Below are 57,671 nucleotides of genomic sequence, written 5' to 3'. Positions count from 1 at the left end.
TAAATTCTTCTTGACGCTTTAAACCTTTAAGTCCGTCGTTATACCAATCGTGATTTCCAGGAATGAAAACAACATCCCCTTTAAAATTACTAACGGCATCTACTTGAGCTTGTAATCTATAAGCAGCCAATTCTCTATCTTCAGTACCTTTAGCAGGTAATCCATCCGGATAGATATTATCTCCTAGAAAAATGGTATAATCATCTTTAGTATCTGAAGTATCAATAAGTTTTTTAAGGGCTTTTAAAGCATCGGTACTCTTGCCTTGCTTAGCACCACCAGCATCACCTATAAAATAAAATGACGTTGCTTTTTCACGCTTTCGCGAAAGCGTACTTTGCCCATTAACCTCTGCAAATTGGGGCGCATAGGTCGCACAGCCAAACATAAAAATCAGAACGAAACTATAAACAAAAAGGTATTTTATCTTCATATGTAATTTTTCATGTAATTTTAGGTCTAAGAAAAACAAAATTCTACGTATGACTTCTTTAGTTGAAAAAACAGACGCTTTTGTCGCTAATCTTTTAGAAAAGCAGCTTCCAAAGACATGTATTTACCATAATTATGTACACGCAAAACGTGTCTATAAAAGTACTAAAGAAATTATAGAAAAGAGTGATTTATCCGAAGAAGAAAAGGAAGATATCCTTCTTGCGGCACTTCTACATGACACTGGATATATATATGGAAGAGATGATCACGAAGAAAACTCTGTAAAAATAGCCGAAGATTTCCTGACAGAAGAAGCACATGCTAAAGATCGAATAGCCCGTATATCACAAGCCATTATGGCTACTAAAATGGATAATACGCCTGAAAGCGAACTCGATAAAATTTTACGAGATGCAGATGCATCACACTTTGCAAAAAGCTACTTTGAAGAAGCGAGTGAATATTTACGACAAGAACTTCGTATTCAAGGTATTGCAGAAAATTCTTTAGAAGACTGGCGCAAGTGTAATATAGAAATGTTTACAACTGCACATCATTACTATACTTCGTATGCTATAGAACATTGGAAACCAAAAAAGGATGCAAATCTTATGGAAATGCTTAAAGAGCAGAAGAAATTAAAAAAAGCAAAGAAAAAAGAAAAATTAAAAGCAAAACTCAAAGATGAAAGCCCTGAAAAAGGAGTGCAATCAATGTTCCGTATTACGTTACGTAATCATATTAAGTTAAGTGATATCGCAGATACAAAGGCTAACATCTTATTATCAGTAAATGCCATTATTTTATCTATGGCGTTATCAAATTTAATTCCAAAACTAGATAATCCGTCAAACTCTTATCTTATTGTTCCTACCGTTGTTTTCATCGTATTTAGTATCATCTCAATGATCTTGTCTGTATTAGCGACACGACCCAATGTAACGATGGGAAAGTTTACCAGAGAAGATGTAGAACAGAAGAAGGTAAACTTATTATTCTTTGGTAATTTTCATAAAATGAGTCTTACAGATTTTGAGTGGGCTATTAATGAAATGATGCAAGACAAAGATTATATCTATTCTGCACTTACGAAAGATTTATATTTCTTAGGAATTGTATTAGATAGAAAGTATCGTATTTTAAGAATTACGTATACTGTATTTATAATAGGTATTATCGCCTCTGTAATTGCATTTGCAATTTATTTCAAAATGCAAGAACCTGTTACAGTACTTACATAATTTTATATAAAATCATAAAAAATGCCTAGTAATTATACTAGGCATTTTTTTAAGAACGAATCTCTTCTATAAGATCTTCGTATGTATAATACTGTTTTTCTTCGTCCTTTTTAGTTGGAATCTTATACAATACTTCCACGCGTATAGCTTTCAGACCTGTTACAGCTTGTAAATCTTGTAACTCTACAATTTCCACACTCTCTCCAAGATATTGTTTTGCTTGTAAAAACTTGATGTAACGCATATACTCACGTTCATCATCTTTTTGGCTGTATACTATCGCTATTTTACCAGGCTGGGTTACACGCTCGCTTGTGCCTTTTATATACGCTTTATCAACACGTTTTTTAACTACCTCATAACGGGCATTGTATGTGCCATCTACATCAAAACGTTTTTCATCCATTCTAAAACGAACAGACAAGGACGTATTAAAGACTAAGATCATAGAAGCAACATCCAGCGGGTGCGGTAACTTCTTCGAAAGTTTATAGTGCGCATTTTCCATTTCGCACATTACTTGCAATTGCCATAATCTAAGATTATATAGATATATTTTATTGAAACTATTCTCTCTTGTAATAGATTCTCCTATATACATATTATGCTCTACACCATCTGTTTTAAATCGCTCATAAAAATGAGGATACATATGCTGTGCCTCTTCTTGTTTCTTATCTAAAACAGAAGCCATGCGCTTATTGATAAGCATAACAGACTCATCATAAGATTTTCGATACTTATAGATAAGTCCCATCCCATCTTCTAACTGCTCATTATATTCCTCTATAAGAGATCCTATAATACCTTCTTGTTTTTTTAAGTGGTCAAATAGAGGGTGTACATCAAAACTTAAAAAATCAAGAATACCTCGCTCACTATCTACTTGTAGCCCTTCTTTTATTCCTTCTACAAATGTGTTTATTCTAAATAAGAATTCTTCAAAAACAGGCAGTTTTTTAGGTTCATTAGCAAACTCAAGAATCTTTTTAATTTCTTTAAGTTGTAATAATAAATCCTTTTGAACGGCTGTATTTCTAGCTTGAGAAGATCCTTTGATATCTATTTGCCCAAATAATGGATAGACATCTTTAAACACAACATCTCTATAAGCCACAGAGTTTCCCGTGTCTATTTGAGCTGACATCACACGTTTTGCCTCTTTTCTAAATTTCCAATACACACTAGGATGTATAGAAGTACATTCATTTTGGATAATGATTTCTAATTCATTTTCCATTTGTTCTCTAGAACGCTTCACCGAATCTAGGAGATATGGCATTACATCTAGTAACTTGTTTGCATTGATGCTATTAAGTTCGCGTTTATTAGGAGACACAATTTCTAACAGACCTAAAAAATTATCTCCATCAGAAATAGGAGCAAAAATGGCACTCTTTATATTCTGATCTAAAAGGTTTTTATAAAAATGTTCTGTTGGGTCTGAACTCAAATAACGTTCAACATCAGAAACTGCAAAAAATTGTTTTTGTGTAAAAATGGTATAAAAAGAACCGCTACATAATGCACTCTTACAAGCTCTCTTCTGTTCTGCATTCAAGACAAAGCTTTCGACATTATTATAAGGAACACGTTCTAAGGTCAGCTCTTCGTCATTATAATTAGAAAACCCTACTTTAATTTCTGGAAGGTTAAATATTGCTTGAAAGATATTATGAAACCCTTCTATAAAATCTACATCACTTTTATCATATTTTAAAAGGCTCGTCTTAAATTCAGATAATGAAACATCTGAAGTTGCATCGTATAAGTTTGCTAATACAAATCCTTTAAAATGCCAGCTACGAGGTGGAAATTTTTCTTTCCACATGTCTATATTATCAAAATTATCTAATAACACTTCAACATCACCATCAGTAATTTCAGGAGCATCTGCCCCCCTTTCAATCGTTATATAATCTGCGTTATATAACATTCTATAATACCTCATAATGCCATCTGCATCAGGAATATCATAAAAGAAAGGTCTTCTAAAATCAATACTATAGCCAGACATCTTTAAGATGATGCTACATCCCATAATGTACATATGGTCTTTATCAAAATTACTGATCTCTACTTGATAATCATCACCAGCGTCCGTTATGATTTTTTTGTAACGTCTAGATGACTTAATGATAAATTCATTAAAAGGAAGACAAGCAATTTTAATTTCGTTTTGCTGTAAAATATCAGAAAACAAATCTGCCAAGAGTAGATCTATTTGAGGTTGTAATGCTTCTACTTGTGTTATCGTAGTAAGCCCCTCGATAAGTTCTGGGTATTCTTCGGCAATACTGATCACACGATGTGCACGCTCTTTATGCAATGCATCACTATCATCAGTAAGGTACGTTTTATAAGATTCTATTAACTTCTCAAAGCTAACGTGAATCTGCATCGGGAAATCTTCTTCTAAAAAAGCCATGAGTTTGTTGGGTATATTATTTTCTTACGACTATGTTGTACTCATAAAACAAAATACAATCATAGCATATTAGACGGATAATAAGTATTTTTGTTACTCAAATTTACGCATTTTATGAGAAGAATATTCATAGTCGCTCTAGGTCTTTTAGTTTTTGCTTGCGCGAAAAAAGAAAACTACAGTATAAAAGGGACTGCCTCAGGGGTTCCTAACGGTACCGAAATCTACCTACAAGAGCTAGGAGAAAACAATAAACGTATCCCATTAGATACGGCTACAGTAACCGCCGAAAACTTTACATTTACAAAACCTCGTACTGCAGGAGGACAAGGCTTACAAATACTCTCTACATCTTTAAATAGACAACAATTATTACTCGTTAAAGATCAAGCACCACTTACAATTACCCTCTATAAAGATAGTGTTGCTTCCTCTATTGTAACTGGAAGTAAAGAAAATGAATTGTTTAACACCTATGCGAATAATAGTCGTCAATTAAACAAGAAAAAAACGGAACTTACTAAATTATTAAACCAAGCTAAAAGAGAAACCGATGGTATTATGGTAACAGAATACACATCACAAATTAAGGCACTTGATGAAGCGTATATCAATACTAAAAAAGAGGTGTTAGAAGGAAACTCAGGTAGCATGGTCGCTATTATGGCATTATCAGATCTTATAAATGCCAAAGTTCTTGAAATAGAAGAAACAGAAAACTATTATAACGGATTGGCATCAGATATTCGTGAGTCGACTATAGGAACTAGTATCAAAAATTACATTGCACAACTAAAATCACAACGTGCTGCCTCAAATGTTGCAAGTGTAGGCAATAAAGCACCAGCCTTTAGTGCGCAAACTCCAGAAGGGAAAGAACTCGCATTATCTGAAACATTAGGAAAATATACCATAGTTGATTTTTGGGCTTCTTGGTGTAAACCATGCCGTATGGAAAACCCTAATGTGGTACGTGTGTACAATAAATACCATGATAAAGGACTAAACATCATAAGTGTATCTTTAGATAGACCAGGTCAAAAAAACCGTTGGATCAAAGCCATTGAAAAAGACCAAATGGATTGGTACCATGTATCTAATCTTCAATTCTGGCAAGACCCTATCCCAAGATCTTATGGCGTACGTGCGATTCCTGCAACGTTCTTACTAGATGAATCAGGAACTATTATTGCTAAAAACTTACGAGGACAAGCCTTAGAAAATAAAATAGCAGAATTGTTGGGGGATAGTTAATCTCTCTCTTTACTACTCAATAAATATAAAATGCCCAAGTAAATGATTTACTTGGGCATTTTATATTTACACATTGTTTTTAGTCATTTTTATTCCTCAATTCTAGACCTCAACAACAAAGCCTTTTTCTTGGTATTGGTTCCATTACGTTCTGTAGATTCACTAAAAGAAATAATTTCCTCTTTATAAGGGGATAAGACCTTTTTATTCATTTGAGATAAGGTAATTAACGAATTGTAAACCCCATCTTTATTAGAAGGGTGAGATTTACCATAAGCGACAATTTCCTTAACCATTTCGGCATCATTCTTCCATCCAGAAACAATATCATTATAGGCATTTATTCTATCAGCTTTTTCATCACTAAATAACTGTTCAACAAGTTCCTCTCTTCTAGTATCTAATGTAGCTTTTGCAAAGGTTTTGATTTCTCTCGTATTATCAGACTCTTCTACAATTTTTACTAACTCAGGACCTTCTTCTTTAAGGGCAATCAAGACCGCCTTAATTGCGAGCTTCTTACGTACGGGATCTTCACTTAACAATGCATCAAAAAAGTTAGCCACAAGACCTACTTGTCCTACTTTAGAATTGATACTTGAAATCTGTTTTTGATATTCAAATTGTTTATCAGCGAGATCGGTTTGTAATACTGCAATTTTCTCATTGGATCTATTTTCTGCTGCAATCTGAGAAGAAGAAAACGTCTGCCCTACATATACAATCGCTAAAGGCAATAAGATTCCTGTTATTATTTTAACTTTATCCCAAGTGTCCTTTTTCTCAACGGCCTCTACTTTTTTCTTGAGTTCTGCAAACTCTTTTCTAAGATCTTCCATATTACGTGTGTTATTTCTTATAAAGTAACCAAATAAAAACAAGAATAACAACCAATGAATCAATAGGTTAATATGTTTTAAACTTTCAAAGAGAGAACTCCACCCCTTTTCATTATCAATGTTTTTAAAAATAGGGTAACACTCTATTTTAGAGTACTACGCTATTTTGATACTAAATATCACATAATATCCGATACAAAAAACGTTAAATGAAAATTAGTATAATTTCAAAAGAAGTACAGGGAGAAATCGCATCATATAATACAAAATATGTGGGATTTCTCCTATCGTCGAAATGACTGTACAAACAATAATTAATACTATTATCTTCATTTATAAAAGCTGAGTATCTATTAGATGATTTATTATGTCTCCTCTCCCTCTGGGAGAGGATTAAGGTGAGGGCTTTTAATGTAGAACCCCTCATTACTAAAACAAATTCAGCATAAGCTCTAACCTTCTCCCAAAGGAGAAGGAATTTTGCTTCTTTTAATAATTACTATTCTATTTTGAATAACACTAACAAAAAATTTCTCTTCTTTATGAGACGAAATATAGACAGAGGAGAAACATAAAGTCTCTGATTTCTACTATACGTTCACCTTGAATGTTATCTTCATTGACAAAGTATTCAAAACAAAAAGAGAAACGGAAAGTGTATTCTTTTTTGTAAACCAAAAAGTTACAAAAGAATATAGCAGGTAACGGAAAGTAATTTATTTTTTGTCGTTTTCATTTTACAAAAACGATAGTCCAGAAACGGAAAGTTTCATTTTTTTGTACACCAAAAAGTTACAAAAAAAGTGAAACAACCACCCCTTCATGGAAAGATCAAGGATACAACAAGCTATCTACCACTCGTTAATCAATACTAGTATCTTCATTGACAAAGTATTCAAAATAACACAAGAAACGGAAAGTGTATTCTTTTTTGTAAACCAAAAAGTTACAAAAAACAATACACAACCACCCCATTCACATGGATTACTGAGGATACAACAAGGTCTCTACCACTCGATAATCAATACTAGCATCTTCATTGACAAAGTATTCTATAAGAAGCTCTCCCCATGTATTTCCATCAGAGAAGTCTGCGATGAGCCAGCGGTGATTTAACAAATGAATTTGATTAATTTGATAGGCACGTTCATCACCTTCATATGGAACAAATACATTCCCTTCTATGGTATTTTTTGAGATAATTCCATCAGTGACTTGTTGAATAATTTCAGAAATCTCATTAGGACTATCTTCGTAATACTCATATGCATTTGCATTGGTTCGTAATCCAAAATACTCAGTCTCTGCAATACGCTGTTGCAATGCATCAATACTATCGATCGATTTTTGATATTTTGTTTCCAGCTTTGTCATCTTCTGTTGCTGGTTTTCATAGAACTTTTTATTGTGCACATATTGATACACAATCCATAAAGCAGCAAATAAAAAGAGGTATAAAAAGATGTTACGTTTCATTAGGGTGTCGTTAAGATTAATCCATCATAAGCAAGATGCACATTTGCAGGAAGTTTGGCTTCCACTTCTGCATGAAATCCCATATGATGGCTTATATGTGTAAAATAGGTTCGTTTTGGTTGTATGTGTTCTATCAATTTCAGAGCCTCATCTACATTTAAATGTGTGTAATGCTCTTCATAACGTAAGGCATTGATCACAAGTATGTCAAGACCCTGTAATTTTTCTATTTCTTCAGGAGCAATCGTTTTGATATCTGTCAAATAAGCGATGTTATCAAATCGATACCCAAACACCTGTAAATTCCCGTGATATCCTTCTATGGGTTGTACATCAATGCCTCCTAAGGATAACGATTGATTATTAATCACCTCATGCACACTCACGCTCGGAGCCCCTGGATATCTATTTTCTGTGGCAAAAATATAATCAAATCGCTCTTGTAAAGTCTTCAGAACTCGCTTATGCGCATATATAGGAACATCCCCTTGCTTAAACACAAAAGGGCGAATGTCATCAAGGCCTGCTACGTGATCTGCGTGCTCATGCGTAAATAAGATACCATTCAATGGCACAAGGGAACCTTCTGGTGTACGCTTTCGCGAAAGCGTACGAAGCATCTGTATTCTAAAATCAGGACCGCAGTCTATAATATAGTGATACGTATCCCATTCTATAAGGACAGAAACACGTAAACGCGTATCTCTGGGATCATCGCTTAAACATACAGGATGATCGCTTCCTATTACGGGAATGCCTTGTGATGTTCCAGTGCCTAAAAATGTAATTGTCAAGTGTGTGAATTATTACAAGTAATCTATGTATAAAATTATGATGCAAAAATACAGTTATTTTTTTTGCTTGCAGTAGCTATTTAGTATATTTGAACAACCTACTAAAAGGCAAAAAATAAGCTATGGCTATTACAATTCTTGGAGATAAGGAATTTGAAAAAGTACCTTCTATAAAGAACAAAGTATTAAGAGTAAATCTTAACGATAATATTTACGGAACCTTTGCAGAAATAGGCGCTGGTCAAGAAACAGTACGTCATTTCTTTAGAGCTGGTGGCGCTAGTGGCACTATTGCAAAGGCAATGAGTGCATATGATAAAGATTTTAGTGATGCCATCTACGGTATAGAAGACGATGGACGTTATGTAACAGAAAAGCGTCTTAAAAAGATGCTTACGCATGAAATGCAACTTATTGAAGATCGTATTTCTCGTTATAAAGAGCCTAATAAAATCTTCTTCACCTACGCAAATACAGTAGCTACCATAGATTTTGCAAAAAAATACAAAGGACATGGTTGGGTAGGAATTAAGTTTCAGATTACACCAGAAGGTGATTTTAATGAAATCATATTACACGTTCGTTTTCACGAAAATGACGCACGTCTACAACAACTTACCCTAGGAACACTAGGTGTCAACTTAATATATGGTGCTTTCTATAAGCATGATAATCCTAGACAGTTATTAAAATATCTGTATGATCATATAGATAAAGATCAAATAGAGATCGATACGATTAACTTTTCTGGACCACAGTTTGAAGGGGTAGATAACCGTTTAATGAGTTTACAGCTTGTTAGAAATGGCATGACGGAAGCCGTTATGTTTGATCCAAGTGGTAATAATGTATTACCAGCTGCTATTCTATATAAAAAGAATGTACTTGCTTTACGTGGTAGTTTTAGACCTGTAACGAAGGTAAACATGGATATGTATGAGAAATCACTCGCCATGTTTTTAGATGCAAATCGCGTAAATGAAAAGAAAACAGAAGTCATCTTTGAAATTACTCTTTCTAACTTACGTGCCGAAGGAGAAATAGATGAAGAAGATTTCATGGCTAGAGCACGATTGTTATGTTCGCTAGGACAGACCGTAATGATCTCTAACTTTAAAGAGTATTATAAAGTAGTAGAATATTTCTCAAACTATACGAAAGAACGTATGGGACTTGTGATGGGAGTCAATAATCTTATTGATGTCTTTGACGCGGGGTATTATCGTCATTTAAGTGGTGGAATCTTAGAAGCCTTTGGTAAATTATTCTTTAAGGACCTTAAGGTATACTTATATCCAATGAAGAATCCTAAAACTGGAGAACTGACCACAAGTGAAAACCTAAAAGTACACCCACGTATGAAAGAGCTTTACAAGTTCTTTAAATACAATGGTAAAGTAGTAGATATTGAGGATTATGATCCTACCATTTCTGGAATCTTCTCTAGAGAAGTACTACGTATGATTCATGATGGTGAAGAAGGTTGGGAAGAGTTACTACCAGAAGGTATTGCCGAAATGATCAAATCTAGAGAACAATTTGGGTATGAGAGTGTGGAATATGGGGAGTAAATGATTAAGAAATTCGTTGAAAAATATTATAATAAGTACATAGGCTATACGATTACAGCCATTCTTATCATAATTCGTTTTTTATGGATAGATAGTTCTTACTTAATAACTTTTTTTATTCTACTATACATTGTAGGTACTGCCCTCTCTACTTACCATAAGGTTCAATACAAGACAGGAGCAAAACCAGATGATCTATATTTTTCTACAACTAATGATCGCTTAAACGATATTCCAGAAATTCTAACGTCTTTGTTCTATATGGGTTTCATCGCCATGTACCTATTTATTGAAGCAGATTTTTTAGGAGTTTATGGCTACTACATTTTAATTACATATGCTATTTTAAGCATTTATAGTAGTTTTCATGGTAAAATGCCTAGCGCAAGTTTTTCTTTAGATAGAGAGACTCATATGTTAGAATATGACGATGATGGAGATCATGATGATGAAGTGCTGCTTTCCGATATTAAAGAGATTATAATTAGTCCAGAATCCATTATCCTTGATGTAACTGATACAAAAATAAACCTCATACATCTTTCTCTGGATGAAAAAGAGATGAGGCTTGTTTCTAATTATTGTAAAAGTAAATTACGTATCACTCCTACGCTTCTTACAAAAGAAGAAGCTATTAGTTTACAGTAACTGTGCTGCGTGATCTTTGGTTTTTACTTTATCTATCACTTCAGTTACAATCCCTTGTTCATCTACCTTGAATGTTTTACGGTGAATACCATCATATTCTTTCCCCATAAACTTTTTAAGGCCCCAAACACCAAAAGCATTAATCACTGCATGATCTTCATCGGCAAGTAATTGGAATGGAAATTCGTATTTAGTAGCAAAGTTTTTTTGACGCTTTTCAGAATCTGCACTTACGCCTAAAAGCGTATATCCTTGATCTTGTAATGCTTGGTAATTATCTCGTAAATTACATGCTTCGGCAGTACAACCTGGGGTTGATGCTTTAGGGTAAAAGAAAACAATTAGTTTTTTTCCTGCAAAATCAGAAAGTGATACCGCATTTCCATCTTGATCGGTTGTTGTAAAATCAGGTACTTTATCCCCTACTTTAAGTGTATTCATTATCTTCGTTTTAAATATGGTTTGACATTTTTATAAGTACTAATCATAAAAATACTTGATAAGAGACATCATGTATTTTGTTTAATTATTTACCCTGCTAAGATAAACAAAATGACCAAGCAAGAAAAAGTTGATTTCGTTATAGATACGTTAAAAGAATTATATCCTCAAATTCCTATTCCATTAGATCATAAAGACCCATATACATTATTGATTGCTGTATTAATGAGTGCACAAAGTACCGATGTACGTGTAAATCTAATTACCCCTTTATTATTTGAAGTTGCCGATAATCCCTATGATATGATAAAACTAACTGTAGAAGAGATTAGAGAAATTATTAAGCCTGTTGGCCTCTCTCCTATGAAAGCAAAGGGAATCCACGGACTCTCACATATCTTAATTGATAAATACAATGGTGAAGTTCCAAATGATATTGCATTGTTAGAAGAGTTACCTGCTGTAGGCCATAAAACAGCGAGTGTGGTAGTTTCACAAGCATTTGGAACGCCTGCATTCCCAGTAGATACTCATATTCATAGATTAATGTATCGTTGGGGATTTACAAACGGTAAAAATGTAGTGCAAACAGAAAAAGATGCCAAACGATTATTTCCTGAGCATGTCTGGAATGATCTTCATTTACAAATTATATGGTATGGACGTCAATACTCTCCGGCACGAGGATGGGATCTAGAAAAGGACATCATCACCAAAACAATAGGTCGTAAAACTGTAATTAATGAGTATTATAAAGTATTAGAAAAACGAGCTAAAAAGAAAAAGTAGATTGCTATAAGAAGAAACAACATGAAAAAACTACTAGTATTTACTTATATATTCGCATTCCAATCTATACTCATTGCTCAGAAAAGTCAAAAGTATGTTTCATTTGAAGAAGCCTTGAAACATCCTGAAAATGTAGAATGGTTAGACCTTGATTGTGCTGAGACTTCATACATACAAAAGAAAATAGCTGTTCTCTCAAATTTAAAATCACTGTATATAACAGACTGTGGATTAACTAAATTACCAAAGGAAATACGAGCACTTAAAAAATTAAATCTCTTAAACATTCAGGGAAATCAGGTATATACATTACCAAAATCATTATCACAGTTACAGAACATTAAAGTGATAAACCTGAGGAATAATGCTTTTAAAAAACTTCCTGAAACATTAACATTTTTACCAAAATTAAGAGAAATGGATATCTCTTATAATCCGCAATTGGATATAGAAAATACCATTTCTATACTATCAAAAATTGAAAAGTTAGATTTCTTATATCTGAATGGGAACAATCTAACAATAATACCATCTGATATCTCTAAACTAAAAGCATTAGAAGAGATTCATCTATCTAATAACCCGGAATTAAACATAAGCAATGCATTTACTCATTTAGCTCAAATTCAAGCATTAAAAATAGTTGTATTATCAAATAATAATATTACTGTACTTCCTCAAGAAGTACACTTAATGCAACAAATCAATGGATTAGTCTTAGATAATAATCCATTCATTCAAATAGAAGAATTAGCACTAAAATCTAGTGCGTTACAAAATTTGAAAGTTCTTTTATTAAGAAATAATAATTTGAGTAAATTCCCTTCTGATATAAGTGGGTTTAATAAGCTAGCTGTATTAGAATTAAGTGGTAATCAATTTTCTAAAGCTGAACAGGAAAGAATAAAAAACCAGCTTCCTACTACTAATGTAGTATTCTAATTTTTGACAAAAAGTAAACTACCTCGGGGCAAGCCCACCAGGCATTTATACGAAACTGAATTTTAATTTCGAGGCAAGCCTCGGAGTATCAAACCCTTTGGTGGTGCCAATAAAAAAAGCCCAATCTCACGATTGGGCTTTTCACAAAGTTTAGTTGATGACTGCTTCAAAATTCATCGATTTATAATGTATAACACTTAAAGCCTTAGAATAATTAAGTAGAAACTGTATAGTTTCTGACTTAGGTTCGTAATTTTCAGCCTGTTTACCCGGCGATGGTTCAGAGTAAATTTTTGCCATGTGCGCAATTTTGGTTTATAATTACCTCAATAACGTACAATTACTCTTATTATTATATTAATTTGTTAAAATAATGTTATGTTTATCAATTACCTTACGAAGATTGATGAGTGCATAACGCATTCTTCCTAGTGCTGTATTGATACTTACTCCTGTTTTTTCTGAAATATCTTTAAAGCTCATCTCTTGATATACTCTCATATAAAGTACTTCTTTCTGATCATCTGGAAGTTCTTCGATAAGACGTCTTACATCACATTCGACTTGATCTTTAATTAGTTGTTTTTCAGCATTTAAACAATTATCACTCAATACAGAAAATATACTGAACTCCCCGTCGTTATCAAACTTAGGCATACGATTGTTACGTCTAAAATGATCAATAACTAAGTTATGAGCGATACGCATTACCCAAGGAAGAAATTTACCTTCTTCATTATAGCGACCTTTTTTTAGTGTATTAATGACTTTGATAAACGTATCTTGAAAAATATCTTCAGATACATCCCTATCATATACTTTAGAGTATATAAAACTATAAATACGTTGTTTGTGTCTTGTAATTAAGACTGTTAGTGAGTTTTCATCTCCTTTGATGTAATTACTAACGAGCGAGGCGTCGTCTATTAACACTGTTTTCATATTACACTTTTGTAGGTTAACTATGAAGGAATAAATCCTTTCAATCATCATTTTAAAAAAAGTAATAATATGCTATAGGCAGAAATTTGTTTTATTGTGTTAAGAGTTGTAAATATACTAGTATTCTTTTGACAAATACAAAATTTTTTTATGATTTCTTTAAAAAAAATACCAAAACACTAGTGTTTTCGGTATGAAACAGAAGTAGTATCTTTGTCTTTAGATGCAAAAAAACACCATGCCAGTAGACATTTCTCTTGTAAATCCGAAAGATAATATCATTATCAAGGGTGCAAAACTTCATAATCTTAAGAATATAAATGCTGTAATTCCGCGTAATAAACTAGTGGTAATTACGGGGCTTTCTGGTTCTGGGAAATCCAGTCTTGCGTTTGATACATTATATGCAGAAGGACAACGTCGCTATGTAGAAAGTCTTTCTTCCTATGCAAGACAGTTTTTAGGGCGTTTGGATAAACCGAAAGTAGATTATATTAAAGGGATTGCTCCTGCTATAGCGATAGAGCAAAAGGTAAATTCTACAAACCCAAGATCGACAGTGGGTACTTCTACAGAGATTTATGATTACCTAAAGTTATTATATGCACGTATTGGAAAAACAATATCTCCAGTTTCTGGCAATCAGGTAAAAAAAGATACGGTTACCGATGTGGTTAGGTATGTAAACGCTTTCGCGAAAGCGGAAAAACTCCTCCTCCTCGCTCCTATGCACTTAGAAGAAGGCCGCAAATTACAGGACAAACTCAAAGCACTCCAACAACAAGGATATGCAAGAGTAAAAGTAAAAGACGAGGTAAAACGTATAGACGCGTTAGACGCCATAAAGAAAATAAAAGCATCAGATGTTCAGCTGGTTGTAGATCGAATTGTCACAAATCCTGACGATGAAGATTTTAGTAATCGACTCGCAGATGCTGTTCAAACTGCATTTTTTGAAGGTAAAGGGGAATTATTTATAGAAACACTCAGTGATCACACGCTCAGGCATTTCTCAAATAAGTTTGAGTTGGATGGAATGCTATTCCTAGAACCCAATGTACATTTATTTAGTTTTAACAATCCATACGGCGCGTGTCCTACTTGTGAAGGATATGGAGATGTCATAGGTATTGATGAAGATCTCGTAATTCCCAATACAGGACTTTCTGTATTTGAAAACTGCGTATTCCCATGGAGAGGAGAAAGTATGAGTTACTATAGAGATCAATTAGTTAATAGTGCATACAAATTTGACTTCCCTATACACAAACCCTATTTCGAACTTTCTGAAGAGCAGAAACAAGTATTATGGGATGGTAACGAGCATTTTGAAGGAATTAACCAATTCTTTGAATTTTTAGAATCTAAAGCCTATAAGATTCAAAATCGTGTGATGTTATCGCGTTATCGTGGAAAAACAAAGTGTAATACGTGTAAAGGAAAACGCCTACGACCAGAAGCGACCTATGTGAAAGTTGGCGATAAGAATATTATTGATCTTGTGACACTGCCTCTTAACGATGTCGCAGATTACTTTAAAAATCTAGCACTAAATGAATATGATACAACAGTAGCTAAGCGTCTCTTAAAAGAAATTAATAGCCGACTTGAATTCTTATCTAAAGTAGGATTAGATTATTTAACCTTGAATCGAAAATCAAATACGTTATCTGGTGGTGAATCACAACGTATTAATCTAGCCACGTCTTTGGGAAGTAGTCTTGTAGGGTCTATGTATATCTTAGATGAACCTAGTATTGGTTTACATCCGAAAGACACTGAAAAGCTGATAGAAGTACTTAAATCATTACGTGATCTTGGTAATACAGTCATTGTAGTAGAACATGATGAAGATATCATGAAAGCCGCCGATGAGATTATAGATATAGGACCAGAAGCAGGAACCTTTGGAGGACATGTAGTGGCAACGGGTACGTATCAAGATATTCTTAATAGTGACTCACTAACAGCACAGTACTTAAATGGCACTAAAGAAATAGCCCTTCCATCAACACGTAGAAAAACAGATTTCTATGTAGATATTATAGGCGCTAGAGAAAATAACTTAAAAAATATTGATGTCCGATTTCCATTAGGAGCCTTTACAGCAGTAACTGGGGTTTCGGGTAGTGGAAAAAGTACCTTAGTTCGTAAACTTCTATATCCTGCGCTATTAAAAGAAATAGGTGGTTATGGTCAAAAAGCAGGACAGTTTACAGAAATCAAAGGAAAGTTTGATACTGTAAAAACAGTAGAATTTGTTGATCAAAATCCTATAGGGAGATCGTCTCGTTCTAATCCTGTTACCTATATAAAAGCGTATGACGACATCCGAAAATTATATGAAAATCAGAAGCTAAGCAAAATACGTAACTACAAATCAAAGCATTTTTCTTTTAATGTAGACGGAGGTCGTTGTGAGACGTGTAAAGGAGAAGGTGAAGTCACTATCGAAATGCAATTTATGGCAGATGTGCATTTAGAATGTGATAACTGTAAAGGAAAACGATTTAAAAAAGAAGTATTAGAGGTAACCTTCAATGATAAAAATATTGATGATATCTTAACCATGACTATAGATGACGCCGTAGCTTTCTTTTCTGAACATAATGAAGCAAAAATCACACGTAAGTTAAAACCGCTTCAAGATGTAGGATTAGGGTATGTGACTTTAGGGCAGAGCTCTTCTACCCTATCTGGAGGCGAAGCCCAACGTATTAAGCTTGCGTCTTTCCTTGTAAAAGGAAATACAAAAGACAAAGCATTATTTATATTTGATGAACCAACCACAGGATTGCACTTTCACGATATTAATAAATTAGTTGCCTCTTTTGAAGCACTTATAGAAAAAGGGCATAGTATTATTGTGGTAGAGCATAATATGGATTTAGTAAAATGTGCCGATTATGTTATTGATCTTGGGCTTACAGGAGGAAAACATGGCGGGAATATTATTGCACAAGGTACTCCGGAAGAAGTTGTCAAATCTAAAAAATCATATACAGGTCAGTATTTAAAAGAAAAAGTATAATCAGATGTTACGAAGTTTTTTTGAGCGTATTACAAAAAGCATGAAGCCTAAACCACTTGATGTATCTGCGTTTGACGACCCATTAGCAGATAAAACAGCTTGGCATCCGCAAGCAAGTGGCGGGGCAAATTTTAAAACACGCACATTAAAAGAAGTATCATCTTCAGAATTACATTATAAAGGATCTACTGCAGGATTATTATTTGCCTTAGTATTTACACTAATGCCCTCTATCTTTGTTGTATTCTTTTTTAGTGGAGGTTTTTTTGAAACAGAAGGAGAGACTAAATATTTCTTCTTATTTATTTTAATTTTTCCAGCAGTGGGGTTTTATTTACTCTACATGCACTTTCGCCCTATAGTCCTAGATAAAAGACTAGGGTATTTTTACAAGAGTTTTAAAAAACCCGTAAATAGTCTTCAACGTACAAACACAAAAAATCATATCAAATTAGATACGATTGGCGCATTACAAATTATCCCTGAATATGTTCGATCAAAAAATAGTAGCTATACCAGCTATGAATTAAACTTTGTGTTTGAAGATGGTGACCGTTATAATGTAGTCGATCATGCTAAATATGAAGCTATTCAAAAGGAAGCTATTATTATATCAGAATTTTTAGGGGTGCCATTATGGGATGCATCCACCATGAAAACATATCAACCTATGTATAAAAAGAATACTATGGATACAGATGCGCCATATGATTCTGCAGGCTATGATTCTACAAGGCGATATAGAGATATGTAATACGCAAAAAAAAACAAGAATAACTAGTAAGTTACTCCTGTTTTCTTATTTTTCTTATTCATAGAATGAATTGTCTACCAAAACTGACAATAATTATTACTTCCACAATACGTATCACCAGGACCTAAAAACTCACAATAACAGTCTGAATTTCTCCAGCAGAATCCATTGTTAAATCCTCCTTGAATTTGTTCTTGCTCTTTCTTACTTAATGAGGTTCCTAATGTTGAAATGTTTTTTAACATAATATCAAATATTTTTATGGTTAATATGCCAAAAGGTAGTATTATATCCTTATGGAAAAAACAAACAACACCCTATTTCAGATAATTTAAGGCAGTACTTACTAATTAAAAACGAACACTTTATAATATATGATTATAATAGTTCTCATCATTAGTACGCTTTCGTGAACCTGTCTGCTGACAGGCAGGCAGGAGTGTACTAAGTAACATTAGTGTATAATATGAATGCTTACATTCTTTTTAGTATCTTTAAAATCATCTAATTAAGATGCTATGAAAATAAAATTACTTATCATCCTACTCTTTGTAATGACAGCGATTCACGCTCAGGAATTTTCTATAACAGATCAAGGAAATAAATGGGGAGTCAGATGGTATGATGGTCACTGTGATACTAATCCTGAATCAGGTTGTAATCCTACGGGTCTGTATGCTGCTGAGATTACGGGCGAAATTTTCATAAATAATATCACGTATACTATTTTAAGTGGTCTTGAGGAACTATATATAAGAGAAGAAGAAGGTATTGTTTATCAATATGTCGAAAATGAAGAAGAGAGTATATTATATGATTTTACACTAGAAGTAGGTGATACTGTAGAAATAGGTCCTGAAGCATCTTGTGTCGATGACGAAAATAATAATGGTCTAGCAGATGTTATAGAAGTCTCTACAGAGTTTATAGCGGGTTATGATAGAAAAGTGATCACTTTTGATATTGGATATGGATCAAATTTTTCTAGCAATCTCCAATGGATTGAAGGCATAGGTTCTGCAAATGAACCTACGAATCCTGACTTTTTACTTTGTGATCTTGTATTTATAGTAGATTGCTTTAATAATGGAGAAGAAATCTTTTCTTTTTCTTCTTCTGAAGAAGAATGTAATGAATTATTGAGTACTCCTGAGGTTTTAGAAATAACAACCCAATTAACTCCAAACCCTATTACAGAACAATCTACGTTAACCATCAATACCTTTCAAAACAATACGACCATCATTTTCTATAATACTTTAGGACAACGTTTACGTCAAAAAGAACTCACAAATAATACTACAATCGTTAATCGTTCTGATTTCCCTTCTTCTGGTATTTATTTCTATCAAATAGCACAAGACGGAATTGTCGTTGATACACAAAAGTTTATTGTAAAATAATTACAGCTATGAAAAAACTATTACTAGTAACACTACTACTCACGATTTTTGAATTCAATGCCCAAAACTTCTCTATGATAGATCAAGGGAATCGATGGACTGTTGAGATTACTCAATTTTGTGGAGATCTTCCTGATTGTAATGATTTTGAAATTTCAGGTTATAGAACCAATGGCCAAGAAGTCATAAATGAGATCACATATACTACCATAGAGTTTTATAACACTTTTACAAATCAATGGCAGTTCTCTAGTTATTTAAGAGAAGAAGCATCTACCATTTATATCTTAAGTACAAATCAGGACGAAGAGTCTATACTCTATGACTTCACTCTTGAAGTAGGAGATAGCGCCTCTATAATTCCTGTAGAAGACACAAATCAAAATGGACTTGCAGATGTAACAGCAGTTACTAATGAGTTTATAGCAGGAGAAATGCGTAAAGTCATCACATTTGATGTTCCTACTCCTGATTCTTTTATTTCTGATTTTGAACAATGGATTGAAGGTATAGGGTCTACCACAAATTTGATAAATCCATTTAGAAGTGTAATAGATGCTAGTTACAATTTAGGGTGTTTTGGTGATGGAATAGAGTTTTTCCCTTTTAGCGAAGAAGGAAATTGTAGCTTATTAAATATTTCTGAAGTTCCAGAAATAACAGCATCACTTACTCCAAATCCTATTAGAGATCAATCTACACTAACCATCAATAATTTTCAGAATAATACAATCATTTCCTTTTACAATGTCTTAGGGCAATACATCAATCGGAAAAAAATCATCACTCCTACTACAATTATCAATCATAATGACTTTCCTTCTTCTGGTATTTATTTCTATCAAATAGAACAAAACGGGGTCATCCTTGATACACAAAAATTTATTGTAAAATAAAAGTTACTCTTTATGTGTAAAATACTGAGTACGCTTTCGCGAAAGCGTATGATGCCTTATCTTTAGGGCAAAACCAACCGTATGCGCATTTTAATACTCTTTCTTTTGTGCCCATTTTTTGCTGTGGCACAATCAAATACAGAAGTGTATCTCTTTACCATTACTCCAAATGAGAATACCATAACACTCACCAATCAGCAAAACATATCCAATAATGAGGGGTATGATAATCAACCTTCATTTTATAACGATAACCAAGTGCTATTTGCAAGTACACGTAATGGACAAACCGATATTGCTAGTTATAATGTAAGAGATAAAAAAGTAACTTGGATAAATGATACAGGATTCGGGAGTGAGTACTCCCCTACTAAAATTCCAAACCAAAAAGCAGTATCAGCTATCAGGTTAGATACAACAGGCTTACAACGCTTATACAGTTATGATTTCAAAACTGGTAAAAACAAAGAAGTAGTTAAGGATTTAGTCATTGGTTATCACACATGGTACTCTGAAAATATTCTCATCTCATCCGTACTTGCCGATGGAGGTTTAGATCTTGTCGTTTCTCATCTAAAAGACGGTACTAATTATACACAACAAAAAAAGATTGGACGCTCCCTTCATAAAATCCCAAATTCTAATCTTATCAGTTATATCAGTAAAGAAAACGAGCAATGGCAAATAAAATCATTAGATCCAATTACGGGAGTAACACAAAAAATTATTGAAACTGTTCCAGAAGCAGAAGATATGTGTTGGCTTAACAACGGAACTATTCTTATGCCAAAAGGAAATACCATCTATGCGTTTAACCCTAAAACAGATACTCGATGGAAAATACTCACAAGTTTTCAAGATCCAAACGTATATAATATTACAAGAGTTACTACAAATCCAACATCATCAATGCTAGCGATTGTTTCTGATGTATCTCCAGAAATCATTGTTCAAAAACAACTAGACGCCTATAATGCTAGAGATATTGATGCATTCTTAGCTACGTATAGCAATAACATACAGCTTTTTGATTTTCCTAATAATAAAACAAATGAAGGAAAAGAAGAACTACGTACACTATTTGATGGATTCTTTAAAAGAACACCAGATTTACATGCCGAAATAAAAAATAGAATAGTTTTAGGTAATAAAGTAATTGACGAAGAATATGTAACCGCTAACGGAAGGAGTTTTAGTGCTGTCGCCATTTACGAAGTGCAAAACGGTAAAATTTCTAAAGTAACTTTTATTCAATAACCCCTACCTGATGAAAAACATATGTATCCTCTTGTTAAGTATTACAATACTCATAAGTTGTAAAAATGACAAAAAAATACCTGAAGAAGAAGTATTCCTACCTAAAACAGATCACCAACTTAGACACGTTTCAAAAGCTATTATTACACCCGCTATAGATGGTATTGTTGATGATCCTGCATGGGAAAACGTTCCTTGGAATCCATTAGATCAGCGATGGCTTGGAGAAGCGTATACTAAAGAAGATTTTTCTGGACGTTATAAACTTACCTGGACACCAGAAGCCTTATACCTCGTTGCAGAAATACAAGATAACACCATATATGATCAGCATGAAGACCCTCTTACCTTATGGTGGGATGATGATTGCTTAGAAATATTTGTAGATGCCGATAATTCGGGGGGTGGTCATCAATTTACACACAATGCATTTGCCTATCATGTTGCTCTTGATGGCAATGTAGTAGATATCGCCCCTGGAGAAGTTCCTACATTGTATAATAGTCATGTCAATTCTGCCCGTAAAACAAATGGAACTACCATGATATGGGAATGTGAAATCTTTGTATATGAAGATACCTATGTAGATCATACTGCAAACGAATCTAAAATATTAGCGCCTAATCAAAAAATAGGTTTTGCACTTGCTTATTGTGATAATGATGCAAGTGAACAACGTGAGAATTTTATAGGCTCAGTACCCGTAGAAGGCGAAGACAAGAACAGAGGTTGGATAGATGCTGGTATTTTTGGGACCATCCAACTCACAGAAAAAGTACCTGAATAATTCTTAAAATTTTGTTACAAAACTCATAAATACCTTCCTAACGCTTATTTTAGGGAGGTATTTTATTATAAACTCATCACCATGCAACACAAACCAATAATCAACACCAAAACAATCAATTCATTTACTTTTCTATTTTTCCTTATAGCATCATTTACGTTAACTGCGCAAACAGATACACGTATCTATGATATTATAGATGCGGTTTCTGCCGATAGAATTAAAAATGATGTAAAAACCTTAGCCGATTTTGGTACACGTCATACCCTAAGTGATACCGTTTCCCAAACACGAGGTATTGGAGCGGCACGTAGATGGATTAAAGGTCAGTTTGATGCTACATCAAAAAATTGTAATGGTTGCCTTGAAGTCTTTTACCAAAAAGACCTTGTTGAAAAAGGTCGTAATGGTCGTATTGTAAAAGATGTAGAAGTTGTCAATGTGGTAGCGATACAACGTGGTACCAAATATCCAAATCGTTACATCATCATGAGTGGTGATATAGACAGCCGTGTATCTGATCCTACAGATTATACGTCAGATTCTCCAGGTGCTAATGACAATGCGAGTGGTATGGCTGGAACGATAGAAGCTGCGCGTGTACTTTCAAAATACAAATTTGAAAATAGCATTATTTATGTAGGACTTTCGGGAGAAGAGCAAGGATTGTTTGGGGGTCAGGGATTGGCCGCTTTCGCGAAAGCTAATAATTGGGACATCATCGGGATATTAAACAATGATATGATTGGAAACATCACGGGAGTAGACGGTGTAATAGACAACCGAAGCTTCCGAATCTTTTCAGAACCAGTACCTCCTACCGAAACAGAAAGACAACGCCGTGCACGTCGTTTTTACGGTGGTGAAGTTGACGGAATCTCTCGTCAATTAGCGCGTTACATCCATAAAAATGTAAAAACATATATGCCTGAGATGAATCCTATGATGATTTATCGTTTAGATCGTTTTGGTCGTGGTGGGCATCACCGCCCATTTAACGATGCTGGATTTGCAGGCATCCGAATCATGGAAGCACACGAGAACTATACACAACAACACCAAGATATCCGTACAGAGAATGGCATCAACTATGGGGATACTTTTGAACACGTAAACTTTGACTATGCAGCAAAACTTACTGCCGTTAATGCTATCAACTTAGCAAGTATTGCATGGGCACCACCATCTCCAAAGACTGTTGGAATAGGTGGTATTGTTCAACCAAGTGCTAAATTTGAATGGAGCGCTGTAGAAGGTGCAGTAGCCTATAAAATCTATTGGAGAGATACCACATCCCCTACTTGGGATAGCGCACGTCTTGTCGGAAATGTAACTGAATATACATTAGAAGGTATTGTCGTAGATAATTTCTTTTTTGGAGTTGCAGCCATAGGAAAAGATGGACACGAAAGCCTCGTTACGTTTCCTAATAGTATTATTAGGAATTAATAACTTGAAATTTCAAAGTATCTAAAAGGATATAAATCGTAAACCTGAAACCTGAAACATAAAAGGACACCCTAATGAAATACATCATCATTCTATTCCTATGTATATCCACGAGTGCATTGAGCCAAAAGCTCTCTAGAGAAGATACCATACGAGGATCTATAACACCTGAGCGTGCTTGGTGGGACCTTAATCATTATGATCTTTCTGTAGATGTATTTCCAGATACACAACTCATCTTAGGGACAAATAAAGTCACCTATACGGTACTTAAAGAAGGCATCGATGAATTACAAATAGACTTACAAACACCTATGGAGCTTACGTCTATCATTCAAGATGGTGTCACTTTAGATGTACGTCATGATGGTAATGCTCATTTTATCAAGCTTAAAAAGAAGCAAGAGAAGGGTGCTGTCAATTCGCTTGTACTAGGTTTTGAAGGAAAACCTCGTAAAGCCAAAAATGCGCCTTGGGATGGAGGTTTTTCATGGAAAAAAGATACAAAAGGACGTCATTTTATAGCAACTTCAAATCAAGCTATTGGAGCAAGTGTATGGTGGCCAAATAAAGACCATAACTACGATGAAGTTGATAGTCTTGATATGCACGTAACTGTACCAAAAGACTTAGTAGATGTCTCTAATGGGCGTCTTATCGGTATTGACTCTACAGCCTCTACAAAAACCTATCACTGGACCGTAAAAAACCCTATTAATAGTTATGGGGTAAATTTAAACATAGGAGCTTACACCCATTTTAAAGAAGTATATCAAGGAGAAAATGGTCCATTAGATATGGATTATTGGGTGATTGAAGGAAATGAAGAAAAAGCCAAAGAACAATTCAAGCAAGCACCTATGATGATGGAAGCTTTTGAACATTGGTTTGGTCCTTATCCTTTTTATAAAGATAGCTATAAACTTGTAGAAGCTCCCTACTTAGGAATGGAGCATCAAAGTTCAGTAACCTATGGAAATAAGTATCAAAATGGATATTTAGGGCGTGATCTTTCTAGAACAGACTGGGGCTTAAAATTTGATTTTATTATCGTACACGAATCTGGACATGAGTGGTTTGCAAATAACATCACTTCAAAAGATGTGGCAGATATGTGGATTCATGAAAGTTTTACAAATTATTCTGAGAGTTTATTTTTAGACTACCATTATGGAAAACAAGCCGCTTCAGAATATGTAATAGGAACACGAAGAAATATTCAAAATGACAAACCTATTATTGGTATATATGATGTGAGAAAAACAGGGAGTGGCTCTGATATGTATTATAAAGGTGGGAATATGCTCCATATGCTCAGAACCTTAGTAGAAGATGACGAACAATGGCGAGCAGCTTTACGAGGATTAAATACCAAATTCTGCCATCAAACAGTGACGACAAAACAAATAGAGAACTATCTAAGCAGAACCTTAAAAAAGGATCTAAACGCTTTTTTTAACCAGTACCTACGTACTACAAAAATTCCGATACTGGAATATCAAAAAAACCGAAATAAAATTACGTTCAGATATATCAATGCTGTTAATGGTTTTGATATGCCTATACAGCTTGTCATTAATGGAAAAAAAGAATGGGTGTACCCATCTAAACAATGGCGAACGTATAAGTCTGATAATAAAATCAAAAGCTTAAAAATAGCAGACGATTTTTATGTCGAGTTACAAAAGATAAATCCTTAATAGCAAACTAAAAAAATAAGCGTGTGAAAATTTATTTCCCACAATGGCAAGGTGCTGGAATAGGTGAAGGCATAGAAGCTGGAGCTAAGACAGTATTGGATTACTTAAATAATCCAGATTTTAAAGCAATTCCATTATCTACAGTTCCTGCTGGAGCAAATGGAGAACAAAAGCATCAAATCAATAACTATGATGCAATTACAGAACAATTAGCTCGATTTAAAAAGCAGTTAGAAGAACAACAACCCAAAACACTCCAAACGATTGGTGGTGATTGTGGTTTGGAAATTGTACCTGTCTCCTACCTCAATCATACATATCCAAATTTAGGCGTCATTTGGTTTGATGCACATGCAGATATTAATAGACCTTGTGATTCTGCAAGTTGTAATTTTCATGGGATGCCCTTACGTACCCTTTTAGGAGAAGGCGAACCAGAAATGAATGCATTGCTATTTAGTACTATTGAGCAACATCAAATACATTATGTAGGCTTACGAGATATTGATGCTACAGAGAAAATACGTTTAGACAAAGGAAACATTTATCATCCCAAAAAATTAGATATTCAAGAGTTGCTGGATACGCTTTCGCGAAAGCGTATAACACACCTTTATCTTCATTTTGATTTTGATTGTTTAGAACCAACTGATTATGATAAAACGTATTATCGGGTGCCAGATGGTGTCACAATTAAAGAATCGGTAGCTTGCATAGAAGCATTGCAATCCCATTTTACAGTGGTTGGAAGTAGTGTTTTAGAATCTACGACCCTATCGCAAGACGAATTACAGCCTATCACTCCTATTATTGATTTATTAATGAGATGATAGAAGGGTTGAAATTTATTTCTTTTGAAAATCAGAGAAAGCCATTTCCGTTGCATTTTCACAAAGAGTATTGTATTTCTCTAATTAGGGAAGGTATTGAAGTCATAGAAACAAAAGACGAAACTTGTTATGGTCGCCCGAATGATATTACCATAACGCATCCCTATGAATTACATGCTAATCCGTTATACTCTGCTTCTAATGCATTGACTTTTGATACTTTTTATATAGCCTCTTCATTATTTAAAGCACATAGTCCTCTAAAAAATCTACTTTGTTTTACAGATAGACTTATTCAACATCAAGAAGTAACAAAGAGGTTTTTAACGCTTAGAAACGCATTTATTTCTGGAAATAATGAGATTACTCAACAAGCAATTCATGGGTTTATTAATACACTCATCAGTATAACAAATGCTACTCAAGAATATACGCCTATACTGCCATTACAGCATTGGGATGCTATAGAAAACTATATTCAAGACAGTATTAAAAGTCCATTACGTTTAGAAGATCTTGCTTCTATTGCTATGATCAACAAATACAGTTTTGCTCGTAACTTTAAAAAATCAACAGGGCTTACTCCTATCAATTATGTGTTGATGAAAAAAGTCTTTGATGCAAAGTCACATATGACAAAACACACCATTTTAAAAGAAATGGCTTATGATTATAACTTTGTGGATATCGCACATTTTTCTAAATTCTTTAAACGATTTGTTGGGATTTCACCCAAAATGTATTGTGAAAACTTTATCTAAAAAGGAACATCATTTTTAAATTGTCAATATAATACAACGCTCTTTTTTCAAAATAGATTCTTTTTGTATCACAATCAACAAAGAACGTCATCAATGAAAAAGCAGTATTTTATATTTTTAGTTATCGTGTGTCTAGGAGTGTTTCAATCAATAGCTCAGGATTACGGTAATCTCCCTAAGATTCCTAAAAGCAAATTACAATTAGACTTTGAAATCTTTAAACAGGCGCTTGAAAAACAGCATACGGGTATGTATTGGTATACGCCAAAAGATAGTGTAGATGTCGCATTAAATAAAGGCCGTGCTAAAATTACTGAAGATCTAAATGAAATAGAGTTCTTTAAAATCATTGCTCCTATCGTAGCGCTTACTAGAGAAGATCATACAGATATAAGACTGAGTGAAGAAACAGAGCTTTATTTAAAAAATGAAGCGAAGTACTTACCGTTAAGGGTCGTTTTCTTGGATAAAAAAATGTACATCACAAATCAAGGAATCTCAGATGAGTATACACACCTCATAAAAAAAGAAATCACAAGTATTAATGGAAAATCTCCTATTAAACTCGTAGAAGAACTAGGAAACTTATTTGCTTCAGATGGGTTTATAAAAGTAGTAAAGTATTCTGATTTGAATGGTTTTTCTTTTTCTAGATATTATTTTCTTCAATATGGTTTTATAGACACCTTTACATTAAAGGTTAAAGATGAAAATAATCGGGAAGAAGAAATTACAATTCCTGCGCTCTTAGCTAAAGAGAGTAAAGCTAACTTTAAAAAGTATCATACAAAAAAGAAACCCGAAACTGATGAAAGTCTCATCTTTAACATTGTAAACGATACCACTGCATATCTTGCTGTACATACATTTAGCACCGATGCTTATAAAGAAAATACAGTACATAAAAATTACAAACGTTTTTTAAAAAACAGCTTTAAAACAATCGAAGAAAAAAATATTACAAATCTCATTATAGATGTAAGCGATAATGGTGGTGGTAATGAGGGAAATGAAAATTTACTGTATTCATATATAGGAACTAATTATCAAAAATATAATAGTGTTTGTGCTAAAAGTCAACAGACCACTCTTGATAATGGTGTAGACACTCCTATTTCCTTTAAAACGTTTAGGTTTTTAGAACGTGTTTTTAGCAATAAGAAAATGGAAAATGGTGGTTACTGTAGAACTGAAAAATTTGGTTTTGGACTAATGGCCTATAAGAAAGAACCACATACTAAGTATACAGGAAAGCTATTTGTACTCATAAGCCCAGTAACCTATTCTGGCGGAAGTGAATTTTCTAATATGGTATATACCAACAAAAGAGCCACTTTTGTAGGAGAAGAAACTGGTGGCGGATACTATGGGAACACAAGTGGATATAGTGTTGGCATTCCTCTTAAGTATAGTAAACTTACTGTTATAGTACCCGCCTTAAAGTTTGATATGAATGTTTCTGGATCACCGTTTGGAAGAGGCGTTATTCCTCATCACAAAGTAATTCCTACCATAGATGAGTATATGAACGCAATCTCTGCTCCTTTAACGTATATCTTGGAAGGAAAAGCAATAAATTAACATATATATACAGACGTAATTTTATACCTTGTAAAGCACTAACCATTGCTACGACAAAAACTGTTATGAAACTAAAATTACTTCTTCTCATTGTCTCTATTTGTAGTATACGTTGTTCTGATACTAAAAACAAAGAAATTCAAGCAAGGCCTCAAAACGAAGTTCTTGTGCTTGGAGCAATTCATGGAGGACATACAACCGATCCTGTGTATAATACGGCCTATCTAGAGAAATTAATTAGAGAAATTAAACCTGACTTCATCCTTGCAGAAATTCCACCAGATCGTATGGAAGCAGCTATGGAAGGATTTAAAAGAGATGATAGTGTTTCTGAACCACGTGTCATGCGTTTTCCTGAATACGTAGATGTCGTATTTCCGCTGACTAAAGAACTAGATTTTGAAATTATTCCTACTGCGGGTTGGACACGGCCTATGGCAGAAGCACGCAGTGCCAAATTAAGAGCCATTAGCAAAGACTCATCTCGAATTAAGGATTGGGAAGCATATAGGGCTGCAAACAAACGATCTGACTCTTTATACCAAGCCACAGGAAAAGTAAATGACCCTTATTTCATTCATACAAATCAATATGATGACATTCAAGATGTAGCATTACAAACCTATAATCAGTTATTTAATGTTGAATTAGGTCTTGGTGGTTGGGACAATATAAATATTGCGCATTACTGGAATATTGAAAAAGCATTAGAAAAACACCGTTATAAAGGGAAACGATTTTTAATCATTTATGGAGCAAGTCATAAAGGGTGGTTCTTACGAGAACTAAGAAAAAGAGACGATATTACATTGTTAGAAATGAAACCGTTTTTAGATGCTATCCAATAATATAGTCGTATCAGTCAAAAATAAGATTCAATACGCCTGTTAAAAGAGCACTTTTTATATCGGTAGCGCCATTAGGATTAAAAGAATCTATTTTAGAAATTCGAAGTTGATTTTCTAGAAGTATCGAAGAGCTTGTGTATTCATATTTTTCTTGATAACGAATGTAGGTATCATTCAGACCAGTTACAGGATTGAAACGTGAAAATGAGTTAATACCGTCTATATTAGGAAGTCTATTAAAACGTAGTGAAAGATTAATATCCATATTTTGAACGCGTTTAGACTGAATTAAGAAATTACTTGCGTCTATATCTAAAAAACCATTAATTGTAGATGTTTGTACTTGTGCTTGAAGCATAGAGCCCAATAAGAAAAAAGACAAGAATAAAAAACGATAAATCATAGTATAAAAATTAAAACAAGAAATTAATTAAAAATAGTGTTTATAATACCTGTAACTATAAAACTTTCGAGATTTGTACTACGAGGACGTGTACTATTAGTAGTAGTGCCAGGGATTTCTTTTTTATATATAAAAGAAGTATCTACAAACGTATCGCTTAATAAGTTTTGTTTGTAGCTATGTATAACTGCTGTCAAATCAATATGGCGAGAAAGTCCATAACTTGGATCAAATACTTTAGATATTCCCTGTTTACCTAAAGTAAGTGCAAAGGTAGAAGGAGAATGAATAGCTCCTGTATTGAAATTATAGGTACTCGTCGTTATAAAACCTGTAGACTGTGTTTGCTGTCCGTGAGATTGAAAAGATATAAAAACCAACAGAACCCCTACTATTTTTAGTATAATTTTCATAAATAGAACTATTTAACTTTACTTAAAGATACTTAAAACTACAGAATAAACCTATGAAAGCATTGGTATACGAAAATTTTCAAGCGCCATTGAGCATTCAGCAAGTCCCTGACCCTACGCCTACGCCAGATGGTGTTGTGATTAAAGTAGCAGCTACAGGGCTTTGTAGAAGTGATTGGCACGGATGGATGGGACATGATCCAGACATTAAATTGCCTCATATCCCTGGGCATGAATTGGCAGGAACTATTGAAGCGATGGGTAAAAATGTAAAAGGATTTACGATTGGAGATCGTGTGACTATGCCATTTGTTTGTGGATGTGGGAGTTGCTCACAATGTATTTCTGGAAATCATCAAGTATGTGATACACAGTCACAACCTGGTTTTACCCATTGGGGATCGTTTGCAGAATATACTACGATAGATTATGCTACGACAAATCTTGTTAAACTTCCAGAAGAAATTAGTAATGAAACAGCTGCTACTTTAGGCTGTCGCTTCATCACCTCTTTCAGAGCGATTGTAGATCAAGGCAATGTACAAGGAGGGCAATATGTGGCTATTCACGGCTGTGGAGGTGTCGGGCTTTCTGCGATTATGATTGCACGTGCATTAGGAGCACAAGTCATTGCAATAGATATTAATGAGGCATCGTTAGCTTTCGCGAAAGCGGTAGGCGCCACACACACCATAAATGCACACAATCATCCTGACGTAGTCACTCACATCAGAGAACTTTCACAAGGAGGTGCTCATGTATCGGTCGATGCTTTGGGAAGTGCTGTGACCTGTTTTAATTCGATTTCCTGTTTACGTAAACGCGGAAAACATATTCAAGTCGGACTCATGACAGGTGACCATAAACACCCAAAAGTCCCGATGGATCGCATTCTTTCTGATGAACTTGAAATCATAGGAAGTCATGGCATGCAAGCACATCGGTATCCAGAAATGCTCGCCATGATTAAAAACGGGCAATTGCATCCAGAACAACTTATAGAACGTACCATCACGCTAGAAGACGCTATTACAGAGCTTCCCGCGATGAATCAATTTAAAAATAAAGGGGTGTTAGTCATTGATACTTTTTAAAAGATCTTATACATAACTAAAAAAGAAGTATTTCGTAAGTAATCATGACTAAAAAAATATTATTTTAATACATGTATAAACATTCTTAAAGTGGAAGATTTTTTTCTAATAGCATCAATACTACTTATTATTTTTAGTCTATTACCATTTGTAAGAAATCAACATTGGATTTTTCGAGTTCCTGAATTTTTTAAAATACAATTACTTTTTCTTCAGATCATTGCTTCTATTGGACTTTTGATTTTCATGGAAAGGAACTCTTGGTTTTGGTTGCTCATAGGATCTCAAGTACTTTTTATTATATATCACACCTATTTATTAAGTCAGTTTACGAAATTTTATAAAAAGAAGCCTTTAACCCCAAAAAACGACTTTAAAAAAATTAAGATAATCTCAGCAAATATTTATCAATACAATCAAAAATTTGAGCGTTTTAAAGATCTGATAAAAAAAGAGAGACCCGATATTTTTATAACTATTGAAAGTAATAAAGATTGGGAGATTGCCATGTGTAATTTAGAAACTGAGTATCCATATACAGAAAAAGTAACCTTAGAAAACACATATGGAATGCATCTATATGCTAAAATTCCCTTTCAAAAAGTTACGACACATTATTTTGTTTCAAATGATATACCTAGTATTGAAGCTCATTTCACAGATGAATATGGAAATGATTTTGTAGTTTTTAGTGTACACCCACCGCCACCAAGCCCTACAGAAGAAGTAACCTCAAAAGAACGTGATGGTGACTTAATGAGTATTGCAAAACGGGCAAAAGAAATCAAGAGCCCTGTTCTTGTCATTGGAGATTTCAATACCGTAGCCTGGTCTCGAATTGCCAAGTTATTTATCAAAAATAGTGGTTTGATTGATGGAAGAAGCGGACGAGGTATACTAGCATCTTATCATGCAAAATATTGGTTTTTTAGAGCTCCGTTAGATTTGGTTTTTCATAGCCCTACAATTTTTTTAAATGAATTAAAAGTTTTAGAATATATTGGATCTGATCATTTTCCTATAAGCACTATTTTTTCTATCGACATATCTAATCGCAGCCAAGAAAAAGATGTAGAAATCATTACTAAAGAAGAAAAAAAAGAAACTGTAAAATTAATCAAAGAAGGCATAAAAGAAAAAAGTGCAAATCGAGATTTTTAATAAATATATGATAAACTTATCTAGACTTTTATGCAAAAAATTACGACTATGAAAACATTATATGCATTATTAGTTACTTGTATACTTTGCATTTCCTGTGCACAACCACAAAAATCAGTCTCTCCAACAGCCACTGTAATTACTGATATTACTATTATTGATGTAGTTTCAGGAAAAGAACTTCCTTCACAACATGTGGTTATTGATTCGGGTAAAATAAAAAAGATCACTGCCCAGATGGAAGATCTTACGTCATACTCAACAATCATTGATGGAAAGGGGAAATATCTTATTCCTGGACTTGCAGAGATGCATGCACATATTCCCCCTCCTAGTTCTAGTGCAGCGCATATAGAAGAGACACTATTCTTATACCTCTCTAATGGAATTACCACCATACGTGGTATGCTGGGTCACTCTGAACATTTACGCTTACGCGAAAGAGCAGCAAGTGGTGATCTCTTAAGTCCGCGTATTTATACGGCCAGTCCGTCGCTAAACGGAAATTCAGTAAAAACGAAAGAGGAAGCGATTGCCAAAGTAACAGCCTATCAAAAAGAAGGGTTTGACTTTTTAAAAATTCATCCAGGGATTCAACGTGAGGTGTTTGATCAAGTGGTTGCCACAGCAAATGAGGTAGGAATTCCTTTTGCAGGACATGTACCCGTAGCTGTAGGCGTACGTCATGCTATTGAGAGCAACTACGCCGCCATTGATCACGTAGACGGGTTTTTAGAAGGATTAGTACCAGAAAGTGCAAATGTAAAGCCTGAAGATAATGGCTTTTTTGGTTATAACTTTACACCACTAGCTGATGTGACGAAGATAAATGAACTGGTTACGCTTTCGCGAAAGCATACCATATGGATTGTCCCGACACAAAGTTTGTATGAACGTTGGTTTGCTCCTATCACTGCAAGTGAGCTTCTAAAAGATCCAGAAATGAAATACATGCCTGCTTCTACCCTAGCCAACTGGAAAGCTCGTAAAGGACAATACACCACAGATAATCCTGATTTTAATGAACCGCAGTGGCAACAGTTTAATGATATACGTAAACAGCTTATTAAAGCATTACAAGACGATGGGCATGGTATTTTATTAGGCTCTGATGCGCCACAATTGTTTAATGTGCCTGGATTTTCAATACATCACGAGATTGATGGGATGACAAAAGCTGGACTAACTCCTTTACAAATCTTACAATCGGGTACCATCAATCCTGCTAAATTCTTTAGTGCAGAAGATGAATATGGAGCTATTAAAGAAGATTTAAGTGCCGATCTCGTATTACTTGATAATAATCCTCTTGAAGATGCAAAATATCTTAAAAACGTTGCGGGTATCTTTGTAAAAGGACACTGGTTATCTAGAGAAGCCATTGCTAAACGATTGAGTGAGATTGCAAAAGTGAGAGCTGGTAAGTAGAATACTGTAAAAATTAATTGCAACAAACCATACGATTAATAGTATCTCTTTTCGGAAACAAATCAGACATCCCTTTTTATTAAGCATACCTTCACTAAAAAATAATGGTTTAGAAGAAGTATTACTCTATGATGCACAGACGTTCTCTTGAGGCAGATAAAAAGCAAGAAATACTGGAGTTAAAAATCGAATCTTTTCAAGACTATGAATACAATAGTATCTATGTGCTTAATTTAATTCTATCTTTATACACGTTCACAAGTAATTAAAAACATAGCATTGCTGAAATGCTCAACAATATGAATACAAATATAAACTTAGCCGTACTTATAGATGGAGATAATATTCCCTCTGCACATGTAAAGGAAATGATGGAAGAAATTACAAAGTATGGAAATCCAACAATAAAGAGAATTTATGGGGATTGGACAAAACCTAATCTTACCAAATGGAAAAACTTATTGTTAGAAAATGCAATTACACCTATTCAACAATATGGATATACAACAGGGAAGAATGCAACTGACTCTGCGATGATCATAGATGCCATGGACATTCTATACAGTAATAAAGTGAATGGATTTTGTTTGGTTTCGAGTGATAGTGATTTTACTCGATTAGCTACAAGATTACGAGAGGCGGGCATGCAAGTCATTGGTATTGGAGAAAAGAAAACTCCCAACCCTTTTATTGTTGCTTGTGATAAGTTTGTGTATATAGAAGTGCTAAAAAATCAAGCGGAACAGAAAAATGATGACGATAAAAATGCAGACAAAACCAATATAGATAAGATCACCAGAAAAGAAATTAATCTCATAAAAAGTACCATTTCTGATCTTTCTGATGATGATGGCTGGGCTTTCCTAGGTGATGTTGGGAGTTTATTACAAAAGAAGCAACCCAATTTTGATTCTAGAAATTATGGATTTGATAAACTTACGCCATTAATCAGGTCTATTGGTAATTTTGAACTAGAACGAAGGGAAAATCCCAAAAGCAAGCATAAGTTGATTTTTGTAAAGAATAAAGAAAAACATACTACAAAATCGAAAAAATGAGATTCACATGCCTGTAGTATAGTGGTTTTGTAACATTTTTGAATTATTCTATACTTATATAATGTCAAAACACCATTAATCATCACTTTTGAAAAACACTCACAGCATTGTATCTTTTAATTTTAATACAAAATTTGATGATACAGTTATTAATCAATTATCCAAATTAAAACCTGCTGGTACCCAATTACTTTTAGATACTAAGACTGATCTAATTGAACTTTTAAAATTGACATTATTTGATTTAAGTCTAAAACAAGTACTTATCATCAAAAAGGTTTTAAAGCGAGCTCATGCTAGAGATCCACATCTAAGAGAATATGTAATTGTCGAGACAGGTAAAAACTTCGCAACATATAATCCAAATGGTTTTGAAACCTACTTCACAGAGAGAATCGATGAGGATACTTATTTCCAATTAAAAGTATACATAAGAGAGATCTATAAAGAGATCACATCTGAGTACAAGTATAAAAAGGAAATTATTAAAGATCTAAAATTAAATGATCATTTTAAGAATGGCTTTATTTCTTTTATTTTTTCTTCAATTTCTACAAATCAAAAAGGAGAAAAATTAAAAAATAATATTGCAGAATATCTACACCTAGTAGATGAAAATATTGCAAACCTCATTGAAAATAATCCCAATGAGGCTTTGGAGTTAGTTATATTTTTAAAGGGAAATATTTTTCTATTAAAGAATTTAAAATTTGAACTGTTAGAAAAATTAAAAACAGCCTCAATTACATCTAAAAGTAATAATACTGAGTTTATAGATGATTGGTTTTGGATTGATTTTATGACTGGTTCAGATATATCATTCTCCGATCTACTATCAGATATCTCTGAAATGTTTGATTCTATTGACGATTATTTTAGTATAGATAGTGGTGGTGATTGGGATGTAGATGTTGATATCGATTTTTAAAGTAAAACTCGCTAATAGTACAAACCATAACAAATAGATACATGAAAAAAACAATGATTGCTTCTCTCTTTATTTTCCTAAGTTTTAATAGCTATGCGCAAGACAAATATTTACGAAGTGTCACTGAAACACAAGAACTTTCTAAAGATATTGTTTCGTTATTCAAAGAAAATAAAATCTCAGAATCTTTTGAAAAGTTAACTCCTTATTGGCCATTGCCATCTAATGAGATTGAATCTTTAGAAGAGAAAACAATGAAGTATTTAAATATCATTAGAGATCGATTCGGGAAACCCATTGGAACTTTAAAAGTAAAGAACGAAACTATTGCTGATATTGCGATCAGGGAAACATATTTAGTGAGATATCAAAATACTGCTATTCGCCTTATATTTACATACTATCAAAATGAATATGGTTGGGTGATCAATGCCTTCAAATGGGACGATTCATTTGAGAAAGAATTTGAGTAGATGTTTTAAAGAACAACTAGCTTCATTCTAATTCTCATGACCAATAAGTTACTTGATATATTTATTTAACATACTAAAAATGAATAAAAAACATCCCTATGAAAATAGAGTATGGTGGCGATTAAGGCTCCCTTGGTTTTTAATAAATTGGGGAATTGCTGGTAAAGGAAAGGATTGTGAACTAGTTAAAGCCAAACACAAATGGTATAACATCGATGGAACAAAGAGTGGTTGTTATTACTGTAAGAAAACAACTGAAGACATTGATTGGAAATAAAAACTACAAAACATATAATATCAATTTCTAAAGCATTAGAAACACAACAAACCATGAATAATCCTTCTTCCTTTTATAGTCGTTCTGAAATCCTAAAGATATATTTTGACGGAAGTTTGCTAACGTCTAATGACATACAACGTACCATTGCATCCATGCTGGCTCCAGATGAGCTTAGTGTTGTATTCCAAAAGGATTTTGATCCAAAGATCTCAGCAATGAAACAGGACATATTAAAACGTTTTATTGTAGGAAGTATCCCAAGTGCAGATGACTATGCCGCTTGGATTGACACCATGCTCAATCTTAAAGATGATTACCAACAGGATCTTCCCGAAATAGAAACTAGAAATGAATTAAAAGCTCGCTTTGCTCCTGAAAGTTTTCTAACTGTAGCAGATTATCATATACTCATTAAATCTATGGTAAATTGGACGGATGATAAAAAAATACTAGATACTAAATAATGTATCTCTAAAATCATTCGTATGACCGCAGGATATTCAGGAACACCATTAGCAAAGAAACTAGGGATTAAAGAAGGATACACCATACTCCTTTACAATCAACCTAAACATTATTTCGATCTATTTACTGATATGCCAGATGATCTCAAAATAATAAAAGAAATAACACCGGAGAGCGTAGATTTTATTCATATGTTCTGCACAACAATTGAAGATCTTCAAAACAATACAATTACTTATAAGAAAGCTTTGAAAAAAGAAGGCCTTCTATGGATAAGTTGGCCAAAAGGAGCTTCCTCTATTCCCACTGATTTAAAACGAGAACCTATACGTGAGTATCTATTAAGCATAGGTCTTGTTGATGTAAAAGTCGCAGCTATAGATAAAGATTGGAGCGGACTTAAATTTGTGTATAGATTGAAAGATCGCTAATAATGTAGTAAGCATGAATATAATCTATTTACCAGATCACTTTAGCACTGAAAATAAACGTCCCTTTTATTTAGTAGACTATCATACTTCTGAGGAATCTCGTAAACAAATGGTATCACTAAAACTAAATACGTTTAGCTTTTTACAAGAAGGCTATAAAGAAGTGTTTTCAGACAGGAATACAATTGCTATCGAAAATTCTAATTTCTTATTGATGAAGTCTGGACATTGCTTAATGACAGAAAAATTAGCAAATACCTTTGAATCTTATAGAAGTATTTTATTTTTCTTTTCAAATGAATCATTAATACACTTTATTCAAAAATATAAATTATCGACTCCTAAAACGATAAACCAATCATCTATTTATTCCTTTGAATACGATGCCTTTTTACAAACATTTGTAAGCAGTTTAGTCCATATCAACACGCTAAAAACAGAAATCCAACTACACTTATTATCAGCAAAATTTGAAGAGCTCATGCTGTATTTAAAAGAGACCAAAGGCAATGATTTTATTTTTTCTCTTATTAATAATACCGATAGTAAATTTCAGCATTTTATAGAAATAGTTGAGTCCAACAAACTCAATAAACTTACACTTAAAGAGCTTTCTTTTTTATCAAACATGAGTGTTTCTTCTTTCAAAAGAGAATTCACAAAACACTTTAATAGCTCTCCCAGTAAGTGGTTTCAAGAAAAAAGGTTAGAACAAGCTGCTCTTTTATTAAAAAATACAACGAATAGACCATCAGATATATTTGAAGAAATTGGATATGAAAATTTATCTAACTTTATTCAAGCTTTTAAAACAAAATTTGGTATGACACCAAAACAATACCAAACAAATTGAGCTTTTACAAATACTTTTTGAGCTAAATAGGATACCAAGAAAGCTTCTTCTAGCTATAGATTTGCACTGTAATTAAAACACAAATCTTATGAAAAGCACACATCTTATTTTAGGAATCTTATTAGCAGTCTCTACCACTCTATTTGGACAAAATACATTTACATTATCTAGTGATACACTTGGTGGAGCAACAACAATTCAAGAAGAGTTTAATGGTTTTGGTTGTACAGGAAAAAACCAATCCCCTCAATTATCTTGGAAAAATGCACCCGAGGGCACAAAAAGTTTTGCCATTACAATGTATGATCCAGACGCCCCTACTGGTAGCGGATGGTGGCATTGGGTCGTGTTTGATATCCCATCTACCACGACACAATTAGTCACAGATGCAGGAAATATCAAGTTAAATCTTACTCCTCAAGGAACCATTCAAAGTATCACAGATTATGGTGCTATGGGATATGGAGGTCCATGTCCACCAGAAGGACATGGCCTACATCAATACATTATTACTGTATATGCATTAAAGACAGACACACTAGGTTTAAATAAAAATACAAATCCAGCTGTAGTTGGATACTATTTATGGAATAATACGATTGCTAAAGCTAGCATTGTAGCATATTACCAAAGAGAAAAACAATAGGCCGTATAGATACTTTTTTATGTAATATAGTGTAACACTCTACAATAGAGTGCTACACTATATTTGTATTATAACGATACTAACCACATGTATTTTTAATACATTTATACAATATAAATTGTATGATCAGTAATCTATGTGTGATTTTTCAAAAGGTTTTATTCTTTGCAAATGCAATGACCCAAAGGTGATTGTACATCATAAAAAATCAAAGCGTCGTAAAAAGTTAAATAAACAATCTAAAGCAAAAACTACTGCTGAATATGAATGGACATTATTCTCTTATGTAGGCATTAGAAAAGAACAAGAAATGGGGCGTTATAGACTACCTGCCTCCAAACTTGACGAAGGACTTACAGCCGACTTTGTCTTTGAAGAATTAAATACTAGAAATTGCTTTGATTTTGAATACCATCCTAAAGAAGGTGATAATTTAATTATTCATACATCTACTGGTTTTAATAGAATAGAGTTTATTTATAGAGATGGAATTTGGGAAGAAGATCATTACTCACCCTTTTCTGATGACTGTGAAAAAATTGATAATGGTATACTCACCACACCTCCCTCACAAAAAGCCTAATAATGTATCGAGATGCAGATATACATTCTGAAAAGATGACAAAATTATTGATTGCGTCTGTATATGAATACCTTGACCTATTTGGATCTCAAAATACTATTACAACAGCAAGTGCTATAGATGCTATGATTTATCACTACAAAGACATTTCTATGGTAAATTTCTATGTAGCACAGTTTAATCAAGAATTATTTGTCGTACAGTTTGATGATCTATATATAAACATCTATGAAAATGAGCTCTCTTTCAAGAGATCTTTTAAGTTTTCTGATGTTACAGATGAAGTCATTGAAATTCGTTTTAAACTACATATAATTGAAGAAAATAGTATAGGTAATCTCATACACTATGCTTGTTTATCAAAAAGTGACCTTTTAAAAGACGAAGATAGTCATGATCGTAAAATTTCTGAGATCAAAGCAAATACCTGGTATCAAAGAAATAAACACTTACAACTTATCTATTCAGATGTACATATAGACTATAATGTATAGCTTATTTCCTTTATAATTTAAGTTCATATACGCTTTCGCGAAAGCAAACTCAGATTTATTATCTTTAACCTATGCATACCAAAAAAAGATACACAGCCTTTCAAATGGCTGTCTGGACACGTTTTGAAACATTATTATTTCTATTGATTATAGTAGCTTGGGTAACTGCTTATTTCTTTCTGGACCTTTCTTGGCTAAAAATACCTTGGACACCCTTAGCACTTATAGGCACTGCAGTTGCTTTTGTGATAGGATTTCAAAATAATGCTGCTTATGGCCGTATCTGGGAAGCTCGAAAAATATGGGGCGGGATTGTAAATACATCTAGAATATTAGGTATGTATCTTCAGGATATGATTACCAATGAGCATGCAATATCTCCTCTGAAAGAAGAAGAATTATCCAAAGAGATTAAAACACTTACATATAGACATATTGGGTGGATGACTGCTTTACGTCACGCAATGCGCGCATCAAAACCCTGGGAAACAACTTCAAACCACAGAACAAATCGCGAGTGGAATATGCACCCTCCAGAAAAAGAAAGCGTTGTAGAAGAGGATATAAAATCGTATATCTCAGATAGTGATCACGCCTATACCATGAGTAAAAATAATAAACAAACAGCTTTATTATACCTACAATCACATCACTTAAAAGCATTAAAAGAAAAAGGTCTTATTTGGGAATTCGCCTTCTTACAATTAGAAGGCGTTTTGGAAGAACTTTTTACTTTACAAGGCAAAAGCGAACACATCAAAAACTTTCCATATCCAAGACATTTTGCAACGCTTAATCACTTCTTTATGTGGATTTTTGTTTTGTTATTACCATTGGCATTAGTCCCTCAATTTGCCGAAATAGGCCTAGAGATTACAAATCAAAACTCATTTATAGGAACATACTTCATATGGCTTACAATTCCATTTTATGTAATTGTTGCTTGGATATTCCATACCATGGAACGTATAGGAAGAACTGGAGAAAATCCATTTGAAGGAACAGCAAATGATGTTCCTATTTCCACAATCGCAAGAGGTATTGAAATTGATTTACGACAGAATCTAGGAGAATCGTTAGATGAAATTCCTGAGCAGTTCCCAGTTAGGAACGATACACAGTTTTAAAATAGAAGTACGACGCATTGTAATACATAATTCTATTATTAGTATGCCTCAAATATTGACTCATTATGAAGAAAATAACATATGCATTATCGATTTTAGTATTTATTATATGCATAGCTTGTAAAGAAACTAGTTCTAATGCTTTGGAAAAAAAAGTAAATACAAAGCTAACTCAACTAGATAGTATGGACTTAGCACATGCTAAAAGTATTGCTCATGCTGAAGACCATATTACAAATGCATATGTATCTGACAGTATGTTATATTTAAATGCTACTATTAAAAAAGATCATAGAATATTTGGATATGCACAACCTGATACGATATCCAAACGCCTATTTCTTTTATCTGTCTTTACCAATGATGTAAAAAACAATCCTTTTAATTTAGATTTAGGAGCATATTACGAATTAAATGAATATACACAGCTTCGTATAAAATATCAAAGTCACAATGATCATTTTGTAGAAACTATCGCTACAGATAGTCTGGGTAGAACAATGGCTCTTTATTTTGAAAAGAAATGGGTAGACTTAGAAGATGAAAATGTAATTCCTATAGATGAATAAGAGTCATTAAACTAAGATCCCGTTAGATACTGAAACAAGTTCGTAAACAACGAGATTAGCATGCCTGTAAGCATAGGTAGATTTAATTATCAATTTTGTTTAGATTTAGTAATTAAGTACCTAGCCTACTATTAATTTATCTAATGTCTCACGCACTTCTTTACTAATCCAATCGGCGGCGCCTTTTTCTTTGATAACTATTTTTCCTGTTTTATCAATGATATAAAAAAATTAGATAAATTTCATTTTGAGAAATAGCAAATGGTGATTCTATATTCACAATTATTGGAGGTATTGAAATTAATTTACTACAAAACCAAGAAGAATCGTTAGATGGGATTTCTGAGCGATTCTAAACTGGAAGTCATATGCAGTTTTAATTACTTGTTAAAATAATTGATTTTCAAAACTAGAAGTTTTTATAACTAATTCTTCGATGAAATAACAGATAATATCGTTTTTATGTTACTTATAGAAATAAGAAGAAATAACATAATATTACCTCTACTTTTGCACTATATTGTATTAATAATAAAAATTTTATTCTAAATAATTTCCCTTGCCTTGATAGAAGAATTTCATTTCAACATTTTCAATAGTATTATAGCTGTAGGTGTCATTCACGGTTTTTTTTTTAGTTTTTTTATTTTCTTTCGAAAGAAATACAATACAAAACTTCATGTTTTTTTAGCACTTACTGTGCTTGCATTATCACTTAATAATTTACAGTACTGGTTATATGATGTAGAATTATTAAAAAATTCACCCGTATTAACAAAAGCATATTTTCTATTTGAAATGCTTATTGGACCTTTTTTCTATTTATTTGTGGATGCATATTTACAAAAACAAATCTGCTTTAAAAAAGTAGCTTTAGTACTTACACCATTTGGAATAGCGACTATCTCTAGATTTATCTCCTATACTACTTTTCAAGAAGAAGTCTATAAAAGAGTTTATAATTCTTATTTAGAAATTGTCATCTTAATATTTAATATACTATTCTTGTTTCTCATTTTTAGGGCAATATTTATTTATGAAAAGAAATCAAAACTTCAAGATGGTAATAAAATAATCATTAAAACCGCATGGCTAAAAACAACATTATTTGTAGCATTAGGGACTATAGTGTTTTGGGTTTTAGGAAATCACTTCATAACATTACCTGGTTTTACTAGGTATTACCCACTTTGGATTACCATTTCTTTCTTAATATACTGGATTGCGTATGCAGCAATTTTTAAAGCAAAACTATTCAAAGAGCGAAAGGTAATTAGAAAAAAAGTAGCTATACTTGAACCAAAGTCCTTTATACAACCACAATCTTTAGTCAATTCGAAATCAGAAAAAAAGAAAACAAATAGTAAACTATACGCTGATTTTGAGCAACTCATTACAGAAGAAAAACTATACCTTAATTCACAATTATCACTAGACTATACAGCTACTAAACTAAACATAAGTGCAAATTATTTATCACAGATTGTAAATAATCATTCTAACTATAGTTTTACAGATTATATAAACCAACAACGTATAGGTCTTGCAAAACAATTATTAGTAGATCCTGAATTTGACAAGTATACAATACTTTCAATTGCACTAGAAACCGGATTTAACTCTAAATCTAGTTTTTACAACGCCTTTAAAAAAGTAACCCAAATCACTCCTACTCAGTATAAAAAATCTCAACTTAATTAATCTATTAAAAATTATTTTGAAATTCATTTACAACTAATTATTTTGATTCATTTGACATCTCTTCGTCAATTAGTGATAAAATGAATCTATAAATCTCATATTCATAAAGTGAAGATCTATAAATACTTAAAATAAGTAATTCTAAAGTATTAATCAATCCTAATTACTATACATAAATAGCATATAACTCTAATAAACAATGCTTTAAATAAAATAATAACTATACATTTCTTGCTATTATTTCATAATGTGAATCAACACCTATAAAGTTGTCCAATATTTTTGACTATCAAAGATATGAGACATCCATAACTACAAGTCAATGTAATATTGCAGTGTAATTAATTAAACATTAAAAAAGCACATGAAAAAAATTACTTTATTAACTGTATTTATGCTATTTAGTTTTACTGCATTTGCGCAGCAAGGACCTTTTCTCTATCAAGTAGAAGCAAACTGGCTCGCTGAATGTGATACAGAAACACCATTAACGACAGAAGACTTTGAAGGATCTCCTAGTGGAGTAGCATTTTGTGGTCCAGAATTATCAAGCACCGTTTCTAGTAATTGTTTTCCTGACGGTGAACTAGAAGATGGTTTTACAATTACTATAGAAAATGACGCAAATATACTTTATGCTCCTCCAGGACAACTAGGATCAAATCAAGATGTTCCTACTATAGGAGCAGAAGGTAATACAGGAAACTTCACTATAGTTACATTTACAGAAGCTGTGACGCGTGTAGCTTTTGATATTTTTGGAGTTTCTAATACCAATGGTAATGGTATCATTCGAGTTTTTGATACTAATGATACGCTTCTAGAAACTTTTGACATCACATACATTGTATCAGATTTTGATTTCTTTGGAATTCATTCTTCAGAACTAATTGGAAGAATTGAACTGGAAGATGCAGATAATGGTGATGCACTTTTTGTTTCAAATCTACGTTTTGGAACTTGTCGTGTAAATGATGATCCAGCCACTGCAACTATGCTTACCGTAGGTGATGTTTTTGAAGATAATGTGATAGATGGTATTAATAATTTTGCATCAGATTCTCAGCTTGTAGATCCAACAATTCCGGCACCAGGTTGTGCCAGTTATAACGGCGGTGATGTTTGGTTTTCTGCTACTGTACCTGCAAGTGGATCTATAACAGTTGAGTCGCAATTTTCTGAAAATTCTGCTCTAGGAGATTCTGGAATTGCTTTATATACAGAAGATCTTACAGAAGTATTAGATTGTGATGATGATGACGGTGAGGGATTATTCTCATTAATCTCACTTACAGATCGTACGCCTGGAGAAATAGTACTGATACGTGTTTGGGAATTTGGAGGTAATGGTTTTGGAGAATTTATGATATCTGCTTACGATTTTTCTCCTCCACCTAACGACCTTATTGAAAATGCGATAGATGTAGATGAGCTAGGATTCCCATATACAGATAACAATGTAAATTTTCCAGATGCTACAGGTGATTCAATAACTAACTCTAATGGCTGTAGCATAACAACTACTAGATCGGTATGGTACAAATTTACAACAACTGATGAAGGGACTATAACTGCAAATTTTGAAGATCCTACAAATAATGATAATAAAACTATTATATTTTATAGTGCTGCTGATGAAAACGCTACGTTAGATGATCTTACTTATGTTAATAGTGGCACCAATACTTGTGGTTTTAACCTAGAGGTATCCTTCGAAGCAGATGCAAATCAAACCTATTATGCTTTTGCACAAGCATCTACTTCAATACAGACAATAAATATAGACAGCGACGCTTTACTAAGCACAGAAGAAGCTACTATAGAAGGGTTCTCTTTCTTTCCAAATCCTGTAGAAGATATCTTGAACATAAATGCTACCCAATCTATAGAACAGGTCGTTATATATAACATTACAGGGCAAAAAGTAGTAGAGCAAGAAGTAAATGCCACAAATACTCAGCTTTCTATAGGAAGGCTACCTACTGGAATTTATTTAATGACAGCAAGATCAGGAGCAATAACAAGTACATATAAAGTAATCAAAAAGTAATCACTAACCATTCTATTAATATCTCACTAAAACGAAACCCCTATTTGCAATAAATAGGGATTTTACTATACATAAAAGTGTCCTGTATAATTTACTCTGTAAGTAAATGCAGACTAATATTCTTATTTCTTTAGGCTGTACTGTTAATTAGTTGCAATCAACTTATCCAATGTCTCACGCACTTCTGTGCTATTCCAATCGGCGGCGCCTTTTTCTTTGATAACGATTTTTCCCGTTTTATCAATGATATAATTGGTAGGTATGCTACGTTCAAAAAGTAATTCAGGAGTTTCCATTTCTGGGAAAACTGCTGGAATATTAAGTTGTTTACGCTCTAAAAAACGTTTTACTTTATCTGGTTTTTCATTTGTAATCAGTACAAAATCTACTTTATTTCCATAATCGGCATATAACTTTTCAATACTCGGCAACTCAGCAATACAGGGAGGGCACCAAGTAGCCCAATAACTTATAAATGTTACTTTTCCCTGCCCTATTTCAGCATTACGAGAAAGACCATCTATAGAAGAAACTTTATAGGTAAATGGCTCTAATTGTGCTTGGTCTGCTTTCGCGAAAGCGGAAGGAGAAAATATCTGTACTTTCAGTTTATTAATCGCCACCTGAATAGGAGTTCTAGTTTGCGGAATAATCAACAATGCAATTACAACAAGGAATAAGATATTTTTTAAACTGAATTTTTTCTTTTTCATAATCGTGTAAATTCTATATACCAAGATACATATTAATCAGTTTGTTTTAAACGAATTTCTTTCCCATTAAAGTCTAGCTTATCCACCGATTTTAACTCATTAAGAATTGTGTTTAATGTAGGTCTTGATGTTCCTATTAATGTCGCAATATCTTTCTGGGTATACGGATGATTTATAACAATATCTCCTGTTTCTGGGCAACAGTACCCGTAATCATCTTCCAATTCTTTGATAAATTCTATCACACGTGTTTTTGTGTCTTTAAAAAGTAATACTTCCAGACGTCTTTCAAGTTTTTTAAATCGAAAACCTAAAAATTTATACATCTTAAGGCTAAAAGATTCATTATCTCTCATCAAATCTTGCATCGTTTCTACGGCTACAGGACAAATACAAGTGTTATGATCTAATGATTGTGCAAATTCAGTTCGGTTTTCAACACCAAGAATGGCTTTTTCACCAAAGAGTTCTCCTTTAGTTAAAATGGCTTTAATAACCTCTTCTCCATTTTCACCATAATACCCAAGTTTTACTTTTCCTTTTTCAATAAGGTATACTTTGTTGGCATTATCATCTTCTGAGTAGATATAATCTCTCTTTTTATATTGAGAGAATTTATGTGATTTTTTAAAGCGTTTTAATTTATGAGGGCATAGCAACCCAAAAACATTTACATCTTCAAGAAACCAAGTTTTTTTCATTGTGTGGGGAGTAGTTTCACTTTAAGTCGAGGTCTTTAGTACTTGCTTACAAAAAAAAGAGCCATCCATGAGGATAGCTCTTTTATAACATCTATAGTAAGTAAATTATGCTGCATTCTCCTTTTTGATAAGGTTTAAGGCACTTCCTTCATTGTACCAATCAATTTGTGATTGGTTATACGTATGATTTACTTTGATAGTATCTTTACTTCCATCTGCATGAACAACTTCAATTGTTAATTGCTTTTCAGGAGCAAATTCATTTAAATCTACAAAGTTGAAAGTATCATCTTCTTTAATTAAATCATAATCTGCTTCGTTTGCAAACGTAAGTCCAAGCATTCCTTGTTTTTTAAGGTTGGTCTCATGTATACGTGCAAAACTTTTTACAATTACAGCGGCAACTCCTAAATGACGTGGTTGCATTGCAGCATGCTCACGAGAAGATCCTTCTCCATAGTTATGATCTCCCACCACTATAGTTTTAATTCCTTCTGCTTTGTATGCTCTCTGTGTATCAGGTACACCACCATATTCTCCTGTCAATTGATTTTTAACAAAATTTGTCTTTTTGTTATATGCATTTACAGCACCAATTAAGGTATTGTTTGCAATATTATCTAAGTGACCTCTAAAACGTAACCAAGGTCCAGCCATAGAGATATGATCGGTAGTACACTTACCAAATGCTTTTATTAATAATTTAGCCCCCGTAATAGAGTCTCCTAAAGGTACAAATGGCGTTAATAGTTGTAAACGTTCTGAAGTTTCATTTACAACAACATTAATCTTACTTCCATCTTCTTCTGGAGCTAGGTATCCATTATCTTTTACGTCAAAACCTTTTGGAGGTAATTCCCATCCTGTAGGCTCATCAAACATCACTTCTTGTCCTTCTTCATTAATTAATGAGTCCGTAAGCGGATTAAAATCTAAACGTCCTGCAATCGCAATCGCTGCTGTTAATTCTGGTGACGCTACAAAGGCATGTGTATTAGGATTTCCATCGGCACGCTTAGCAAAGTTTCTATTAAAAGAATGTACAATACTATTTTTTGGTGCATTTTTAGGATCATTATAACGAGCCCATTGTCCTATACATGGACCACAAGCATTTGTAAAGATTCTAGCATCTAGGTTTTCAAATACTTCTAAGATACCATCTCTTTCTGCTGTATATCGTACTTGCTCAGAACCTGGGTTAATTCCTAATTCTGCTTTCATTTTTATTCCTTTGTCTAAAGCTTGTTGCGCGATAGAAGAGGCTCTTGATAAATCTTCATACGATGAGTTCGTACAAGATCCTATTAATCCCCACTCTACTTGTAGTGGCCATTCATTAGCTGTTGCTTTTTCAGTCATTTCACCCCCTACTGCCGTAGATAAATCTGGAGTAAAAGGTCCATTTAATAATGGGCCTAATTCTGAAAGGTTAATTTCTATTACTTGATCAAAATATTGCTCAGGGTTTGCATATACTTCTGCATCTGCAGTTAAGTGTTCTTTTACTTGGTTTGCAGCATCTGCTACATCTGCTCTTTCTGTAGCTCTTAGGTAGCGTTCCATAGATTCATCATATCCAAAAGTAGATGTTGTTGCTCCTATTTCAGCTCCCATATTACAAATAGTTCCTTTACCAGTACATGACATCGCTGTAGCACCAGGTCCAAAATATTCAACCACAGCTCCAGTTCCTCCTTTTACGGTAAGAATTTCGGCTACTTTAAGAATTACATCTTTTGGTGCTGTCCATCCGCTTAGTTTTCCGGTGAGCTTTACACCTATGAGTTTTGGAAATTTAAGCTCCCAAGCCATTCCAGCCATTACATCTACAGCATCTGCTCCTCCTACTCCAATAGCAATCATACCTAATCCTCCAGCATTTACTGTATGAGAATCTGTTCCAATCATCATTCCGCCTGGGAATGCATAATTTTCTAAAACTACTTGATGAATAATACCCGCGCCTGGTTTCCAGAAACCAATTCCATATTTATTAGATACAGATTCTAGGAAGTTAAATACTTCACTACTTACATCATTTGCATGTTTTAAATCTGTTGCCGCACCTTCTTTTGCTTGGATTAAGTGATCACAATGTACCGTTGTAGGTACTGCTACTTTATCTTTTCCAGCTTGCATAAACTGTAATAAAGCCATTTGAGCTGTTGCATCTTGACAAGCGATTCTATCAGGAGCAAAATCTACATAATTTTTTCCTCTCGTAAAGGCTTTTGTTGGTTTGCCTTCCCATAAATGAGAGTATAAAATCTTTTCAGAAAGTGTTAATGGTCTTCCTACAAGATCACGAGCAGTATCTACACGCTCGGCCATTCTTGCGTAGACTTCCTTGATCATATCAATATCAAATGCCATATGCTTTTTGGTGTATTAAGTTATTTTCTGGTTACTAAGTGTTATTTTCAGTCTCGCGAAATTACGAAATCATAGCGACAAAGACAACAGTATCTAAGACGACAGCCACAATAAAAACCAACAGCTTATTTAGGAAAAATTAATGCTTATTTATACGAAAATCACAAAAACAGGTATGCAAAATTAGAGATTCTACAATTTAGAGGGTATAATCACTATAAATGCTGTATACGCTTTCGCGAAAGCGTACTCAGAAACATTGAAATAATATCAAGGAAAAGTGTTAAAAGAGACTCTTAATAATATCTTCAATACTTAACCCTTCTGCTTCTGCTTTATAATTTTTAATTAATCTGTGACGTAAAATTCCAGTAGCTACGGCTTGTACATCTTCTATATCTGGTGAATATTTGCCTTTTACAGCAGCATGTGTTTTTGCACCAAGAATTAGGTTTTGTGATGCTCTTGGACCTGCTCCCCAATCTACATAATCATTTACGATTTGTGCAGCAGCTTCCGTCTTAGGTCTTGTTTTACTAACTAATTGCACCGCATATTCTATTACATTATCTGCTACAGGGATACGACGAATTAATTGTTGGAAATTGATAATTTCTTGATCGGAAAAGAGAGAATTTACCGTTGGTTTATTATCTGAAGTCGTTGCTTTTACAACATCTACTTCTTCTTGAAACGAGGGATAATCAAGATTGATAGCAAACATAAAACGGTCTAATTGTGCTTCTGGTAACGGATAGGTTCCTTCTTGCTCAATAGGGTTTTGCGTTGCTAGCACAAAATAAGGCAAACTTAATGGATATCTAGTTCCAGCCACTGTTACAATACGTTCTTGCATCGCTTCAAGTAGTGCTGCCTGTGTTTTGGGTGGTGTACGGTTAATTTCGTCTGCTAAAATAATGTTTGAAAAAACAGGCCCTTTTATAAATTTAAACTGACGAGATTCATCTAAAATTTCTGATCCTAAAATATCACTAGGCATTAAATCTGGCGTAAACTGAATACGTTTAAAATCTAATCCTAATGCCGTTGCAATCGTATTTACCATTAATGTCTTTGCGAGACCAGGCACACCTATAAGTAATGCATGACCTCCAGAAAATATAGAGAGTAGTATCTCATCTATTACTTTTTCTTGTCCTACAATTACTTTTGCAATTTCGGCTTTAAGTTGTTTATGTTTTTCTACTAATTGATTTATAGCAGCTACGTCTGACATATGTTTTATTTTTTCAACCAGTTACTTACATATTCACAGTCACGGTTATCACCATTCACTTTAATATAAGTCTCTTCTATTTTTTTCTTTTGCCACTCTGAGATTGCTTTAATTTGTTTTTCTCTAAGTGCTAAATCTTTAATCTTAATGTAATCTTTAGAGTAGTCGGCTTTATGCTCTTCTAATCTATTTTTTACTGTCAATATTTTATAACGCGTCTTTCCTGTACGACTAGGATCATTAAACACTAATGATACTTCTTGATCTTTTAGGTTGCTTACTTTTGTGTACAAGGTAGGATCTAATTTATTCAATTCAAAGCGCTTATCTAATGTAACAGGGTTTACTAATACCCCACCATCAAATTTTGTTTCTTTCTCATCAGAAAATTCACGTGCCGCTGCATCAAACGTAAGTTCTCCTTCTTCAATACGTTTTTTGATACGCTCAATCTTATCTTTTGCTTCTTCTTCTTGTGCTTTTCCTACTTCTGGTATTAAAAGGATATGTCTAATCTCTAATTTATCGCCTCGTATTTTTTCTAGTGTTGCAATATGGAATCCATATTCTGTTTCAAAAGGTTCACTTACTTCACCTTCTTGTAAACCAAATACAACATCTCTAAATTCTTTTACTAGAGGTGTTTTTCTATTTATAGTCATAAAACCACCATCTCCACGAGAAGCTCCATCATCTGTATATAATACCGCTTTTGTAGCAAAGCTACTTCCATTATCAATAATATCAGATCTAAAGCTATTAAGACGATCTATTACACGTTGACGTTCTGCATCGGTTGCTTTAGGTTCTACTACAATTTGCGCGATTTCAAGTTCTACACCAAACGTTGGTAACTCATCTTTAGGAATACTTTCAAAAAAAGATTTTACTTCATCTGGAGTAACATCTACACTAGAAATAATCTTTTCATTCATACTTTCTGATAGACGAATATCTCTACGTATTGAGAATAACTCAGCTCTTAGTTCTGCGATATTATCTTTCTTATAGTATTCAATAACTTTCTGAATAGATCCTAATTGTTGCGCAAAACGATCTATAATTTGATCTACTTCTGAGTCTATCTGTGCATCATTTACAACAATACTATCCTGAATCGCATGATGTGCTAGTAATTTATCTTCTAGTAATTTTCCCATGACTTGACAAGGCGTAATATCTACAGAAGATTGACCTTGACTTTTAATATCAAATAAAAATTTATCGATATCACTTTCTAAAATTAGGTAGTCACCTACTACTCCAGCAACACCATCTACTTTAAACTTTGTTTTAGTATTTGTAGCCACATCCTGTGCAAATAATGGTTGACATACAAATAATACAATAAGGGTTCTAATTATAAATTTCAAATTTTTTGTTTTTAATAGCATCATCTTTAATCTCCTTTTCAAGTTGCTTTGTAAGTGTTAACTTTCGTTTATTTCTTATAATTTGATCAATGGTTGGTCTTACATATGTTAAGGGAGCAATATCATTACGTGATAACGTTTCCTTGACAGCGATCAAATATAAACCTAATGAATCTCGTAGTTGTAAGAAATTGGTTTTTTTTAACAAATTATCGGCATTTGTAGCGTCTATAGGATGAATACTGTTTTGAACTACACTGCGTTTTACCCAAATAGAATCATTTAAAAAGTAATTCTTAAACTGTAAACGTATAGAATCTAATACTACTTTGTCTTCATCTTTAAAATTTATAAAGAGCTTAGCTACTTCGTTACCATTATTATAATCTGTAGCTAAATGAATGTATCGTAGTTTTACTAACTCTTCATTAAGTCTAAAATTTTCTTTATTATGATCATAAAATTGCTGTGCTTCCTGATCAGATACAACACTATCTAATCGTTGTTGTATTAACCTATCTTTATATAGTTTTATATATAAATCAGTGCGATATTCTTGTACTAACTGCTCAAACTTATCTTGTTCTTCTTTCGATACATTAAGCAATGCACCATCTAACAACAATCGATTTGTAGCCCAATCATTTATGTAACTATTTACTATTGTAGTACTATCTATAGAAAAATCTGTGTTTTTAAAGAGTTCTTCAATCTCTGAAGTATATAAATAAGAATCATTGACTCTAGCAACTGCATTTTGATCTGAAGTTGTTTTATTAAAAAAGTTACAAGAACTAATTAGTAAGCAACTTACAAATAGCAATATGTATGATGATAGCTTCATTTACTTCAATGTCTTAACAAAACGATCTAAGACAGTTTCGTTTACTTCTATTGATGCATTTTCTTTAAGGCCTTGTAACCAAGTCTTTTCTATATGCTTTTGGTAATCATTAATAACAGCTCCTTTTGTCTCTTCAAAGGTGGGTAGTTTTGAAGGAATAATGCTTTCTACTTGGTAAAGAACATAATCTGTATTCAAACTATATATCGGACTAACTCCAATTTTAGGTGTGTAACCCGATACTACATAGGTAGTATCATTAGTAGCGACCTCACGTTTTGTAAATAAAACGTTTATTTCTTCATTTATATTGAACTTCTTTTCAATTTCTTCTTGGGTTTTTCCTTTTTTCAGTAGTTTTTTGACCGTTGTAAGTGTCTTTTTATCAGAAGATGTAATCATGGTCATCTTCAGAGTTTCAGGCACTCTGTAAGATTCTTTATGTACTTCAAAGTATTTTTTAATTCCTATAGTATCTGTTTTTGCTACTTTCCAAACCTTAGTTTCTAGTAATTCAAAAAGCAATAATCCTTCTCTATACTCTCTGATAAGCGCTTTAAATTCAGGATCTACATCTTCAAGATGATCCTCATGAAATTTTTTGATGGTTTTATTCGTCCAAACAAACGCTTGTTCCTTGATAAGTTGTTCTTTGTTCGTATACGCTCCTCCTCTTTGAAAACGTTCTAAATATTTTCCGAAAGCATCATAGGTATATGAAGTATCTTTTATGGTAAGAGCTGCTGTTTTTCTTTCAAAATCGTTAGGGCTATATTGCCATTTTCTAGAAATGAAATCTGCATCCGTAAAAACAGAAGCAAAATACGTTTGAAGTGCTTTATTTTCTACAATCCCATATCTTGCACGTAACTTTGATTCTAGTGAATCTGATATTTGTTTAGCGCGAATATCTCGTTTAAGTTTTTCTTCTAAAGCCCCTCGTTCTTCATCATATGAACCTATAGGAAATCGTTTAATTAGTTTTGCTATATGCCATCCAAACTCCGATTTAAACGGCTGTGTATAACTTCCTTTCTCCTTTATATTAAATACTTGTTCTTCAAATATTTTACTGCTCAATTGCCCAGACTCAAAACGATCCAGTTGCCCTCCTTTTATAGCAGATCTCTTGTCATCACTATGAGTTTGTGCTAATTTTTCAAAAGACTCTCCTTGTGCTAATAGCGCATAGATTTCTTTAATACGTTTTGCTGGATCTAATGCTGTATCCTTTTGTTTTAAGGCTAACATAATATGTGCTACCTGAATACCACCTCGTGCTTGACGTTTATCTGTCGTTTGAACTATATGATATCCAAATCGTGTTTTAAAAGGTTTAGATACTTTTCCTTTTTCTGTAGTAAATGCAGCTGTTTCAAATGGATATACCATTTTAAATGCTTTAAACCATCCTAGTTCTCCTCCATTAGATTGTGCAGATGGATCTTCACTGTACTCTTTTGCGATTACTTCAAAATCTTCCCCAGCTGCAATACGATTTCGAGCTTCTATAATTTTATTGTATGCTTTTAACGTATCCTGAGGCAAAGCACCTGGATTGTTTTTCACAAGTATATGACGTGCTTTCACCTCTGTTACTGTTCGGTCATAGGCTTCCTTTATTAAAGACTCTGTTACATCTACATCAGTAAGGTAATTTTTAATGAGTTGTGATCTATAACCACTAAGCTCCTTAATATAGGCTGGGTTTTTATCCAACCCTTCTTTATAAGCTTCTTGTACTTTTAGCTTATACTCTTTAAATAACTCTAAATATGCTCTAGGATCTTTTTGAGCTTCGTCTTGAACTAAACTAATATTTTTAAGATAGACAGCTTTAAACTCTTCTACAGTGATATCTTGTCCATTGATAGTCAAGAGTACATCATCATTATTCTGAGCATAGCTCATTGAGAAGCTAAGCAGTACTAAAAAGGTATATAGGAATTTTATCATAACAAATATAAGGGTGTGCAAAAATAACAAATCTAAAGTGCTACACAAGGATCAAATAGAATATGAAAGGTGTTTCTTTTTCGTTAAAAAGAACACAGTCGCATTTTTTCTGTATTTTAACCAAAATTATGATGTATAATGCCCCCTATTATTCATTTTTTAAAAAACTACGCTTTCGTTCCTTTAGGTCTAAAGCAATTCTTTCTTTCTTGACCTTTTTAGCCTCTCTAATTGTTTGGGCTGCCTCCTATTTTTATATTCATAGAAAAGATACACTTTCAGATACCATATCTATTGCTATTCTTGATACTTCTAAACAATTCAACGCTAATATTGATAATTATAACACCTTTTTTTATACTGGATACAGAGACGCTGCCTTTTATGATAAATCAGAAGCAAGTTCATTATATATCTATTTAGCTAATTTACGATCTATACCCGAGCAATTAGAAACTATAAAAGCACAAGCCTCTAGTATAGATATCCCATTAGATATAAAAACAATTACTGATAATTATAAAACATTACGCAAAGAAGTTCTTACGCTTGTCGCGAAAATGGAGCGAAGAGGCTATAAAAATTTTGGAATAGAAGGTAAAATGCAAGAAAAAGCACAATTGCTTATTGATAGTGATGCTATTGATCAAACAACTATTCTAAAGCTTCGTAACTATGAAAAGGATTTCTTATTACGAGGCGAAAAGCAATATTACAGTGATTTCAATTACTTATCAAGTCAGTTACTGAACAATACACGCTTATCAGATAGTACTCGCATTCTATTAAGAGGGTACCAAGAAGATTTTAGAACACTAGTATCTCTTAATGATGAAATAGGATATTATTCAAATAGTGGATTACACAAACAGATTACAACCCTACATAGTACGATACAAAAAGACTTTTCTGATATAAGTGTTGCTACGAGTACAGAGATAGAATCTAAAAAAACAACACAAATAACAGCCACTTCTATCACGAGTATCTTATTTGCCTTTATACTCGTTTTACTTGTCTTTTATCTTTCTAAAAACCTCACCAAAGGAGTTCAAAAACTTAACACAGATATTGCCCACTTTATAGAAAGCGATTTTGAAGATATACAAGAAATAGAGTCTGATCATACTATTTTAGAAATAGACTCTCTTTTTTCTAGTTATCAAAAATTAAAAGAAACCCTTATAAACAACATAGAAGAACTTGAAGTAACAGCAAAAAAAGCAACTGACAATGCAAATTACAAGACGCAATTTCTATCTAAAATGAGTCATGAGATGCGAACTCCCCTTAATGGTATTCAAGGAATGCTACATTTATTAAGGTCTTCTGACGAATCTCCCCAAAAACGAGAAGAATATATTGCTATTGTTGATCGTTCTGTGCATCAATTATCAGATTTGATTACCATGATCTTAGATCATTCGAGATTAGAGACTGGAAATTTAGAAATACAAGAACGATCTGTAAATCTTGAGCAAGATATCACACAGCTAATGCGCATTTTTGAATATCAAGCAAAAGAAAAAAGTTTAGACTTTGAATATCATAATTCCTGTGATACAAATTATAAAGTATATGTAGACTCTTTACGTATACAACAAGTGCTCATTAACTTAATGAAAAACGCGATTAAGTTTACCCAAACAGGCAAAATTACTATCACTATAGAAGAACTCGATTTTTCAAATGATATTCAACTAGTACGATTTGTTGTAGAAGATACTGGAATTGGAATGGACGAAAGTGATTTTGATAGATTGCTTGAATCTTTTGAACAAGGAGACAACTCAAAAACAAGAAAGTTTGATGGAGCGGGATTAGGATTATCACTCTCAAATAACTTATTGAAACTAATGGGAAGTAAATTATGTGTAGAAAGTAGCCTTGGAAATGGTACTACATTTTATTTTGATTTACCGCTTAAAAAAGCAGAGTCAAAAATTAGAAAAGAAGTATCAAAAAAGATTGAAGTAGCGTTATCAGATAACCCTGAAAACATCCATGTGCTTATTGTTGAGGATAATAAAATCAATCAAAAAGTACTGGAACGCTTATTATCACAACTAAAAATTAGCTGCGACATTGCATCCAACGGAAAAGAAGGTATTGCCCTATTTAAGAAAAACACCTATAACCTTATCCTTATGGATATTAATATGCCGGTTATGGGAGGTGTCGAAGCTGCTAAACAAATAAAGTCCTTAAAAAAGTACAAAACCCAAGCTGCACCCCCCATTATTGCAGTCACTGCTGGTGTTGCCTCAGAGAGTGATAGTTTTACTTCAGAAAATAGTCTGGATGAGTTTCTAGGAAAACCTATTGATTTTGACACCTTAAAAATGATTATAAAGAAATACTTGAATATAAATTGAGTTAAAAGATTCTTTATAGATTTTAACACAACCTTTTTTACTTTTCTACATCTACATAAAAAATGATGTTATGAAACATAAGATACTTTTTATCCTAGTAATGATCCTGACTATTAGTTGTACTACTGACGATGATACTGAGGTTCGGTTACGACTTGCTAATGTGAGTGCTTTTGATTACTCAAACATTATTATCAGAAATGGTGTTTCCTATGAAGACTTAGAAGCTGGAAGTATTTCTGAGTACCAAACTTTTGAATCTTCCTATAGATATATGTTTGTACAATTAGTCATTGACCAAGACACCCTAATCATACAGCCTATTGACTTTGTTGGAGAATCATTAATTCGTAAAGGCAATTATACCTATGAAATAGATGCCAATTTTGAAAATAATGATGTCGGTACTTTAAATGCTATTTTAGTAAGAGATTAAATCAATATTATAAAAAACCACTCGCAACGTTCTCTTTATATACTGATGCTATTTTTATACGCTTTCGCGAAAGCGTATACAGAATAAATACCCATAAAAAGATGCAATATCATTTGCCCCTTGAATTTCTGAGATTCTAAAACACGTTTGGGATAAGCGACTCGCACATTTTTGTCAAAAGGCAAAATGACTCTATGAGATCCTGATCTGCATCAGGATAAGCGACTCGCACGCTTTTGCTAAAAGGTAAAATAACTCTATGAGATCCTGATCTGCATCAGGATAAGCGACTCACACGCTTTTGCCAAAAGGTAAAATGACTCTATGAAATCCTGATCTGCATCAGGATAAGCGACTCGCACGCTTTTGCTAAAAGGTAAAATAACTCTATGAGATCCTGATCTGC

At 33.3% G+C, this 57,671-nt stretch carries 54 protein-coding genes (1 of these 54 running past the window's edge); 37 read left to right on the top strand and 17 right to left on the bottom strand.

The annotated features are described in order from the left end of the window. On the bottom strand, positions 1-433 hold the 5' end (the start) of the coding sequence (locus Q1A60_RS09705) for a metallophosphoesterase (RefSeq protein WP_299764863.1). Its footprint begins 3,266 nt before the window's first position; the window shows 433 of its 3,699 coding nt (coding positions 1-433); it begins with the start codon at positions 431-433; its stop codon lies beyond the left edge, outside the window. Positions 434-482: 49 nt separating this feature from the next. Between Q1A60_RS09705 and Q1A60_RS09700 the strand changes: the two genes are divergently transcribed. Continuing rightward, positions 483-1,676 carry a Pycsar system effector family protein gene (locus Q1A60_RS09700; protein ID WP_299764865.1) on the top strand — a complete coding sequence of 398 codons (1,194 nt, stop codon included), beginning with the start codon at positions 483-485 and terminating at the stop codon, positions 1,674-1,676. Between the two features lie 49 nt (positions 1,677-1,725). Here Q1A60_RS09700 and Q1A60_RS09695 read toward each other — a convergent pair whose 3' ends face one another. Beyond that, positions 1,726-4,104, bottom strand: coding sequence for a GAF domain-containing protein (locus Q1A60_RS09695; RefSeq protein WP_299764868.1), 2,379 nt, complete (start codon positions 4,102-4,104; stop codon positions 1,726-1,728). Between the two features lie 114 nt (positions 4,105-4,218). Here Q1A60_RS09695 and Q1A60_RS09690 point away from each other — a divergent pair, with 114 nt between their 5' ends. Next, positions 4,219-5,358, top strand: a complete 1,140-nt coding sequence (locus Q1A60_RS09690) for a TlpA disulfide reductase family protein (protein WP_299764870.1) — start codon at positions 4,219-4,221, stop codon at positions 5,356-5,358. Positions 5,359-5,447: 89 nt separating this feature from the next. Here Q1A60_RS09690 and Q1A60_RS09685 read toward each other — a convergent pair whose 3' ends face one another. From Q1A60_RS09685 to Q1A60_RS09675, 3 genes are all read right to left on the bottom strand, one after another. Continuing rightward, on the bottom strand, positions 5,448-6,197 hold the full coding sequence (locus tag Q1A60_RS09685) for a hypothetical protein (protein ID WP_299764872.1): 750 nt from the start codon (positions 6,195-6,197) through the stop codon (positions 5,448-5,450). A gap of 984 nt (positions 6,198-7,181) precedes the next feature. After that, positions 7,182-7,673, bottom strand: coding sequence for a hydrolase (locus tag Q1A60_RS09680; RefSeq protein WP_299764874.1), 492 nt, complete (start codon positions 7,671-7,673; stop codon positions 7,182-7,184). After that, the gene (locus tag Q1A60_RS09675; RefSeq protein WP_299764876.1) at positions 7,673-8,467 is read right to left on the bottom strand and encodes an MBL fold metallo-hydrolase; all 795 of its coding nucleotides are present in this window, start codon (positions 8,465-8,467) and stop codon (positions 7,673-7,675) included. Before Q1A60_RS09675 ends, Q1A60_RS09680 begins: the two co-directional genes overlap by 1 nt. A 122-nt stretch (positions 8,468-8,589) precedes the next feature. On the opposite strand from Q1A60_RS09675, the gene Q1A60_RS09670 reads away from it, so the two are divergent. Continuing rightward, a complete protein-coding gene (locus Q1A60_RS09670) occupies positions 8,590-10,038 on the top strand; it encodes a TonB-dependent receptor (protein WP_299764878.1) in 1,449 nt (482 codons plus the stop codon). Then, positions 10,039-10,686 carry a hypothetical protein gene (locus Q1A60_RS09665; RefSeq protein WP_299764880.1) on the top strand — a complete coding sequence of 216 codons (648 nt, stop codon included), beginning with the start codon at positions 10,039-10,041 and terminating at the stop codon, positions 10,684-10,686. Here the strand turns inward: Q1A60_RS09665 and bcp are convergent. After that, positions 10,678-11,127, bottom strand: coding sequence for a thioredoxin-dependent thiol peroxidase (bcp, locus tag Q1A60_RS09660; RefSeq protein WP_299764882.1), 450 nt, complete (start codon positions 11,125-11,127; stop codon positions 10,678-10,680). The genes Q1A60_RS09665 and bcp overlap by 9 nt on opposite strands. 111 nt (positions 11,128-11,238) lie before the next feature. On the opposite strand from bcp, the gene nth reads away from it, so the two are divergent. Next, complete coding sequence (gene nth / locus Q1A60_RS09655) at positions 11,239-11,916, top strand: endonuclease III (protein WP_299764884.1); 678 nt, start codon at positions 11,239-11,241, stop codon at positions 11,914-11,916. Positions 11,917-11,937: 21 nt separating this feature from the next. Further along, positions 11,938-12,858, top strand: a complete 921-nt coding sequence (locus Q1A60_RS09650) for a leucine-rich repeat domain-containing protein (RefSeq protein ID WP_299764886.1) — start codon at positions 11,938-11,940, stop codon at positions 12,856-12,858. Positions 12,859-13,215: 357 nt separating this feature from the next. On the opposite strand, the gene Q1A60_RS09645 is transcribed toward Q1A60_RS09650, so the two are convergent. Then, positions 13,216-13,800 carry a sigma-70 family RNA polymerase sigma factor gene (locus Q1A60_RS09645; protein ID WP_299764888.1) on the bottom strand — a complete coding sequence of 195 codons (585 nt, stop codon included), beginning with the start codon at positions 13,798-13,800 and terminating at the stop codon, positions 13,216-13,218. 238 nt (positions 13,801-14,038) lie between these two features. On the opposite strand from Q1A60_RS09645, the gene uvrA reads away from it, so the two are divergent. Further along, positions 14,039-16,831 carry an excinuclease ABC subunit UvrA gene (gene uvrA, locus Q1A60_RS09640; RefSeq protein ID WP_299764890.1) on the top strand — a complete coding sequence of 931 codons (2,793 nt, stop codon included), beginning with the start codon at positions 14,039-14,041 and terminating at the stop codon, positions 16,829-16,831. A gap of 40 nt (positions 16,832-16,871) precedes the next feature. Beyond that, entirely contained in the window at positions 16,872-17,585 is a 714-nt protein-coding gene (locus Q1A60_RS09635; protein ID WP_299764892.1) for a hypothetical protein, read from the top strand. A gap of 74 nt (positions 17,586-17,659) precedes the next feature. On the opposite strand, the gene Q1A60_RS09630 is transcribed toward Q1A60_RS09635, so the two are convergent. Further along, positions 17,660-17,830 carry a hypothetical protein gene (locus tag Q1A60_RS09630; protein WP_299764894.1) on the bottom strand — a complete coding sequence of 57 codons (171 nt, stop codon included), beginning with the start codon at positions 17,828-17,830 and terminating at the stop codon, positions 17,660-17,662. A gap of 273 nt (positions 17,831-18,103) precedes the next feature. On the opposite strand from Q1A60_RS09630, the gene Q1A60_RS09625 reads away from it, so the two are divergent. The 10 genes from Q1A60_RS09625 to Q1A60_RS09580 all read left to right on the top strand — a co-directional run bounded on the left by Q1A60_RS09625 (position 18,104) and on the right by Q1A60_RS09580 (position 29,097). Then, entirely contained in the window at positions 18,104-18,988 is an 885-nt protein-coding gene (locus tag Q1A60_RS09625) for a T9SS type A sorting domain-containing protein (protein WP_299764896.1), read from the top strand. An 8-nt stretch (positions 18,989-18,996) separates the two neighbouring features. Next, positions 18,997-19,884 (top strand): T9SS type A sorting domain-containing protein, encoded by an 888-nt coding sequence (locus Q1A60_RS09620; RefSeq protein ID WP_299764898.1) that lies wholly within the window; start codon positions 18,997-18,999, stop codon positions 19,882-19,884. An 81-nt stretch (positions 19,885-19,965) separates the two neighbouring features. Continuing rightward, positions 19,966-21,141: a nuclear transport factor 2 family protein gene (locus Q1A60_RS09615; RefSeq protein ID WP_299764900.1), complete on the top strand. Its 1,176-nt coding sequence runs from the start codon at positions 19,966-19,968 to the stop codon at positions 21,139-21,141. A 10-nt stretch (positions 21,142-21,151) separates the two neighbouring features. After that, positions 21,152-21,928 carry a sugar-binding protein gene (locus tag Q1A60_RS09610; protein ID WP_299764902.1) on the top strand — a complete coding sequence of 259 codons (777 nt, stop codon included), beginning with the start codon at positions 21,152-21,154 and terminating at the stop codon, positions 21,926-21,928. Positions 21,929-22,009: 81 nt separating this feature from the next. Next, positions 22,010-23,377 carry a M28 family peptidase gene (locus Q1A60_RS09605; protein ID WP_299764904.1) on the top strand — a complete coding sequence of 456 codons (1,368 nt, stop codon included), beginning with the start codon at positions 22,010-22,012 and terminating at the stop codon, positions 23,375-23,377. Positions 23,378-23,451: 74 nt separating this feature from the next. After that, positions 23,452-25,077: a M1 family metallopeptidase gene (locus Q1A60_RS09600; RefSeq protein WP_299764907.1), complete on the top strand. Its 1,626-nt coding sequence runs from the start codon at positions 23,452-23,454 to the stop codon at positions 25,075-25,077. Between the two features lie 23 nt (positions 25,078-25,100). Next, positions 25,101-25,907, top strand: coding sequence for an arginase family protein (locus Q1A60_RS09595; protein ID WP_299764909.1), 807 nt, complete (start codon positions 25,101-25,103; stop codon positions 25,905-25,907). After that, positions 25,904-26,668: an AraC family transcriptional regulator gene (locus Q1A60_RS09590; protein WP_300007610.1), complete on the top strand. Its 765-nt coding sequence runs from the start codon at positions 25,904-25,906 to the stop codon at positions 26,666-26,668. Before Q1A60_RS09595 ends, Q1A60_RS09590 begins: the two co-directional genes overlap by 4 nt. A 93-nt stretch (positions 26,669-26,761) precedes the next feature. Further along, positions 26,762-28,249, top strand: a complete 1,488-nt coding sequence (locus Q1A60_RS09585; RefSeq protein WP_299764913.1) for a S41 family peptidase — start codon at positions 26,762-26,764, stop codon at positions 28,247-28,249. A gap of 65 nt (positions 28,250-28,314) precedes the next feature. After that, positions 28,315-29,097 carry a hypothetical protein gene (locus Q1A60_RS09580; RefSeq protein ID WP_299764916.1) on the top strand — a complete coding sequence of 261 codons (783 nt, stop codon included), beginning with the start codon at positions 28,315-28,317 and terminating at the stop codon, positions 29,095-29,097. A gap of 10 nt (positions 29,098-29,107) precedes the next feature. Here the strand turns inward: Q1A60_RS09580 and Q1A60_RS09575 are convergent, their stop codons facing one another. Both Q1A60_RS09575 and Q1A60_RS09570 read right to left on the bottom strand, forming a co-directional pair. Continuing rightward, a complete protein-coding gene (locus Q1A60_RS09575; RefSeq protein ID WP_299764918.1) occupies positions 29,108-29,500 on the bottom strand; it encodes a hypothetical protein in 393 nt (130 codons plus the stop codon). A 23-nt stretch (positions 29,501-29,523) separates the two neighbouring features. After that, on the bottom strand, positions 29,524-29,913 hold the full coding sequence (locus Q1A60_RS09570) for a hypothetical protein (protein WP_299764920.1): 390 nt from the start codon (positions 29,911-29,913) through the stop codon (positions 29,524-29,526). A gap of 53 nt (positions 29,914-29,966) precedes the next feature. Between Q1A60_RS09570 and Q1A60_RS09565 the strand changes: the two genes are divergently transcribed. From Q1A60_RS09565 to Q1A60_RS09485, 17 genes are all read left to right on the top strand, one after another. After that, the gene (locus Q1A60_RS09565) at positions 29,967-31,007 is read left to right on the top strand and encodes a zinc-dependent alcohol dehydrogenase family protein (RefSeq protein ID WP_299764922.1); all 1,041 of its coding nucleotides are present in this window, start codon (positions 29,967-29,969) and stop codon (positions 31,005-31,007) included. 90 nt (positions 31,008-31,097) lie between these two features. Next, positions 31,098-32,168, top strand: a complete 1,071-nt coding sequence (locus Q1A60_RS09560) for an endonuclease/exonuclease/phosphatase family protein (protein ID WP_299764924.1) — start codon at positions 31,098-31,100, stop codon at positions 32,166-32,168. A gap of 48 nt (positions 32,169-32,216) precedes the next feature. Continuing rightward, a complete protein-coding gene (locus tag Q1A60_RS09555; protein ID WP_299764926.1) occupies positions 32,217-33,596 on the top strand; it encodes an amidohydrolase family protein in 1,380 nt (459 codons plus the stop codon). Positions 33,597-33,895: 299 nt separating this feature from the next. Beyond that, on the top strand, positions 33,896-34,654 hold the full coding sequence (locus tag Q1A60_RS09550) for an NYN domain-containing protein (protein WP_299764929.1): 759 nt from the start codon (positions 33,896-33,898) through the stop codon (positions 34,652-34,654). A gap of 88 nt (positions 34,655-34,742) precedes the next feature. Further along, a complete protein-coding gene (locus Q1A60_RS09545; protein ID WP_299764931.1) occupies positions 34,743-35,582 on the top strand; it encodes a hypothetical protein in 840 nt (279 codons plus the stop codon). 41 nt (positions 35,583-35,623) lie between these two features. After that, positions 35,624-36,055, top strand: coding sequence for a hypothetical protein (locus Q1A60_RS09540; RefSeq protein ID WP_299764933.1), 432 nt, complete (start codon positions 35,624-35,626; stop codon positions 36,053-36,055). Between the two features lie 79 nt (positions 36,056-36,134). Continuing rightward, positions 36,135-36,332: a hypothetical protein gene (locus tag Q1A60_RS09535; protein WP_299764935.1), complete on the top strand. Its 198-nt coding sequence runs from the start codon at positions 36,135-36,137 to the stop codon at positions 36,330-36,332. Continuing rightward, positions 36,323-36,799 (top strand): hypothetical protein, encoded by a 477-nt coding sequence (locus Q1A60_RS09530; protein ID WP_299764937.1) that lies wholly within the window; start codon positions 36,323-36,325, stop codon positions 36,797-36,799. The genes Q1A60_RS09535 and Q1A60_RS09530 overlap by 10 nt, the downstream gene beginning before the upstream one ends. A gap of 21 nt (positions 36,800-36,820) precedes the next feature. After that, entirely contained in the window at positions 36,821-37,231 is a 411-nt protein-coding gene (locus tag Q1A60_RS09525; RefSeq protein ID WP_299764939.1) for a DUF3052 domain-containing protein, read from the top strand. A 13-nt stretch (positions 37,232-37,244) separates the two neighbouring features. Beyond that, positions 37,245-38,084 carry an AraC family transcriptional regulator gene (locus Q1A60_RS09520; protein WP_299764941.1) on the top strand — a complete coding sequence of 280 codons (840 nt, stop codon included), beginning with the start codon at positions 37,245-37,247 and terminating at the stop codon, positions 38,082-38,084. Between the two features lie 88 nt (positions 38,085-38,172). Beyond that, the gene (locus Q1A60_RS09515; protein WP_299764943.1) at positions 38,173-38,730 is read left to right on the top strand and encodes a YbhB/YbcL family Raf kinase inhibitor-like protein; all 558 of its coding nucleotides are present in this window, start codon (positions 38,173-38,175) and stop codon (positions 38,728-38,730) included. Positions 38,731-38,866: 136 nt separating this feature from the next. After that, the gene (locus Q1A60_RS09510; RefSeq protein WP_299682618.1) at positions 38,867-39,313 is read left to right on the top strand and encodes a hypothetical protein; all 447 of its coding nucleotides are present in this window, start codon (positions 38,867-38,869) and stop codon (positions 39,311-39,313) included. Between the two features lie 35 nt (positions 39,314-39,348). Then, on the top strand, positions 39,349-39,807 hold the full coding sequence (locus Q1A60_RS09505; protein ID WP_300007605.1) for a hypothetical protein: 459 nt from the start codon (positions 39,349-39,351) through the stop codon (positions 39,805-39,807). A gap of 71 nt (positions 39,808-39,878) precedes the next feature. Continuing rightward, on the top strand, positions 39,879-40,934 hold the full coding sequence (locus Q1A60_RS09500; RefSeq protein ID WP_299764949.1) for a bestrophin family ion channel: 1,056 nt from the start codon (positions 39,879-39,881) through the stop codon (positions 40,932-40,934). A gap of 65 nt (positions 40,935-40,999) precedes the next feature. Continuing rightward, positions 41,000-41,503 carry a hypothetical protein gene (locus Q1A60_RS09495; RefSeq protein ID WP_299682627.1) on the top strand — a complete coding sequence of 168 codons (504 nt, stop codon included), beginning with the start codon at positions 41,000-41,002 and terminating at the stop codon, positions 41,501-41,503. A 564-nt stretch (positions 41,504-42,067) separates the two neighbouring features. Beyond that, on the top strand, positions 42,068-43,204 hold the full coding sequence (locus tag Q1A60_RS09490) for a helix-turn-helix domain-containing protein (protein WP_299764951.1): 1,137 nt from the start codon (positions 42,068-42,070) through the stop codon (positions 43,202-43,204). 364 nt (positions 43,205-43,568) lie between these two features. Next, on the top strand, positions 43,569-45,254 hold the full coding sequence (locus Q1A60_RS09485; protein WP_299764953.1) for a T9SS type A sorting domain-containing protein: 1,686 nt from the start codon (positions 43,569-43,571) through the stop codon (positions 45,252-45,254). 143 nt (positions 45,255-45,397) lie between these two features. On the opposite strand, the gene Q1A60_RS09480 is transcribed toward Q1A60_RS09485, so the two are convergent. The 7 genes from Q1A60_RS09480 to Q1A60_RS09450 form a co-directional block, all read right to left on the bottom strand. Beyond that, on the bottom strand, positions 45,398-45,967 hold the full coding sequence (locus Q1A60_RS09480; protein ID WP_299764955.1) for a TlpA disulfide reductase family protein: 570 nt from the start codon (positions 45,965-45,967) through the stop codon (positions 45,398-45,400). 32 nt (positions 45,968-45,999) lie between these two features. Further along, on the bottom strand, positions 46,000-46,668 hold the full coding sequence (locus Q1A60_RS09475) for a Crp/Fnr family transcriptional regulator (protein ID WP_299764957.1): 669 nt from the start codon (positions 46,666-46,668) through the stop codon (positions 46,000-46,002). A 105-nt stretch (positions 46,669-46,773) separates the two neighbouring features. Beyond that, a complete protein-coding gene (locus tag Q1A60_RS09470) occupies positions 46,774-49,044 on the bottom strand; it encodes an aconitate hydratase (protein ID WP_299764959.1) in 2,271 nt (756 codons plus the stop codon). Positions 49,045-49,327: 283 nt separating this feature from the next. Beyond that, on the bottom strand, positions 49,328-50,281 hold the full coding sequence (locus tag Q1A60_RS09465; RefSeq protein ID WP_299764961.1) for a MoxR family ATPase: 954 nt from the start codon (positions 50,279-50,281) through the stop codon (positions 49,328-49,330). 5 nt (positions 50,282-50,286) lie between these two features. Beyond that, entirely contained in the window at positions 50,287-51,654 is a 1,368-nt protein-coding gene (locus Q1A60_RS09460; RefSeq protein ID WP_363322582.1) for a peptidylprolyl isomerase, read from the bottom strand. Beyond that, on the bottom strand, positions 51,638-52,498 hold the full coding sequence (locus tag Q1A60_RS09455; protein WP_299764966.1) for a peptidyl-prolyl cis-trans isomerase: 861 nt from the start codon (positions 52,496-52,498) through the stop codon (positions 51,638-51,640). The genes Q1A60_RS09460 and Q1A60_RS09455 overlap by 17 nt, the downstream gene beginning before the upstream one ends. After that, the gene (locus Q1A60_RS09450) at positions 52,499-54,454 is read right to left on the bottom strand and encodes a peptidylprolyl isomerase (RefSeq protein ID WP_299764968.1); all 1,956 of its coding nucleotides are present in this window, start codon (positions 54,452-54,454) and stop codon (positions 52,499-52,501) included. A gap of 128 nt (positions 54,455-54,582) precedes the next feature. Between Q1A60_RS09450 and Q1A60_RS09445 the strand changes: the two genes are divergently transcribed. After that, complete coding sequence (locus tag Q1A60_RS09445) at positions 54,583-56,829, top strand: ATP-binding protein (RefSeq protein WP_299764970.1); 2,247 nt, start codon at positions 54,583-54,585, stop codon at positions 56,827-56,829. A gap of 70 nt (positions 56,830-56,899) precedes the next feature. Next, positions 56,900-57,265 carry a hypothetical protein gene (locus tag Q1A60_RS09440; protein WP_299764972.1) on the top strand — a complete coding sequence of 122 codons (366 nt, stop codon included), beginning with the start codon at positions 56,900-56,902 and terminating at the stop codon, positions 57,263-57,265. Positions 57,266-57,671 lie beyond the last annotated feature (406 nt).

Source organism: uncultured Dokdonia sp., from assembly GCF_947492535.1.
In the GTDB taxonomy this organism is placed as follows: Bacteria; Bacteroidota; Bacteroidia; order Flavobacteriales; family Flavobacteriaceae; genus Dokdonia.
The sequence above is the reverse complement of the archived record's forward strand: the minus strand, read 5'-3'. Positions and strand labels throughout refer to the sequence as shown.

What these genes read in the sequence shown, in the direction of transcription:
- Q1A60_RS09680 (WP_299764874.1), bottom strand. Translation starts at nt 7,673, where the DNA reads ATGAAACGTAACATCTTTTTATACCTCTTTTTATTTGCTGCTTTATGG.
- Q1A60_RS09445 (WP_299764970.1), top strand. Translation starts at nt 54,583, where the DNA reads ATGATGTATAATGCCCCCTATTATTCATTTTTTAAAAAACTACGCTTT.
- Q1A60_RS09685 (WP_299764872.1), bottom strand. Translation starts at nt 6,197, where the DNA reads ATGGAAGATCTTAGAAAAGAGTTTGCAGAACTCAAGAAAAAAGTAGAG.
- Q1A60_RS09580 (WP_299764916.1), top strand. Translation starts at nt 28,315, where the DNA reads ATGAAACTAAAATTACTTCTTCTCATTGTCTCTATTTGTAGTATACGT.
- Q1A60_RS09500 (WP_299764949.1), top strand. Translation starts at nt 39,879, where the DNA reads ATGCATACCAAAAAAAGATACACAGCCTTTCAAATGGCTGTCTGGACA.
- Q1A60_RS09610 (WP_299764902.1), top strand. Translation starts at nt 21,152, where the DNA reads ATGAAAAACATATGTATCCTCTTGTTAAGTATTACAATACTCATAAGT.
- Q1A60_RS09645 (WP_299764888.1), bottom strand. Translation starts at nt 13,800, where the DNA reads ATGAAAACAGTGTTAATAGACGACGCCTCGCTCGTTAGTAATTACATC.
- Q1A60_RS09670 (WP_299764878.1), top strand. Translation starts at nt 8,590, where the DNA reads ATGGCTATTACAATTCTTGGAGATAAGGAATTTGAAAAAGTACCTTCT.
- Q1A60_RS09575 (WP_299764918.1), bottom strand. Translation starts at nt 29,500, where the DNA reads ATGATTTATCGTTTTTTATTCTTGTCTTTTTTCTTATTGGGCTCTATG.
- Q1A60_RS09615 (WP_299764900.1), top strand. Translation starts at nt 19,966, where the DNA reads ATGCGCATTTTAATACTCTTTCTTTTGTGCCCATTTTTTGCTGTGGCA.
- Q1A60_RS09480 (WP_299764955.1), bottom strand. Translation starts at nt 45,967, where the DNA reads ATGAAAAAGAAAAAATTCAGTTTAAAAAATATCTTATTCCTTGTTGTA.
- Q1A60_RS09485 (WP_299764953.1), top strand. Translation starts at nt 43,569, where the DNA reads ATGAAAAAAATTACTTTATTAACTGTATTTATGCTATTTAGTTTTACT.
- Q1A60_RS09450 (WP_299764968.1), bottom strand. Translation starts at nt 54,454, where the DNA reads ATGATAAAATTCCTATATACCTTTTTAGTACTGCTTAGCTTCTCAATG.
- Q1A60_RS09510 (WP_299682618.1), top strand. Translation starts at nt 38,867, where the DNA reads ATGTGTGATTTTTCAAAAGGTTTTATTCTTTGCAAATGCAATGACCCA.
- Q1A60_RS09540 (WP_299764933.1), top strand. Translation starts at nt 35,624, where the DNA reads ATGAAAAAAACAATGATTGCTTCTCTCTTTATTTTCCTAAGTTTTAAT.
- Q1A60_RS09635 (WP_299764892.1), top strand. Translation starts at nt 16,872, where the DNA reads ATGAAGCCTAAACCACTTGATGTATCTGCGTTTGACGACCCATTAGCA.
- nth (WP_299764884.1), top strand. Translation starts at nt 11,239, where the DNA reads ATGACCAAGCAAGAAAAAGTTGATTTCGTTATAGATACGTTAAAAGAA.
- Q1A60_RS09525 (WP_299764939.1), top strand. Translation starts at nt 36,821, where the DNA reads ATGACCGCAGGATATTCAGGAACACCATTAGCAAAGAAACTAGGGATT.
- Q1A60_RS09495 (WP_299682627.1), top strand. Translation starts at nt 41,000, where the DNA reads ATGAAGAAAATAACATATGCATTATCGATTTTAGTATTTATTATATGC.
- Q1A60_RS09620 (WP_299764898.1), top strand. Translation starts at nt 18,997, where the DNA reads ATGAAAAAACTATTACTAGTAACACTACTACTCACGATTTTTGAATTC.
- Q1A60_RS09455 (WP_299764966.1), bottom strand. Translation starts at nt 52,498, where the DNA reads ATGAAGCTATCATCATACATATTGCTATTTGTAAGTTGCTTACTAATT.
- Q1A60_RS09515 (WP_299764943.1), top strand. Translation starts at nt 38,173, where the DNA reads ATGAAAAGCACACATCTTATTTTAGGAATCTTATTAGCAGTCTCTACC.
- Q1A60_RS09590 (WP_300007610.1), top strand. Translation starts at nt 25,904, where the DNA reads ATGATAGAAGGGTTGAAATTTATTTCTTTTGAAAATCAGAGAAAGCCA.
- Q1A60_RS09650 (WP_299764886.1), top strand. Translation starts at nt 11,938, where the DNA reads ATGAAAAAACTACTAGTATTTACTTATATATTCGCATTCCAATCTATA.
- Q1A60_RS09465 (WP_299764961.1), bottom strand. Translation starts at nt 50,281, where the DNA reads ATGTCAGACGTAGCTGCTATAAATCAATTAGTAGAAAAACATAAACAA.
- Q1A60_RS09625 (WP_299764896.1), top strand. Translation starts at nt 18,104, where the DNA reads ATGAAAATAAAATTACTTATCATCCTACTCTTTGTAATGACAGCGATT.
- Q1A60_RS09665 (WP_299764880.1), top strand. Translation starts at nt 10,039, where the DNA reads ATGATTAAGAAATTCGTTGAAAAATATTATAATAAGTACATAGGCTAT.
- Q1A60_RS09555 (WP_299764926.1), top strand. Translation starts at nt 32,217, where the DNA reads ATGAAAACATTATATGCATTATTAGTTACTTGTATACTTTGCATTTCC.
- Q1A60_RS09550 (WP_299764929.1), top strand. Translation starts at nt 33,896, where the DNA reads ATGAATACAAATATAAACTTAGCCGTACTTATAGATGGAGATAATATT.
- Q1A60_RS09600 (WP_299764907.1), top strand. Translation starts at nt 23,452, where the DNA reads ATGAAATACATCATCATTCTATTCCTATGTATATCCACGAGTGCATTG.
- Q1A60_RS09570 (WP_299764920.1), bottom strand. Translation starts at nt 29,913, where the DNA reads ATGAAAATTATACTAAAAATAGTAGGGGTTCTGTTGGTTTTTATATCT.
- Q1A60_RS09700 (WP_299764865.1), top strand. Translation starts at nt 483, where the DNA reads ATGACTTCTTTAGTTGAAAAAACAGACGCTTTTGTCGCTAATCTTTTA.
- bcp (WP_299764882.1), bottom strand. Translation starts at nt 11,127, where the DNA reads ATGAATACACTTAAAGTAGGGGATAAAGTACCTGATTTTACAACAACC.
- Q1A60_RS09690 (WP_299764870.1), top strand. Translation starts at nt 4,219, where the DNA reads ATGAGAAGAATATTCATAGTCGCTCTAGGTCTTTTAGTTTTTGCTTGC.
- Q1A60_RS09695 (WP_299764868.1), bottom strand. Translation starts at nt 4,104, where the DNA reads ATGGCTTTTTTAGAAGAAGATTTCCCGATGCAGATTCACGTTAGCTTT.
- uvrA (WP_299764890.1), top strand. Translation starts at nt 14,039, where the DNA reads ATGCCAGTAGACATTTCTCTTGTAAATCCGAAAGATAATATCATTATC.
- Q1A60_RS09585 (WP_299764913.1), top strand. Translation starts at nt 26,762, where the DNA reads ATGAAAAAGCAGTATTTTATATTTTTAGTTATCGTGTGTCTAGGAGTG.
- Q1A60_RS09475 (WP_299764957.1), bottom strand. Translation starts at nt 46,668, where the DNA reads ATGAAAAAAACTTGGTTTCTTGAAGATGTAAATGTTTTTGGGTTGCTA.
- Q1A60_RS09520 (WP_299764941.1), top strand. Translation starts at nt 37,245, where the DNA reads ATGAATATAATCTATTTACCAGATCACTTTAGCACTGAAAATAAACGT.
- Q1A60_RS09535 (WP_299764935.1), top strand. Translation starts at nt 36,135, where the DNA reads ATGAATAAAAAACATCCCTATGAAAATAGAGTATGGTGGCGATTAAGG.
- Q1A60_RS09440 (WP_299764972.1), top strand. Translation starts at nt 56,900, where the DNA reads ATGAAACATAAGATACTTTTTATCCTAGTAATGATCCTGACTATTAGT.
- Q1A60_RS09630 (WP_299764894.1), bottom strand. Translation starts at nt 17,830, where the DNA reads ATGTTAAAAAACATTTCAACATTAGGAACCTCATTAAGTAAGAAAGAG.
- Q1A60_RS09505 (WP_300007605.1), top strand. Translation starts at nt 39,349, where the DNA reads ATGACAAAATTATTGATTGCGTCTGTATATGAATACCTTGACCTATTT.
- Q1A60_RS09565 (WP_299764922.1), top strand. Translation starts at nt 29,967, where the DNA reads ATGAAAGCATTGGTATACGAAAATTTTCAAGCGCCATTGAGCATTCAG.
- Q1A60_RS09605 (WP_299764904.1), top strand. Translation starts at nt 22,010, where the DNA reads ATGCAACACAAACCAATAATCAACACCAAAACAATCAATTCATTTACT.
- Q1A60_RS09470 (WP_299764959.1), bottom strand. Translation starts at nt 49,044, where the DNA reads ATGGCATTTGATATTGATATGATCAAGGAAGTCTACGCAAGAATGGCC.